This window comes from Streptomyces sp. NPDC005266, from assembly GCF_040607655.1.
Taxonomy (GTDB): domain Bacteria; phylum Actinomycetota; class Actinomycetes; order Streptomycetales; family Streptomycetaceae; genus Streptomyces.
Window position 1 is genome coordinate 1 of sequence record NZ_JBEXHC010000021.1, and the last position, 47,049, is coordinate 47,049.

The 47,049-nt window shown below is 71.8% G+C and carries 35 protein-coding genes and 4 pseudogenes; 22 read left to right on the top strand and 17 right to left on the bottom strand.

From position 1 onward, the window contains the following. Positions 1-164: 164 nt before the first annotated feature. The 5 genes from ABZU99_RS28135 to iolC form a co-directional block, all read right to left on the bottom strand. Positions 165-1,658 carry a CoA-acylating methylmalonate-semialdehyde dehydrogenase gene (locus ABZU99_RS28135; RefSeq protein WP_355946381.1) on the bottom strand — a complete coding sequence of 498 codons (1,494 nt, stop codon included), beginning with the start codon at positions 1,656-1,658 and terminating at the stop codon, positions 165-167. Between the two features lie 28 nt (positions 1,659-1,686). Continuing rightward, entirely contained in the window at positions 1,687-3,573 is a 1,887-nt protein-coding gene (iolD, locus tag ABZU99_RS28140; RefSeq protein WP_355946379.1) for a 3D-(3,5/4)-trihydroxycyclohexane-1,2-dione acylhydrolase (decyclizing), read from the bottom strand. Beyond that, positions 3,570-4,496: a 5-deoxy-glucuronate isomerase gene (gene iolB, locus ABZU99_RS28145; protein WP_355946377.1), complete on the bottom strand. Its 927-nt coding sequence runs from the start codon at positions 4,494-4,496 to the stop codon at positions 3,570-3,572. Before iolB ends, iolD begins: the two co-directional genes overlap by 4 nt. Before the next feature lie 38 nt (positions 4,497-4,534). Beyond that, on the bottom strand, positions 4,535-5,422 hold the full coding sequence (locus ABZU99_RS28150) for a deoxyribose-phosphate aldolase (RefSeq protein ID WP_356050036.1): 888 nt from the start codon (positions 5,420-5,422) through the stop codon (positions 4,535-4,537). A 108-nt stretch (positions 5,423-5,530) separates the two neighbouring features. After that, the gene (iolC, locus tag ABZU99_RS28155; protein ID WP_356050038.1) at positions 5,531-6,478 is read right to left on the bottom strand and encodes a 5-dehydro-2-deoxygluconokinase; all 948 of its coding nucleotides are present in this window, start codon (positions 6,476-6,478) and stop codon (positions 5,531-5,533) included. Between the two features lie 282 nt (positions 6,479-6,760). On the opposite strand from iolC, the gene ABZU99_RS28160 reads away from it, so the two are divergent. The 7 genes from ABZU99_RS28160 (at position 6,761) to ABZU99_RS28190 (ending at position 13,408) form a co-directional block, all read left to right on the top strand. Beyond that, complete coding sequence (locus tag ABZU99_RS28160; protein ID WP_356050040.1) at positions 6,761-7,771, top strand: sugar ABC transporter substrate-binding protein; 1,011 nt, start codon at positions 6,761-6,763, stop codon at positions 7,769-7,771. A 7-nt stretch (positions 7,772-7,778) separates the two neighbouring features. Further along, positions 7,779-8,849 (top strand): ABC transporter permease, encoded by a 1,071-nt coding sequence (locus tag ABZU99_RS28165; protein ID WP_355946367.1) that lies wholly within the window; start codon positions 7,779-7,781, stop codon positions 8,847-8,849. A gap of 5 nt (positions 8,850-8,854) precedes the next feature. Beyond that, positions 8,855-9,730 (top strand): ATP-binding cassette domain-containing protein, encoded by an 876-nt coding sequence (locus ABZU99_RS28170; RefSeq protein WP_355946364.1) that lies wholly within the window; start codon positions 8,855-8,857, stop codon positions 9,728-9,730. A 122-nt stretch (positions 9,731-9,852) separates the two neighbouring features. Then, positions 9,853-10,773: a sugar phosphate isomerase/epimerase gene (locus tag ABZU99_RS28175; protein WP_355946362.1), complete on the top strand. Its 921-nt coding sequence runs from the start codon at positions 9,853-9,855 to the stop codon at positions 10,771-10,773. Between the two features lie 33 nt (positions 10,774-10,806). Then, positions 10,807-11,826 (top strand): Gfo/Idh/MocA family oxidoreductase, encoded by a 1,020-nt coding sequence (locus ABZU99_RS28180; protein WP_356050043.1) that lies wholly within the window; start codon positions 10,807-10,809, stop codon positions 11,824-11,826. Positions 11,827-11,986: 160 nt separating this feature from the next. Next, the gene (locus ABZU99_RS28185; RefSeq protein WP_356050045.1) at positions 11,987-13,009 is read left to right on the top strand and encodes a Gfo/Idh/MocA family oxidoreductase; all 1,023 of its coding nucleotides are present in this window, start codon (positions 11,987-11,989) and stop codon (positions 13,007-13,009) included. A gap of 189 nt (positions 13,010-13,198) precedes the next feature. Beyond that, positions 13,199-13,408 carry a MerR family transcriptional regulator gene (locus tag ABZU99_RS28190; RefSeq protein WP_355946353.1) on the top strand — a complete coding sequence of 70 codons (210 nt, stop codon included), beginning with the start codon at positions 13,199-13,201 and terminating at the stop codon, positions 13,406-13,408. A 55-nt stretch (positions 13,409-13,463) separates the two neighbouring features. Here ABZU99_RS28190 and ABZU99_RS28195 read toward each other — a convergent pair whose 3' ends face one another. Further along, entirely contained in the window at positions 13,464-15,797 is a 2,334-nt protein-coding gene (locus tag ABZU99_RS28195) for an MMPL family transporter (RefSeq protein WP_355946350.1), read from the bottom strand. 169 nt (positions 15,798-15,966) lie between these two features. On the opposite strand from ABZU99_RS28195, the gene ABZU99_RS28200 reads away from it, so the two are divergent. The 3 genes from ABZU99_RS28200 to ABZU99_RS28210 all read left to right on the top strand — a co-directional run bounded on the left by ABZU99_RS28200 (position 15,967) and on the right by ABZU99_RS28210 (position 19,504). After that, complete coding sequence (locus ABZU99_RS28200; protein ID WP_355946347.1) at positions 15,967-16,626, top strand: TetR/AcrR family transcriptional regulator; 660 nt, start codon at positions 15,967-15,969, stop codon at positions 16,624-16,626. Positions 16,627-16,832: 206 nt separating this feature from the next. Further along, a complete protein-coding gene (locus tag ABZU99_RS28205; protein WP_355946345.1) occupies positions 16,833-17,072 on the top strand; it encodes a heavy-metal-associated domain-containing protein in 240 nt (79 codons plus the stop codon). 86 nt (positions 17,073-17,158) lie between these two features. After that, positions 17,159-19,504, top strand: coding sequence for a heavy metal translocating P-type ATPase (locus tag ABZU99_RS28210; RefSeq protein ID WP_355946342.1), 2,346 nt, complete (start codon positions 17,159-17,161; stop codon positions 19,502-19,504). 502 nt (positions 19,505-20,006) lie between these two features. Here ABZU99_RS28210 and ABZU99_RS28215 read toward each other — a convergent pair. Further along, positions 20,007-21,296: a citrate synthase gene (locus ABZU99_RS28215; protein ID WP_355946340.1), complete on the bottom strand. Its 1,290-nt coding sequence runs from the start codon at positions 21,294-21,296 to the stop codon at positions 20,007-20,009. Positions 21,297-21,448: 152 nt separating this feature from the next. Next, positions 21,449-23,689 carry an ATP-dependent RecD-like DNA helicase gene (locus ABZU99_RS28220; protein WP_355946338.1) on the bottom strand — a complete coding sequence of 747 codons (2,241 nt, stop codon included), beginning with the start codon at positions 23,687-23,689 and terminating at the stop codon, positions 21,449-21,451. A 202-nt stretch (positions 23,690-23,891) separates the two neighbouring features. Here ABZU99_RS28220 and ABZU99_RS28225 point away from each other — a divergent pair. The 4 genes and pseudogenes from ABZU99_RS28225 to ABZU99_RS28240 form a co-directional block, all read left to right on the top strand. Continuing rightward, positions 23,892-24,115: pseudogene (locus ABZU99_RS28225) on the top strand (substrate-binding domain-containing protein); the annotation flags it as partial. A 389-nt stretch (positions 24,116-24,504) separates the two neighbouring features. Then, positions 24,505-25,434 (top strand): ribokinase, encoded by a 930-nt coding sequence (locus tag ABZU99_RS28230; protein WP_355946336.1) that lies wholly within the window; start codon positions 24,505-24,507, stop codon positions 25,432-25,434. Next, positions 25,431-25,849, top strand: a pseudogene (gene rbsD / locus ABZU99_RS28235) (D-ribose pyranase). Before ABZU99_RS28230 ends, rbsD begins: the two are co-directional and overlap by 4 nt. Positions 25,850-26,299: 450 nt before the next feature. Further along, positions 26,300-26,644, top strand: a complete 345-nt coding sequence (locus ABZU99_RS28240; RefSeq protein WP_355946335.1) for a hypothetical protein — start codon at positions 26,300-26,302, stop codon at positions 26,642-26,644. On the opposite strand, the gene ABZU99_RS28245 is transcribed toward ABZU99_RS28240, so the two are convergent. From ABZU99_RS28245 to ABZU99_RS28270, 6 genes and pseudogenes are all read right to left on the bottom strand, one after another. Further along, a complete protein-coding gene (locus tag ABZU99_RS28245) occupies positions 26,584-27,135 on the bottom strand; it encodes a GNAT family N-acetyltransferase (protein WP_355946332.1) in 552 nt (183 codons plus the stop codon). The genes ABZU99_RS28240 and ABZU99_RS28245 overlap by 61 nt on opposite strands. 178 nt (positions 27,136-27,313) lie before the next feature. Continuing rightward, positions 27,314-28,144, bottom strand: coding sequence for a sugar phosphate isomerase/epimerase family protein (locus tag ABZU99_RS28250; protein WP_355946329.1), 831 nt, complete (start codon positions 28,142-28,144; stop codon positions 27,314-27,316). Continuing rightward, positions 28,141-29,250: a dihydrodipicolinate synthase family protein gene (locus ABZU99_RS28255; RefSeq protein WP_355946400.1), complete on the bottom strand. Its 1,110-nt coding sequence runs from the start codon at positions 29,248-29,250 to the stop codon at positions 28,141-28,143. Before ABZU99_RS28255 ends, ABZU99_RS28250 begins: the two co-directional genes overlap by 4 nt. 148 nt (positions 29,251-29,398) lie before the next feature. Continuing rightward, on the bottom strand, positions 29,399-30,559 hold the full coding sequence (locus tag ABZU99_RS28260) for a Gfo/Idh/MocA family oxidoreductase (RefSeq protein WP_355946327.1): 1,161 nt from the start codon (positions 30,557-30,559) through the stop codon (positions 29,399-29,401). Positions 30,560-30,606: 47 nt separating this feature from the next. Continuing rightward, positions 30,607-30,978 carry a hypothetical protein gene (locus ABZU99_RS28265; protein WP_355946325.1) on the bottom strand — a complete coding sequence of 124 codons (372 nt, stop codon included), beginning with the start codon at positions 30,976-30,978 and terminating at the stop codon, positions 30,607-30,609. Beyond that, a pseudogene (locus ABZU99_RS28270) lies at positions 30,960-31,145 on the bottom strand (gfo/Idh/MocA family oxidoreductase); the annotation flags it as partial. The gene ABZU99_RS28265 and the pseudogene ABZU99_RS28270, both read right to left, overlap by 19 nt. Positions 31,146-31,318: 173 nt before the next feature. Here ABZU99_RS28270 and ABZU99_RS28275 point away from each other — a divergent pair. From ABZU99_RS28275 to ABZU99_RS28290, 4 genes and pseudogenes are all read left to right on the top strand, one after another. Continuing rightward, positions 31,319-32,380: a LacI family DNA-binding transcriptional regulator gene (locus ABZU99_RS28275; protein WP_355946322.1), complete on the top strand. Its 1,062-nt coding sequence runs from the start codon at positions 31,319-31,321 to the stop codon at positions 32,378-32,380. 91 nt (positions 32,381-32,471) lie between these two features. Then, positions 32,472-33,407: a helix-turn-helix domain-containing GNAT family N-acetyltransferase gene (locus ABZU99_RS28280; RefSeq protein WP_355946319.1), complete on the top strand. Its 936-nt coding sequence runs from the start codon at positions 32,472-32,474 to the stop codon at positions 33,405-33,407. Positions 33,408-33,521: 114 nt separating this feature from the next. After that, positions 33,522-34,664: a class I SAM-dependent methyltransferase gene (locus ABZU99_RS28285; RefSeq protein WP_355946397.1), complete on the top strand. Its 1,143-nt coding sequence runs from the start codon at positions 33,522-33,524 to the stop codon at positions 34,662-34,664. Positions 34,665-34,790: 126 nt separating this feature from the next. Continuing rightward, positions 34,791-35,462 (top strand): annotated as a pseudogene (locus ABZU99_RS28290) (sugar phosphate isomerase/epimerase family protein); the annotation flags it as partial. Here the strand turns inward: ABZU99_RS28290 and ABZU99_RS28295 are convergent. After that, entirely contained in the window at positions 35,455-36,459 is a 1,005-nt protein-coding gene (locus tag ABZU99_RS28295) for an EamA family transporter (RefSeq protein ID WP_355946316.1), read from the bottom strand. The pseudogene ABZU99_RS28290 and the gene ABZU99_RS28295 sit on opposite strands and share 8 nt — an antisense overlap. A 91-nt stretch (positions 36,460-36,550) precedes the next feature. Between ABZU99_RS28295 and ABZU99_RS28300 the strand changes: the two genes are divergently transcribed. The 3 genes from ABZU99_RS28300 (at position 36,551) to ABZU99_RS28310 (ending at position 40,144) form a co-directional block, all read left to right on the top strand. Further along, the gene (locus tag ABZU99_RS28300; protein WP_355946313.1) at positions 36,551-37,474 is read left to right on the top strand and encodes a LysR family transcriptional regulator; all 924 of its coding nucleotides are present in this window, start codon (positions 36,551-36,553) and stop codon (positions 37,472-37,474) included. A gap of 25 nt (positions 37,475-37,499) precedes the next feature. Further along, positions 37,500-38,099: a hypothetical protein gene (locus ABZU99_RS28305; protein WP_355946310.1), complete on the top strand. Its 600-nt coding sequence runs from the start codon at positions 37,500-37,502 to the stop codon at positions 38,097-38,099. 122 nt (positions 38,100-38,221) lie between these two features. Next, entirely contained in the window at positions 38,222-40,144 is a 1,923-nt protein-coding gene (locus ABZU99_RS28310) for a glycoside hydrolase family 3 protein (RefSeq protein ID WP_355946307.1), read from the top strand. Positions 40,145-40,420: 276 nt separating this feature from the next. Here the strand turns inward: ABZU99_RS28310 and ABZU99_RS28315 are convergent, their stop codons facing one another. Further along, entirely contained in the window at positions 40,421-41,824 is a 1,404-nt protein-coding gene (locus tag ABZU99_RS28315; RefSeq protein WP_355946304.1) for a S28 family serine protease, read from the bottom strand. A 182-nt stretch (positions 41,825-42,006) separates the two neighbouring features. Here ABZU99_RS28315 and ABZU99_RS28320 point away from each other — a divergent pair, with 182 nt between their 5' ends. Further along, entirely contained in the window at positions 42,007-42,450 is a 444-nt protein-coding gene (locus tag ABZU99_RS28320; protein WP_355946301.1) for a hypothetical protein, read from the top strand. A gap of 108 nt (positions 42,451-42,558) precedes the next feature. Here ABZU99_RS28320 and ABZU99_RS28325 read toward each other — a convergent pair. Beyond that, positions 42,559-47,049 (bottom strand): ABC transporter ATP-binding protein (locus ABZU99_RS28325; protein ID WP_356228037.1); only part of this gene is annotated, 4,491 nt, incomplete at its 5' end.

Here is a 47,049-nt window from a genome sequence, read left to right on the forward strand (position 1 = left end):
GCCCACTCCGTAAGGTTCATAGACAAGATCATAACATCACTTGAACCCGCTAACACTCACTCAATCGACCGCAAGAGCGAACAGTTGAACACCCCCCGGCGGACCAAGTCCGGCCGGGGGGTGGCGAAACCACTCAGACGTGCGAATCTGCCGTCACATGCGTCTCAGTGGTTACGGGGGAAGCCCAGGTTGATACCCCCGTCGCTCGGGTCCGGCCAGCGGGTGGTGACGACCTTGCCACGGGTGTAGAAGTGCACCCCGTCGTTGCCGTAGATGTGGTGGTCGCCGAAGAGCGAGTCCTTCCAGCCGCCGAAGGAGTGGTAGCCGACGGGCACCGGGATCGGCACGTTGACGCCGACCATGCCCGCCTCCACCTCCAGCTGGAAGCGGCGGGCGGCGCCGCCGTCGCGGGTGAAGATGGCGGTGCCGTTGCCCCACTTGGAGCTGTTGATCAGCGCGATGGCCTCGTCGTAGGTCTCGGCGCGCACCACGCACAGCACCGGGCCGAAGATCTCGTCGCGGTAGGCGTCGGCGGTCGGCGGGACCTTGTCCAGCAGCGAGACGCCGAGGAAGAAGCCGTTTTCGTGGCCCTCGACCGTGAGGCCGGTGCCGTCCACGACGACCTCGGCGCCCTGGGCCGCGGCCCCGTGGACGTAGGAGGCGACCTTGTCCCGGTGCTCCTTGGTGATGAGCGGGCCCATTTCGGAGGCCGGGTCGTTGCCGGGGCCGATCCGCAGGCGAGCGGCCCGGTCGGCGATCTTCTTCACCAGCTCGTCGCCCGTCTCACCGACCGCGACCACGACCGAGACCGCCATGCAGCGCTCACCGGCCGAGCCGTAGGCCGCGTTGATGGCGTTGTCCGCGGCGAAGTCCAGATCGGCGTCGGGCAGCACCAGCATGTGGTTCTTGGCGCCGCCGAGCGCCTGCACCCGCTTGCCGTGCTCGACCGCCTTGGACTGGATGTACTTCGCGATCGGCGTGGAGCCGACAAAGCTGACGGCGGCGATGTCCGGGTGCTCCAGCAGCCGGTCGACGGCCACCTTGTCGCCGTTGACGATATTGAGCACACCGTCCGGCAGCCCCGCCTCGGCGGCCAGCTCCGCCAGCCGGAAGGAAGCCGAGGGGTCCTTCTCGCTGGGCTTGAGGACGAAGGTGTTGCCGCAGGCGATGGCCACCGGGAACATCCACATCGGCACCATGGCCGGGAAGTTGAACGGCGTGATGCCCGCGACGACACCCAACGGCTGGCGGATCGAGGCGACATCGACGCCGGAGGAGACCTGGGTGGACAGCTCGCCCTTGAGCTTCTCGGAGAGGGAGCAGGCCAGCTCGACGATCTCCAGACCGCGGGCCACCTCGCCGAGCGCGTCCGAGTGGACCTTGCCGTGCTCGGCGGTGATCAGCTCGGCGATCTCGTCGCGGTGGGCGTCCAGCAGCTCCCGGTACCTGAAGAGAATCGCGGTGCGCTTGGCGAGGGATACCTGACCCCAGGAGCGGAACGCCTCCTTGGCGGCGTCGACGGCCGTGTCGACCTCTTCCACGGAGGCGAGGGCGACCCGGGTGTCCTGGGCGCCGGTGGCGGGGTTGTAGACCGGCCCGTGCGTGCCGGACGCGCCCTCGACGGTCCTGCCGCCGATCCAGTGGTTGACGGTCTTCATGGGTGCGGAGCCTTTCTCTCGGAAAACGTCAGAGGTGGCGGCGGCGGGCGGCGGCCTGTCGGTCGTAGTCCTCGCGGGCTTTCACGGCGGCCGGGCGGGTCGCGGTCTCCGCGACAGGCACATCCCACCACGCCTGCGCGGCGGGTGCGCCCGACACTGTGTCTGCTGTTTCGGTCTCCACATAGACACATGTGGGGCGGTCTGACGCACGGGCCGCCGCGAGCGCTGCGCGGAGCTCCCGTACGCTCCCGGCGCGCAGCACCTCCATGCCGAGCGAGGCGGCGTTGGCGGCCAGATCGACGGGGAGCGGATCGCCGGTGTACGTGCCGTCGTCCGACCGGAAGCGGTAGGCGGTGCCGAAGCGCTCGCCGCCGGTCGCCTCCGACAGACCGCCGATCGAGGCGTAGCCGTGGTTCTGGACCAGCACGATGTTGATGTTGATGCCCTCCTGGACCGCGGTGACGATCTCGGTCGGCATCATCAGATACGTGCCGTCCCCGACCAGCGCCCACACCGGGCGGTCGGGCGCGGCGAGCCGTACCCCGATGGCGCCCGGGATCTCGTAGCCCATGCAGGAGTAGCCGTACTCCAGGTGGTACTGGCGGGGCGAGCGGGCGCGCCACAGCTTGTGGAGATCGCCGGGGAGCGAGCCGGCCGCGTTGATCACCACGTCGTCGTCGCCGACGACCGCGTCCAGGGCCCCCAGGACCTGGGGCTGGGACGGGCGGACGGAGTCGTCCCCGGCGGCGTACGCGGCGTCCACGCGCCGCTCCCAGCGGTCCTTGCCCGCACGGTACTCCGCCTCGTAGGCGCCCTCGACCCGGTGTCCGGCGAGCGCCTCGGTGAGCGCTTCCAGGCCCGCGCGGGCGTCGGCGACCAGGGTGGTGGCGCTCAGCTTGTGGGCGTCGAACGGGGCGATGTTGAGGTTCAGGAAGCGCACGTCGGGGTCGGCGAAGAGCGTCGCGGAGGCGGTGGTGAAGTCGCTGTAGCGGGTGCCGACGCCGATGACCAGATCGGCGGTGCGGGCGAGGTCGTCGGCGACGGCGGTGCCGGTGTGGCCGATGCCGCCGATGTCGGCGGGGTGGTCGTACCGGAGCGAGCCCTTGCCCGCCTGGGTCGAGGCGACCGGGACACCGGTGGCGTCGGCGAAGGCGCGCAACGCCTCCTCGGCCTCGCTGTGGTGGACGCCGCCGCCCGCGACGATCAGGGGCCTGCGGGCGGCCCGGACCGCCTGTGCGGCGGCGGTGACCTCGGCCGGCTCGGGGGCCGGGCGGCGCACATGCCAGACCCGGTCGGCGAAGAACTCCTCGGGCCAGTCGAACGCCTCGGCCTGCACGTCCTGCGGCAGGGCGAGGGTGACGGCGCCGGTGTCGGCCGGGTCGGCCAGCACCCGCATGGCCTGGAGCGCGGCCGGGATCAGCGACTCGGGCCGTACGACGCGGTCGAAGTACCGGGAGACCGGGCGCAGACAGTCGTTGACGGACAGATCGCCCGCGTACGGGACTTCGAGCTGCTGGAGCACCGGGTCGGCGGGGCGGGTGGCGAAGATGTCGCCGGGCAGCAGCAGCACCGGCAGCCGGTTGATGGTGGCCAGCGCCGCGCCGGTGACGAGGTTGGTGGCGCCGGGCCCGATGGAGGTGGTGACGGCCTGGGCGGCGAGCCGGTTGGACTGCCGGGCGTAGCCGACCGCGGCGTGCACCATCGCCTGCTCGTTACGGCCCTGGAGGTACGGCATGGTCTCCCGGCCGGACTCCAGCAGCGCCTGACCGAGCCCGGCCACATTGCCGTGGCCGAAGATGCCCCAGGTGGCGTTGATCAGGCGGTGCCGCCGCCCGTCCCGCTCGGTGTACTGGTGGGCCAGGAACTCCACCAGGGCCTGGGCGACCGTGAGGCGGCGCGCTGCCGAGGCGTTCATCGTGGGTCTCCATCGGGGGCTTGGTAGAGGGGCAGACGGGGGTCGACGGGCTGGTCCGGCCAGGTGGACCGGATCCAGGCGTGGTCGGGGTGGTCGCAGATCAGCCAGGCGCGCTCCGCCTCGGGGCCCGCCATGACGTTGAGGTAGTACATGTCATGGCCGGGGGCCGCGATGGACGGGCCGTGCCAGCCGTCGGGGATCAGAACGGCGTCGCCGGAGCGGACTTCGGCGAGGACGTCGGTGCCGCGGCCGTGGCCGGAGGGCGAGACCCGCTGGTAGCCGATGCCCTCGCTGCCGTGGGCCTCGGCGATCTCGAAGTAGTAGATCTCCTCCAGCTCGCTCTCCTCGCCGGGGCGGCACTGGTCGTGCTTGTGCGGCGGGTACGAGGACCAGTTGCCGCCGGGGGTGAGCACCTCGACGGCGATGAGCTTGTCGCACTGGAAACCGCCACCTGATGTCCCGCCTCCGGCGGGGGCCGCCGCGGCGAAGTTGTTGACCTGGCGGGAGCAGTTCCCGGTGCCGCGCAGCTCCACGGGGACGGCGGAGGCCGGTCCGTAGCGCGCGGGCAGCCGGCGCTCGCAGCGGGCGCCGGTGAGCGCGAAGCGGCCGCCCTCACCGCTGGCGATCCGGGCGTGGGCGTCGCGCGGCAGATACGCGAAGTCGCTCACCCCGCTGAACACGCTCTCGCGGCCGTGCAGTTCGAAGGTCTCGCCCTCGGTGACCACCGTGCAGCCGCCGCTCAGCGGGAGCACGATCCACTCGCTGTCCCCGGTGGCCAGGGAGTGCGAGCCGCCGGGCGGCAGATCGAGGACGCGCAGGGAGGAGTAGCCCCACCCGGCCCGCCCGGGGTCGATGTCCACGGCATAGGGGCCCTCGGCCGCCTTGCCGGCCCGCACATGGAAGCCTTGGTCAGGATCAGTCATGGCGTGAAGTCTCAGCCTTTCGGTGCGGAAGGGGCCGCTCAGAGCAGCCCGACGGCGGTGTCCACGGCGGTCTCGACGCTGCCCTCCGCCGGATAGAGCAGCGAGCGGCCGACGACGAGGCCCTGGACGGTGGGCAGGCGCAGAGCCTTGCGCCATTTCTCGTACGTACCCTCCTGGGCCTTCGCGGACGGGCCGACGTCACCGCCGAGCAGCACCGCCGGCAGGGTGCTCGTCTCCATGACGGCGGCCATTTCGTCGGGGTCGTCGGTGACCGGCACCTTCAGCCAGGTGTACGCGGAGGTGCCGGCGAGCCCGGAGGCGATGGCGATGGACTTGGTGACGGCCTCCGCGCTCAGGTCGTTGGAGACCTTCCCGGCTATCCGGCGGGAGATGAACGGCTCGACGAAGACGGGCAACCGGCGCTCGGCCATCTCGTCGATGGCGCGGGCGGTGGAGACCATGGTGGTCAGCGAGCCGGCGTCGTCGTAGTCGATGCGCAGCAGCAGCTTGCCGGCGTCGAAGCGGAGGCGGGCGATGTCCTGGGGGCGGTGGCCGGTGAAGCGGTCGTCCAGCTCGAAGGAGGCGCCGGCCAGCCCGCCGCGGTTCATCGAACCCATGACGATCTTGCCGTCGAGGGCGCCGAGCAGCAGCAGATCCTCCAGGATGTCGGCGGTGGCGAGCACCCCGTCGACGCCGGGGCGGGACAGGGCCACGCACAGCCGCTCCAGCAGATCGGCCCGGTTGGCCATGGCCAGCCTCTGGCCGCCGACGGCGAGGGCGCCGCGCGCCGGATGGTCGGCGGCCACGATCATCAGACGGCCGCTGTCGCCGATGAGGGGGCGGCGGACCCGGCGGGCGGCCGCCTCGGCGATGGCCTCCGGGTGCCGGCTCCGCACCGTGACCAAGTCGGAGATGCTGATGCTCAACGAGAACTCCTCGCGTTCGCGATTCTGAGGACCATACGGATCCCGGGGGTCCCGTCATGGGGAGTGGGGGGAGGGCCGGGCGCCGATACCGGTCCCCGGCGAGCTGTCTCAGTCTCCGGCGAGCAGGGCCTTGACCTCGGCTTCGGTCGGCATCGCGGAGGAGCAGGCGAGGCGGGAGGCGACGATGGCGCCCGCGGCGTTGGCGTACCGCATGATGCGCTCCAGGTCCCAGCCGGCGAGCAGCCCGTGGCACAGGGCGCCGCCGAACGCGTCGCCCGCGCCGAGTCCGTTGACGACCTCGACGGGGACCGGCGGGGCCTCGATGGCGGTGCCGTCGCGGTGCACGGCCAGGACGCCCTTGGGGCCCTGTTTGACGATGGCCAGCTCGACGCCCGCGTCCAACAGGTCCTGGGCGCAGGCCTTTGGGTCGCGCACACCGGTGGCGATCTCGCACTCGTCCACGTTGCCGACGGCGACGGTGGCGTGGCGCAGCGCCTCGGCGTAGTAGGGGCGGGCCGCGTCGGGGTCGCTCCAGAACATCGGCCGCCAGTCGAGGTCGAAGACGGTGATGCCGCTCCTGGCGCGGGCGGCGAGCGCGGCGAGGGTGCTGGTGCGGCTGGGCTCCTCGCTGAGGCCGGTGCCGGTCATCCAGAAGATCCGGGCGGCGCGGACCGCGTCGAGGTCCAGCTCTTCGGGGTGGATCTCCAGATCGGGAGCCTTGGGGCGGCGGTAGAAGTAGAGCGGGAAGTCGTCGGGCGGGAAGATCTCGCAGAAGGTGACCGGGGTGGGGTATTCGGCGACGGGGGTGACGAAGCGGTCGTCCACCCCGAATCCACGCAGCTCCTGGTGGATGTAGTCACCGAACGGATCCGCTCCGGTGCGGCTGATGACCGCCGAGCGGCGGCCGAACCGGGCCGCGGACACCGCGACGTTGGTCGCCGAGCCGCCGAGGAACTTTCCGAATGACTCGACCTGCGGCAGAGGCACACCGGTCTGCAGCGGATAGAGATCCACTCCGATGCGGCCCATCGTGATCAGGTCGTACGGCTCACTCATGCGTGCCCCTTCGGGAAAGACGCAGCTCAGGGTGGTGATGCACGGAACACCGGGGCGAGCCCGGCCTCTTCAGGTCTAGACGTGTCCCCCACTCGCTGTCAAGGATTTGTCCTTACATTCGGACGTACGCACCAGACACATCGACGCGCGTTATCGCCTCGTTACGTCCAGATGAAATGTTGTCATGACAAAGCCTTGACAGGTGACAGCCACGGGGAGTTGGCTCCCGTTCAGCAACGGCCGTGTCAACAACGGACCTGCCTTTGAGAGGTGCTGGAACAGATGGACCTCAGATTCACTCGACGCCGCAGAGCGGGACTCGCCGCGCTCGTCACCGCAACCGTCGTCCTCGCGGCGGGCTGCAGCAGCCACGGCGGCAAGAAGGCCCAGGAAGCCGACGACAACATCTCCGCCGGAAAGGCCAACACCCCCCGCCTGAAGATCGCGATGATCACTCACGCGCCGCCGGGCGACACCTTCTGGGACACGGTGCGCAAAGGCGCCAAGGCAGCGGCGGCCAAGGACAACATCGAGCTCGTCTACTCCGGCAACCCGAGCGGCGCGGATCAGGCGAGCCTCGTGCGGAACGCCATCGACCAGAAGGTCGACGGCATCGCGATCACCCTCGCCAAGCCCGACGCGATGAAGTCCGCGGTGGCCAAGGCCAGGAAGGCCGGGATCCCGGTCGTCGCCTTCAACGCCGGGCTCGACCAGTGGAAGGACATGGGCCTGCTGGAGTTCTTCGGGCAGGACGAGTCCATCGCCGGTGAGGCGTTCGGCAAGCGGCTGAACGAGGTGGGCGCCAAGCACAGCATCTGCGTGATCCAGGAGCAGGGCCATGTCGCCCTGGAGGCCCGGTGCGCGGGCGTGAAGAAGACCTTCAAGGGCAAGACGGACACGCTCTATGTCAATGGGACCGACATGCCGTCGGTCAAGTCCACGATCGCCGCGAAGCTCAAGCAGGACTCGAGCATCGACCATGTCGTGACCCTGGGCGCCCCGTTCGCCCTGACCGCCGTTCAGTCCGCCAAGGACGCCGGCGGCAAGGCGAAGGTCGCCACCTTCGACCTCAACAAGGACCTGGTTACGGCCGTCAAGAGCGGGGACGTGGAGTTCGCCGTCGACCAGCAGCCCTACCTGCAGGGCTATCTGGCCATCGACTCCATGTGGCTCTACGAGAACAACGGCAACTTCAGCGGCGGCGGTGAGCAGCCGGTGCTGACCGGGCCCGCGTTCGTCACCAAGGGCAACGTGGACACCGTTGCGAAGTTCGCCCTGAAGGGGACGCGGTGATCCCACGATGAGCCACACCGCCACGCCCGCGGCGACCACCCCGCCGGCCTCCCCCGCGGCGAAGCCGGGGAGCCGCACCGCCGAGCGCTCGCTGGCCCGGCGGGCGCTGGCCCGCCCCGAGATCGGCGCGCTGGCCGCGGCCATCGGCGTGTATGTCTTCTTCTTCGCCGTCGCCCCGACCTTCCGTCAGGCCGACTCCTTCGCCACCGTCCTCTACCAGGCGTCCACCATGGGCATCATGGCGCTCGCCGTCTCCCTGCTGATGATCGGCGGCGAGTTCGATCTGTCGGCCGGTGTCGCCGTCACCACCTCGGCGCTGACCGCGAGCATGATCAGCTTCCAGCTCACCGCCAATGTCTGGGCGGGCGTGGTCATCGCCCTGCTCGCCTCGCTCACGGTGGGTCTGGTCAACGGTCTGCTGCTGATCAGGACCGGGCTGCCGAGCTTCCTGGTGACCCTCGCCAGCTTTCTGATGCTCCAGGGCGCCAATCTGGCCGTCACCAAGCTGCTGACCGGCAACGTCGCCACCGACACCATCAATGACATGGACGGCTTCGACCAGGCGAAGTCGCTCTTCGCCTCCGAGATCCCCGTCTTCGGCGTCGAGGTGAACGTGACCGTGCTGTGGTGGCTGGGCTTCGCCGCCCTCGCCACCTGGGTGCTGCTGCGCACCAAGTTCGGCAACTGGATCTTCGCGGCCGGCGGTTCGAAGGAGAGCGCGCGGGCCGTCGGCGTACCGGTGAACCTCACCAAAATCGCCCTGTTTATGACGGTGGGCTTCGCGGCCTGGTTCGTCGGCATGCATCTGCTCTTCGAGTACAACACCGTGCAGGCCGGAGAGGGCGTCGGCAATGAGTTCTACTACATCATCGCGGCGGTGATCGGCGGCTGCCTGCTCACCGGCGGCTATGGCTCCGCGATCGGCGCGGTCCTGGGCGCCTTCATCTTCGGCATGGTCAACCAGGGCATCGTCTACGCCAACTGGAACCCCGACTGGTTCAAGTTCTTCGTCGGCGTGATGCTGTTGCTCGCGACGCTCGTCAATCTGTGGGTGCGCCGTCAGGCCGCCAGGAGGTGATGGGAATGGCACCGAACGACATCCCCGGGGCCGGCGCCACCGGGCCCGCGGACGCCGATGAGCCGGTGGTCCGGCTCAAGGGCGTCGGCAAGCTCTACGGCACGGTCCGCGCCCTGACGGACATCGACCTCGATGTCCGGCCGGGCCGGGTGACCTGCGTGCTGGGCGACAACGGCGCCGGCAAGTCCACCCTCATCAAGATCATCTCCGGGCTGCACCGGCATGACGAGGGCGAGTATCTCGTCGACGGCAAGCCGGTGCGGCTGAACACTCCGCGCGAGGCCCTGGACCTGGGCATCGCCACCGTCTACCAGGATCTGGCCACCGTGCCGCTGATGCCGGTGTGGCGGAACTTCTTCCTCGGCTCCGAGCTGACCCGCGGCCCCTGGCCGGTGCGCCGGCTCGACATCGAGCGGATGAAGCGGACCACCGGTGAGGAGCTGTCCGCGATGGGCATCCACCTCGACAACCTGGACCAGCCCATCGGCACCCTCTCGGGCGGCCAGCGGCAGTCCGTGGCCATCGCCCGGGCCGTGCACTTCGGCGCCCGGGTGCTGATCCTGGACGAGCCCACCGCGGCGCTCGGCGTCAAGCAGTCCGGCGTCGTGCTCAAGTACATCGCGGCAGCGCGCGAGCGCGGGCTCGGCGTCATCTTCATCACCCACAACCCGCACCACGCCTATATGGTCGGCGACCACTTCTCGGTGCTCAGGCTCGGCGCCCTGGAGCTGAGCGCCGCCCGCGCGGACGTCACCCTGGAGGAGCTGACCAACCACATGGCCGGCGGCGCCGAGCTCGCCGCGCTCAAGCATGAGCTCGCCCAGGTCCGCGGGGTCGATGTGGAGGAGCTGCCGGAGGAGGTGACCACACCGTCCCCCTGATCCGACGTTCTGACATAACGTCCGAATGTCCTGACGAAGCCTTGACGGCCGCACGCCCCGACCGTGAAGCTGCACAAAACAGCACGACACGGGCACCCAGCACAGCGAGGAGACCCTCTTCCATGACTGCCGACGCCTCCCCCGCACCCGCCCTGGACCGCATCCGGGTCGGCTCGGCCCCCGACTCGTGGGGGGTGTGGTTCCCCGACGACGCGCAGCAGGTCCCCTGGCAGCGCTTCCTCGACGAGGTCACGGAGGCCGGCTACGCGTGGATCGAGCTGGGTCCGTACGGCTATCTGCCGACCGACCCGGCCCGGCTCACCGAGGAGACCGGCCGCCGCGGCCTCACCGTCTCGGCGGGCACGGTCTTCACCTCGCTGCACCGCGGGCCCGACGTCTGGGACGCCACCTGGGAGCATGTCTCCCAGGTGGCCGAGCTGACCCGGGCGATGAACGCCAAGCACCTCGTGGTCATCCCGTCCTTCTGGCGGGACGACAAGACCGCCGAGCTGATCGAGCCGCCGACGCTCACCGCCGGGCAGTGGCGCCATCTGGCCACCGGGATGGAGCGGCTCGGCCGCGAGGTGCGCGAGCGCTACGGGCTCGAGATCGTCGTCCATCCGCACGCCGACACCCATATCGACACCGAGGAGAACGTCGCCCGCTTCCTCGACGCCACCGACTCCGACCTGGTCAACCTGTGTCTGGACACCGGCCACTACGCGTACTGCGGCGGCGACAGCGTCAAGCTGATCGAGACCTACGGCGAGCGCATCGGCTACCTCCACCTCAAGCAGGTCGACCCGGCGATCCTCGCCGATGTCGTCAAGAACGAGATCCCGTTCGGCCCGGCCGTCCAGCGCGGCGTCATGTGCGAACCGCCGAACGGCGTCCCGGAGCTCGAACCGGTCCTGACCGCCGCCCAGAACCTCGATGTGGATCTTTTCGCCATCGTCGAGCAGGACATGTACCCCTGCCCGCCCGACCAGCCCTTCCCGATCGCCCAGCGCACCCGCCGCTTCCTGCGCTCCTGCGGCGCCTGACAAGAGACGCCCGACGAGAGAGGAAAGAAGGATATGACGCAGCAGGGAACGCTCGGGGTCGCCGTCATCGGCACCGGCAAGATGGGCGCCGACCATGTCCGCCGGATCAAGGACGTGATCAGCGGCGCACGGGTGACGGCCGTGGTCGACATCGACGAGGCACGCGCCAAGGCGGTCGCCGACAGCGCCGACGGCTGTCAGGCGTTCACCGATCCGGCCGCCGCGATGGCCGCGCCCGGTGTCGACGCCGTCCTCATCGCCTCGCCCGGCCCGGCGCATGAGGCCGCACTGCTCAGCGCGTTCGAGCACGATCTGCCGGTACTGTGCGAGAAGCCGCTGACGCCGGACTCGGCGTCGGCACTGCGGGTCCTGGAGGCCGAGCAGCGGCTGGGCCACCGCCGCGTGCAGGTCGGCTTCATGCGCCGTTACGACACCGAGTTCATGAAGCTCAAGAGCCTGCTGGCGAGCGGCGATCTCGGCCGGCCGCTGATGCTGCACTGCCGCCACCGCAACGCGTCCACGCACCCGTACTTCACCACCCAGATGCTCATCACCGACTCCGTGGTGCATGAGATGGACCAGTCCCGCTGGCTGCTGGAGCAGGAGATCTCCACCGTCACGGTGCTGAAGCCGACCCCGAACTCGGGCGCCCCCGAGGGGCTCAGCGACCCCCAGCTGGTGATCTTCGAGACCACCGGCGGCGCGATCGTCAATGTCGAGATGTTCGCCACCTGCGGCTTTGGCTACCAGGTGCAGGCCGAGGCGGTCTGTGAGCGCGGCACCGCCCGGGTCGGGGACGCCCACGGCATGCTGGTCAACCGGCCCGGCACCTGGGGCGGCGAGATCGCCCCGGACTTCGTGGCCCGCTTCGAGGAGGCGTACGACCGCGAGGTGCAGGCGTGGGTCAACGCCACCCGGCGCGGCGAGGTCGAGGGTCCGAGCGCCTGGGACGGCTATGCGGCGGCCGCCGTGTGCGAGGCGGGGGTCCGGGCGCAGACCACGGGCGAGCGCACGGCCGTGGAGATGATCGAGCGCCCCGCCTTCTACAGCTGACACCCGGCGGGCCGGCCGGCGCCACGGCCGGCCCGCCGCCCCCTTCCGTCCCTGCCTCTTACCTGTCCCTGCTTGTCTGTCGCCCGTTGTGCGGCCCGGCGCGCTGACCAGCCGACTGAATCTCCTGAACCCGACACACTGACGAGACGGGAACACCTCCATGCGCATCGGATTTCTCGGCGCGGGGCGGATCGGCTCCTTCCACGCCGCCGCCCTGGCCGGGACGGACGGGGTCGACGAACTGCTGATCGGCGACGCGGACAGCGGACGGGCCGCCGGGCTGGCCACCCGGATCGGCGCGATCGCCGCCGAGTCGGTGGACGCCGTCTTCGACGGCGGTATCGACGCGCTGGTGATCGCCACCGCGACCGCCTCGCACGCCGAGCTGATCACCCGCGCGGCGCGGGCCGGACTGCCGGCGTACTGCGAGAAGCCCATAGCACCGGACCTCGCGGGCACGGTCCGCGCGCTGCGCGAGGTCGAAGCGGCCGGGGCCCTGCTGCAGATCGGCTTTCAGCGGCGGTTCGACGCGGGGTACCGGGCCGCCCGTGAGGCGCTTCGGGACGGACGGCTCGGCCGGGTGCACACCATCCGGGCCATCACCTCGGACGCCGCTCCCCCACCGCCGGAGTTCCTGCCGCATTCGGGCGGTCTGATCCGGGACTGTCTGGTGCATGACTTCGACGCCGTACGCTGGTTGACGGGGCGGGAGGTGGTGGAGGTCTTCGCGTCCGGCTCGGCCGGCGGGGCCGCCTTCTTCCGGGAGGCGGGCGATGTGGACACGGCCGCGGCGCTGCTGACCCTGGACGACGGCACGCTGGTCACCGCGACCGCCACCCGCTACAACGGCGCGGGCTATGACGTACGGATGGAACTGTCCGGCGAGCGCGACCAGTTCGTGGTCGGGCTGGACGACCGTACGCCCTTCACCTCCGCCGAACCGGGCGGTCCGGCCGGGCCCGCCCGGCCCTGGGTCACCTTCCTGGAGCGGTTCGAGGGCGCGTACCGAGCGGAGCTGGCGGCCTTCGTCCAGGCCGCCCGGGGCGAGGCCGCCAACCCCTGCTCCGGGCAGCAGGCGCTGCACGCCCTGCTGGTGGCCGAGGCATGTGAGCTGTCCCGGCTGGAGCACCGACCGGTGCGGCTGTCCGAGATCACCGAACGGATGGCCGAGCTACGAGTCTGAGCGTCACTCGGGCGTCACAGCCGTCACAGCTCCACGAGCCTTCCGTCACAGATGTTCAACAGCCCCTAGCCGCTGGTCACTCAGCGTCGTTCACCGGGCACAGGCTGATTGATCGTGAGCGGCGCGCCCCGGCTCCCCCGACGGCCCCACCGGGCCGTGGCCGCGGCGTCCGCGGGAAGGGCACGCGAGATGACCGACCGGAGGCTGTGGTCCTACAGGGAGATCGCCGCGCATATCGGTGTGCAGACGGACACCGTACGGTCCTATCGCAAGCACGGCCTGCTGCCGCCCCCCGATCTGGTGGAGGGCGGCAAACCGTACTGGTTCGCGGATACGATCCGCTCCTGGGTGGCCCGCAGACCCGGCAACCGCCGCGCCCGACGCGAGGCCAAGGATTAACCGGCCTGATCATCAGACCGGCATCCAGCAGGCCGGCGTCGCGAGCGGGCGGGCCCTAACGCCCCGCGCTCACCGGGTCCCGCAGCTCTCCCTCCTCGCTGCGGGGCCCGCCCGCGTGCCCGTCGGCCGTGCCGCCCTCGGCGGGAGAGGGCTCCCCCTCGCTCAGCCCGATCCGTGCGTGCAGCCGGCGCAGCGGGCCCGGGGCCCACCAGGTGGCCCGGCCGGTCAGCCGCATCACCGCCGGCACCAGCAGACCGCGCACCACCATCGCGTCCATCAGCACGGCCAGGGCGATGCCAAGGCCCAGCATCTTGGTGTTGGTGACCCGTGAGGTGCCGATGGCCACCATCACCACGGCGAGGATCAGCGCCGCCGCCGTGATCAGCCCGCCGGTGCGCCGCAGCCCGAACTCCACCGCCGCCTCATGGTCCCCGGTGCGGTCGTACTCCTCCTTGATCCGGGAGAGCAGAAAGACCCCGTAGTCCATGGAGAGCCCGAAGGCGACGCAGAACATCAGCACCGGCAGCGTGGTCTCGATATCGCCGGATGTGGTGAAGGAGAGCGGACCGGACAGATGCCCGTCCTGGAAGATCCACACCACCGAGCCGAACATCGCGGTGAGACTGAGCGCGTTGAGCACGACCGCCTGAAGGGGTATCAGCACGCTTCCGGTGAGCAGGAAGACCAGCAGCAGGGTGACGGCGGCGATGATGGCGGCGGCCCAGGGCAGCCGGTCGGCTATGGAGTCCTTGGTGTCCACCAGCACGGCGGCGGTGCCGGTCACCGAGGTCTTGAACGGCGGGTGCAGGGCGCGGATGTCCCGCACCAGATCCTGGGTGGTGGCATCCACGAACTGACCCTTGGGCAGCACGGTGATGTATGCCGACCCACCGGCCAGTCGTGCCGTCTCCGCCGGACCGGGCCTGGCCGACTGCCGGCCGCCCGTGAACTGGCCCGCGGGGCTGTCCACCCGCACCACATCGGGCAGGGCGGAGAGCTTGGCTCTGTAGTCGGCGAGGGCCTTGGTGTCGCTCCTGCCCTCGGCGAATATCTCCACCGCCCCGCCGGGACCGCCGGGGAACCCCTCGCGGATGTGCTGCTGGACCACATGGGACTCGGCGCTCGCGGGCAGCTGACGGTCGTCCGCGGTGCCGAATTCCACCCTCAGGAAGGGGAGTCCGAGCGCGACCAGACCGGCCAGAGTGGCCAGCGTGACGAGCGGGGCACGCCGCATGACCAGCCGGGCGAGCCGCCCCCAGCCCGCCCCGGGCTCACCGCCCCGCGCCGGGCGGCCCCGGCGCAGCAGCCGCGTCAGATCCAGTGCGTTGACCCGGGGGCCGAGCAGGACGAGCGCCGCGGGCAGCACCACCAGGGCGGCGGCAGCGGCGATCAGCACCACGGCGATCCCCGCGTAGGCGAAGGAGCGCAGGAAGTACTGCGGGAAGACCAGCATGGCCGCGAGCGAGACGGCGACGGTCAGCGCCGAGAAGAGCACGGTCCGCCCGGCGGTGCGCAGGGTGGCGCCGACGGCGGTCAGCACCGGCACCCCCGTGGCCAGCTCTTCGCGGAAGCGGCGCACGATGAACAGCGCGTAGTCGATGGCGAGTCCGAGGCCGAGCGCGGTGGTCAGGTTCTGCGCGAAGATCGAGACTTCGGTGAACTCGGTGAGGCCGCGCAGCACCGCGTCGGTCCCCAGGATGGCGATGACGCCCACGCCGAGCGGGAGCAGGGCGGCCACCGCGCTGCCGAAGACCATGACGAGCAACACCAGGGTGATCGGCAGGGCGATGGCCTCGGCTCGCAGCAGATCCTCCTGGATGGTGGTCTGCAGCTCGTGCCGGACCGCGACCGGACCGCCGACCGACACCTCGACCGGTCCGTGATCGCCGCGGAAGCGGGGCGCTATCCGCTCCAGCGCCTTGCCGGAGGCCGACTCGTCGCCCACGATCCGGGCGGTGATGATCGCCTGGCCCCGGTCCCGGTGGCGCAGGGAGGGCGCGCCGGTGTCCCAGTAGGAGGTGACGCCGGTGACCTCCTTCTCGCCCGCCAGCTTCTTGGCGAGGGTGCGGCCCTCGGCGGCGACGGCCGGATCGTCAACCGTCTTCCGGCCGCTGTCGACCAGAAGGATGAGATTCGGCCGGGAGGCCGGGAAGCGCTTCTCCAGCGCCTTGGTGGCGTACGCGGACGAGGACGCGGGGTCGTCCCAGCCGCCGCTGCCCATCCGGTCGGCGACACCGCTGCCGGCCACGACGGCCAACGCCGTGAAGACCAGGGCGATCAGCAGGGACAGCCGGGGCCGGGCGGTGACCAGGCGCGTCCATCCTCCTGTCCGTGGCTGGTCCCCGGATGCGGTCCGGCGGTCCCCCGGCGGCCGGTTGACAACGGTCATGGCGCGGTGTCCCCTTCACCTGTGCCCATGCGGCCGTCCATATTTCAGCAGGCAGCACGGGTCGCTGATTGCCCATAGACTGGCAAACACGAGCGACCGCTCGCGTTTCTCAAGAATGCGAGCGACCACTCGCGTTTGTCAATCGAACACCGAGAGCCGGGGATTGCGAGTGACCGAGAGCAAGGCAGCCCAGCCCGCCGGAGCCGCGAAGCCGCGCCGTCGGCAGGCGCGGGGCGAACGCCGGGTGCAGCAGCTGCTGGACGCGGCCGCCAGCGTCTTCTGCCGCTCCGGCTACTCCTCGGCGAGCACCAACGCCATCGCCCGCGAGGCCGGCGTGTCCCCCGGCACGCTGTACCAGTTCTTCCCGAACAAGGAGGCCATCGCCGTCGAACTCGGCGAGCGCCTCTCGCACCGGATGCGGGAGACCCACGGCCTGGTCTTCACCGTCGAGAACGCCTCGCTCCCCCTGGGCGAGATGCTGGACGCGGTCCTCGATCCGATGATCGAGTTCAACTGCGCGAATCCGGCCTTCCTGGCCCTGCTCAAGTCCTCCGACGCACCGGGCAGCGTCATCGAGGAGCACGCCGCGCTGCACGACTCCGTACAGGACCGGGTCGCGGAGCTGATCGGCGTCTTCAACCCCGAGCTCCCTCCCGAGCGGCGCACGCGCACCGCGATCATGGCGTTCGCGCTGTTCAAGGCCGGGCTTGAGCTGGTGCTCGCCCATGAGGGCGAGGAGCGGGAGGCCTATATCGCCGAGACGAAGGCCTCTCTGTACGGCTATCTCGCCCCGGTCCTCGGCACCGAGGCCGCGCCCACCCCCCGCTGACAGCCCGGCCGCATCCCCCTCGCCCCCGGCGCACGGGCGGTCCGAGGGGGAGCGCGCGCGGGCACGACACCCCTGTAGCGAACCGGCGCACCCCCAGCTTCCGGGAATACCCCCTAGGGGTATAGAGTTGACACTGTCAGGAGACCCTGGGGCATCCGACGTCTCCTGCGCACCATCTTCACGCTCACCCCACACAGGAGAAGCACATGACCTCCGAGGCGAACACCGGCTCCGGCATCACCACCGTCTACCAGGTGACCGGCATGACCTGTGGCCACTGCGAGGGCGCCGTCGCCGAGGAAATCGGCGCCCTCGACGGCGTCTCCTCCGTCAAGGCCGTGGCCTCCACCGGCCAGGTCACCGTGGTCTCCGCCGCCCCACTGGACGACGAGGCCGTCCGCGCCGCCGTCGACGAGGCGGGCTACGAGCTCGCCGGCCGGGACTGATCCACCCCGACGTATCCCCGCCGGGCCCGTACCGCCCTGCTCATACAGCCGCCGTACGGCCCGGCCCTCCTCCCAGGAGACCAGACATGACCAGCACGGCTCCCGAAGCCGAGCGCACGCCCGAGGTCGAGCTCGCCATCGGCGGCATGACCTGCGCGTCCTGCGCGGCGCGCGTCGAGAAGAAGCTCAACCGCATCGAGGGCGTCACCGCCACGGTGAACTTCGCCACCGAGAAGGCCAAGGTGTCCTACGGCGGCGGCGTCGAGGTCGCCGACCTGATCGCCACGGTCGTCAAGACCGGCTACACCGCCGAGGAACCGCGCCCCGCCGAGCCCGCGCCCCGCGCCACCGAGGACGCCGGAGCGCCGGACGCGGCGCCGGGCGGCTCCGGGCGCGCCGAGGCGGAGCCGGACTCCCTGCGTCACCGCATGCTCGTCTCCCTCGCCCTGTCCCTGCCGGTCGTTCTCCTGGCCATGGTGCCGTCGCTCCAGTTCGACAACTGGCAGTGGCTCTCGCTCACCCTCGCGGCGCCCGTCGTCGTCTGGGGCGGCGCCCCCTTCCACAAGGCCGCCTGGACCAACGCCCGGCATCGCGCGGCCACCATGGACACCCTCGTGTCCATCGGCACCCTCGCCGCGCTCGGCTGGTCGCTCTGGGCGCTGTTCTTCGGTGACGCCGGCATGCCCGGGATGCGGCACGGCTTCGACCTCATCGTCTCGCGGGCCGGCGGATCGTCCTCGATCTACCTGGAGGCGGCCGCCGGGGTGACCGCGTTGATCCTTCTCGGCCGCTATCTGGAGGCGAAGTCCAAGCGGCGGGCGGGCGCGGCGCTGCACGCTCTGCTGGAGCTCGGCGCCAAGGACGTGGCCGTCCTGCGGTACGAAGGGGGCGAGCGCGAAGCGCTCCCGGTTGAGGGTCGTAGTGGGCGAGGGGCCGGCCGTGAGGTGCGGATCCCCGTCGGCGAGCTGGTGGTCGGCGACCGCTTCGTGGTGCGCCCCGGCGAGAAGATCGCCACCGACGGCACGGTGGTCGAGGGCTCCTCGGCGGTGGACGCCTCGATGCTGACCGGCGAGTCGGTGCCGGTGGACGTCGTGGTCGGCGACGCGGTCGCGGGCGCGACCGTCAACACGGCGGGCCGCATCGTCGTGGAAGCCACCCGCGTCGGCGCGGACACCCAGCTCTCCCGGATGGCCAAGCTGGTGGAGGACGCCCAGAACGGCAAGGCCGAGGTGCAGCGGCTCGCGGACCGGGTCTCCGGGATCTTCGTCCCGATCGTCCTGCTGATCGCGCTGGGCACCCTGCTGGGCTGGCTGCTGGCGACGGGCGACGCGACCGCCGCCTTCACCGCCGCCGTGGCCGTCCTGATCATCGCCTGCCCGTGCGCCCTGGGCCTGGCCACCCCGACCGCCCTCATGGTCGGCACCGGCCGCGGCGCCCAGCTGGGCATCCTGATCAAGGGCCCCGAGGTGCTGGAGTCGACCCGCCGGGTGGACACCGTCGTCCTGGACAAGACCGGCACGGTGACGACGGGACGGATGCGGCTGCGCGGGGCCGTCACGGCGCCCGGCGTGGCCGAGGAGGAGCTGCTGCGGCTCGCGGGCTCAGTGGAGCACGCCTCGGAACACCCGGTCGCGCGGGCCGTCGCGGATGGCGCGGCCGAGCGGGTCGGCGCGCTCCTGGTGCCCGAGGACTTCGCCAACGTTCCCGGGCTCGGCGTCCAGGGCACGGTCGACGGGCACGCGGTGCTGGTCGGCCGCGAGAAGTTGCTGGGCCAGTGGGCCATCGAGCTGCCCGAGGAGCTGGCAGCCGCCAAGACGGCCGCCGAGGCGGAGGGGCACACCGCCGTCGCCGTGGCCTGGGACGGTGCGGCGCGCGGCATCCTGCTGGTCGCCGACGCCGTCAAGGAGACCAGCGCCGAGGCGGTCACCCAGTTGCGCGCGCTCGGCCTCACCCCGGTGCTGCTGACCGGCGACAACCGGCTCGTCGCCGAGTCGGTCGCCCGCGAGGTGGGCATCGAGGAGGTCATCGCCGATGTGCTGCCGCAGGACAAGGTGGACGTGGTGAAGCGGCTGCAGGACGAGGGCCGTACGGTCGCGATGGTGGGTGACGGCGTCAATGACGCGGCCGCCCTGGCCACCGCGGATCTGGGGCTCGCGATGGGCACCGGCACGGACGCGGCCATCGAGGCCGGCGACCTGACCCTGGTCCGGGGCGACCTGCGGGTGACGGCGGACGCGATCCGGCTGGCACGCCGGACGCTGACCACCATCAAGGGCAACCTCTTCTGGGCCTTCGGCTACAACGTGGCCGCGCTGCCGCTCGCGGCGGCCGGACTGCTCAACCCGATGATCGCTGGAGCCGCGATGGCGTTCTCCTCGGCCTTCGTCGTGACGAACAGCCTGCGACTGCGGACCTTCACGGCGTCCACATAGCTTCACCAAGTGTCCATAAGCCACACAACACCCATACACAAGAGCCTCGATCTTCAAATCGAGGCTCTTGCCCTTTTATGGCCCTTATGGCAAGAGACGCAGATCACATACAACCGAACGTAACCATTGCGGGGGGACGCGAGTCTAATGGGACGGTGAGGATGCGTCTTGGGGGACGCATCCCGCTACGCGTGGCCGGGGCGACGTACTCGGGGAGCTTTGAGCGGCCCTCCCGCAGGTACGCGTCCCGGCAGATCGCGTCGCGGTACGGCCTGTACGGCCCGTGGACGCCCGGCCGGATCCCGTGGGGGGAATCCGCACCGGGACACGGGAAGCGCCCCGCTCCGACCCGTGGGGGGATCGGAAGCGGGGCGCTTCTCGCTCTTAAGGCTCGGTTCGCCTCCGGGACGCTTTCAGCCGGTGTCGACACAGGCCAGTCGCCGGACGGGGACGCCGGATACGGAGGGGTGCCCAGGGGGCACCCCCTATCGGATCGGAGCCCTTAACGCTGCTCGACCGGGACGAAGTCCCGCTCGACCACGCCGGTGTAGATCTGGCGCGGGCGGCCGATGCGGGAGCCCGGCTCCTTGATCATCTCGTGCCACTGGGCGATCCAGCCCGGCAGCCGGCCGAGCGCGAACAGCACGGTGAACATCTCGGTCGGGAAGCCCATCGCCCGGTAGATCAGACCGGTGTAGAAGTCCACGTTCGGGTAGAGCTTGCGCTCCACGAAGTAGTCGTCGGCGAGCGCGTGCTCCTCGAGCTTGAGCGCGATGTCGAGCAGCTCGTCGGACTTGCCGAGGGCGGAGAGGACATCGTGCGCCGCGGACTTAATGATCTTCGCACGGGGGTCGAAGTTCTTGTAGACGCGGTGCCCGAAGCCCATGAGCTTCACGCCGTCTTCCTTGTTCTTCACCTTGCGGATGAAGGAGTCGACGTCGCTGCCGGACGCCTGGATGCCCTCCAGCATCTCCAGCACCGACTGGTTGGCGCCGCCGTGCAGGGGCCCCCACAGCGCGTTGATGCCCGCGGAGATCGAGGCGAACATGTTCGCCTGGGAGGAGCCGACGAGCCGGACCGTGGAGGTCGAGCAGTTCTGCTCGTGGTCGGCGTGGAGGATCAGCAGCTTGTCGAGCGCGCTGACCACGGTCGGGTCGAGCTCGTACTCCTGTGCCGGAACCGAGAAGGTCATCCGCAGGAAGTTCTCGACGTAGCCGAGGTCGTTGCGCGGGTAGACGAACGGATGGCCGACCGACTTCTTGTACGCGTAGGCCGCGATGGTCGGCAGCTTGGCCAGCAGCCGGATCGTCGACAGGTCGCGCTGCTTCTGGTCGAACGGGTTGTGGCTGTCCTGGTAGAAGGTCGACAGCGCGCTGACCACGGAGGACAGCATCGCCATCGGGTGGGCGTCGCGCGGGAAGCCGTCGTAGAACCGCTTGACGTCCTCGTGCAGCAGCGTGTGCGTGGTGATCTGCTCGCGGAAGGCGGCAAGTTCGTCCACGGTCGGCAGCTCGCCGTTGATCAGCAGGAAGGCCGTCTCCAGGAACGAGCTGCGCTCCGCCAGCTGCTCGATGGGGTAGCCGCGATAGCGCAGGATGCCCTGCTCACCGTCGAGGTAGGTGATCGCGGATTTGTACGCGGCGGTGTTGCCGTAACCGGAGTCCAGGGTCACCAGACCGGTCTGGGCGCGCAGCTTGCCGATGTCAAAGCCCTTGTCGCCGACGGTGCTGTCGACCACCGGGTAGGCGTACTCGCCGTCCCCGTACCGCAGTACTACAGAGTTGTCGCTCACGTCATCCCTCACCGACGTCCTGGTTCTCTTCTTCGAGGTGCCCTGACTCCCCCCACCTTCCCCTACTCGGGTAGCGAACGTGCACTCGGGGTCGATTGAAGGGCCTTTTGGCGGCACTCAGTGCCGTCATCACGGCCATCCTGCCCCCTTCGTCACCGTTCGGAAACCCTCTTGGCACGCTCGGCTCGTCCATCGCCGCCGAGCCGGTGGTCCAGTGCCGTACAGCGTCTTCCCGCCGAAACGGTGCGCACCGCCTGCCCGAGCGCCCGGCGCGAGCCGACCAGCACCACAAGGCGCTTGGCGCGGGTCACCGCCGTGTAGAGCAGATTGCGCTGCAGCATCATCCAGGCCCCGGTAGTCACCGGAATCACAACGGCCGGGTACTCACTGCCCTGCGATCGGTGGATGGTCACCGCATAGGCATGAGCCAGCTCATCGAGCTCATCGAAGTCGTACGGCACCTCCTCGTCCTCGTCCGTCAGCACGGTCAGCCGCTGCTCATCGGTGTCGAGGGAGGTCACTACTCCGACCGTGCCATTGAAGACCCCATTGGCCCCTTTTTCATAATTGTTGCGGATCTGGGTCACCTTGTCGCCGACGCGGAAGACCCGGCCCCCAAGACGCCGCTCCGGCAGGTCCGGACGGGCCGGGGTGATGGCCTGCTGGAGCAGCCCGTTGAGCGCCCCCGCGCCCGCCGGTCCACGGTGCATCGGTGCCAGAACCTGCACGTCACGGCGGGGGTCAAGGCCGAACTTGGCCGGGATGCGGCGGGCCGCGACATCCACCGTGAGCCGCCCGGCCTCCTCGGTGTCGTCCTCGACGAAGAGAAAGAAGTCGGACAGCCCGCGGGTGACCGGGGGCACCCCCTCGTTGATCCGGTGGGCGTTGGTGACCACCCCGGACTGCTGGGCCTGTCGGAAGATCCGGGTCAGCCGCACCGCCGGAACCGGGCCGCCGGGGGCCAGCAGATCCCGCAGCACCTCACCGGCGCCGACGCTCGGCAGCTGGTCCACATCGCCCACGAAGAGCAGATGGGCGCCCGGCGGGACCGCCTTGACCAGCTTGTTGGCCAGCAGCAGATCGAGCATGGACGCCTCGTCGACGACCACCAGGTCGGCGTCGAGCGGACGGTCCCGGTCATACGCGGCGTCCCCGCCGGGCTTGAGCTCCAGCAGCCGGTGGACGGTGGACGCCTCGGCGCCGGTGAGCTCGGCGAGCCGTTTGGCGGCCCGGCCGGTGGGGGCCGCGAGCACCACCTTGGCCTTCTTGGCGCGGGCCAGCTCCACCACCGACCGCACGGTGAAGGACTTGCCACAGCCCGGCCCTCCGGTCAGCACCGCGACCTTCTCGGTCAGCGCGAGCCGCACCGCCTCGCGCTGCTCGAGGGCGAGATCGGCGCCGGTGCGCCCGGCCAGCCAGGTCAGCGCCTTGTCCCAGTCCACGCCCTGGAAGGCGGGCATCCGGTCCTCGTCGGTGCGCAGCAGCCGCAGCACCTGGCCCGCCAGGGAGATCTCCGCGCGGTGGAAGGGCACCAGATAGACGGCGGAGACCGGCTCGCCGCCGTCCGGGCCCGGGACCCGCTCGCGCACCACCCCCTCCTCGGCCGCCAGCTCCCCCAGACAGTCGATGACCAGCCCGGTGTCCACCTGGAGCAACTTCACGGCATCGGCGATCAGTTGCTCCTCGGGGAGATAGCAGTGGCCGTTGTCGGCGGACTGGGACAGCGCGTACTGCAGGCCGGCCTTGACCCGGTCGGGGCTGTCATGGGGAATGCCGACGGACTGGGCGATCTTGTCGGCGGTGAGAAAGCCGATGCCCCAGACGTCGGCCGCCAGCCGGTACGGCTCGTTCTTGACCACGGAGATCGAGGCGTCCCCGTACTTCTTGTAGATCCGCACCGCGATGGAGGTGGAGACGCCGACCCCCTGGAGGAAGATCATCACCTCCTTGATGGCCTTCTGCTCCTCCCACGCCGCCCCGATCATCTTGGTTCGCTTGGGCCCCAGGCCCGGGACCTCGATCAGCCGCTCGGGCCGCTGCTCGATGACGTCGAGGGTCTCGACGCCGAAGTGCTCGGTGATCCGGTCGGCGATCCGCGGGCCGATGCCCTTGATCAGGCCCGAGCCGAGATAGCGGCGGATGCCCTGGACGGTGGCGGGGAGGACGGTCGTGTAGTTCTCGACGGTGAACTGCTTGCCGTACTGCGGATGGGAGCCCCAACGGCCCTCCATCCGCAGGGACTCGCCCGGCTGCGCGCCCAGCAGCGAGCCGACGACGGTCAGCAGATCGCCCGAACCGCGGCCGGTGTCGACCCGCGCGACCGTATAGCCGTTCTCCTCATTGGCGTAGGTGATCCGCTCCAGGACCCCTTCGACCACCGCGAGTTTGAGCATGCTCCGACCGTACCGCCGGGAGCCGACAGCCGGTTCGACCTGTGGACAACACCCCCGGACCTGGCCGGTCCGCGACCGCCGCATCTCGGAACATCACGATCCGGTTTCGGCCGGTCCGGCATCTTGCCGAGCCTCGGTGTAATCGATTCCAATCCTCCCTGTAATCGATTCCACAAGGAGGTGGACGATCGCCCGTGTGCTGATCAAGGCGCTGGGGTCCAAGGCGGGCAAATCCGCCAAGGTCGTCGGCTTCGACGGACCCCGGACGGCCTCAAGGCGGTCCACGGCGGCACCCTCGCCGCGACCGTCGCCCAGCAGCCTCGCGAGCTGGGGCGGATGGTCCTACGGAACGCGATCAAGGCCGCTGAGGGGGAGAAGATCGCCGGGGCGGTCAAGGTGCCGGTCAAGGTCGTCACGGCCAAGTGATCCCCGTGTCCGGGGCGCCGCCCCGGACCCCGGTCCGCGGTCTCCCCGGCCACCGCCGGAGGAGACCGCGGACACCCGCGGACACCCGCGTACACCGGCGGACAGTGCGGACACCGCGTACCCGCCCGAGGTGCCCCGGGAGCCTTCGGGAGTCTGGGAGGCTTGCCACCCACGCGGCGCCCGACGGCGCGTCGGCGCTCGGCGGGGGCTGGGAACGGGCGGGCCCGGGCGAGGACCGCGGGGCCGACCCGCGGCCTTGCCGCCACGCGGCGCCCGACGGCCCGTCGGCCCGTCGGCCCGTCGGCGGGGGCCGGGAACGGGCCGGCCCGGGCGAGGGCCGCGGGGCCGACCCGCGGCCGGCAACAGCTGCAGAGAAAGGGACGTACCGCATGCACGACTACGACCTGCTGGTCGTGGGCTCGGCCAACGCCGACCTGGTGATCGGAGTCGACCGCCGCCCCGGGCCGGGCGAGACGGTCCTCGGTTCCGACCTGGTCGTCCACCCGGGCGGCAAGGGCGCCAACCAGGCCGTCGCCGCCGCCCGGCTGGGGGCCCGTACGGCCCTGCTGGCCCGGGTCGGCGACGACCACTACGGCCGGCTGCTGCTGGAGTCGCAGCAGATGGCCGGGGTCGACACCGTGGGCGTCCTCGTCGGCGGCGCGCCCACCGGGGTCGCGCTGATCACCGTCGACCCCTCGGGCGACAACAGCATCGTGGTCTCCCCCGGCGCCAACCACCGGCTGACACCGGACGACGTCCGGGCCGCGGGCAGCCTGCTGGCCGCGGCGCGCGTGGTCTCGCTCCAGCTGGAGATCCCGCTGGACACGATCGCCGAGGTGGTCCGCGCGGCCCACGCGGGCTTCGGCGACCGCCCCGGCCCGCGCGTGGTGCTCAACCCCTCGCCGCCCGCCCCCCTGCCCGACGACGTCCTGGCCGCCTGCGATCCGCTGGTGGTCAACGAGCACGAGGCCCGGTTCCTGCTGCGCGACGATCCGGCGGGCGGCTCCGGGGCGCCCGAGAAGTGGGCCCAGGCCCTGCTGGCGCGCGGCCCGCGCTCGGTCGTGGTGACCCTCGGAGGGGACGGCGCGCTCGTCGCCGACCGCGACCGTACGGTCCACGTCCCCAGCCTCCCGGTCGAGGCCGTGGACACCACGGGCGCCGGAGACGCCTTCACCGGGGCGCTCAGCTGGCGCCTCGGCGCCGGCGACGACCTGGAGACCGCCGTGCGGTTCGCGGTGCGCGTGGGCGCCGCCGCGGTGACCGGGGCCGGCGCCCAGGCGTCCTTCCCCACCGCCGATGACCTGGCGGGCGCCCTGTGAAGCGCGCGGGAATCCTCAACCGGCATCTGAGCGCCGTAATCGCCCTGCTGGGCCACACCGAGGGGGTCATGGTCTGCGAGCGGGCCTGCCGATACCCTCCGGGCCCCTCGTCGTGGACCTCGCCCTCGTGGCCGGGGTGCCGTCCTTCGAACAGGTGCTGACCGGGCTGCTGGACGAGGTGGTGGTCGAGGGGGCCACGGCGGCCCTGGAGGTACGGCAGCACAACGCGGCGGCGACCGCGCTGCTCGACAGGCTCTTCCCCGCCCCCGCGCTGGAGCTCGTCCCGCACGAGCAGCTCAAGTCGCTGACCGGCGCGGCCAAGCTGGTCGTACGCACCGGGGAGGCACGGCCGTACGCGAATGTGCTGCTGCGGAGCGGTGTGCCGTTCTCAGGCGTGGCCCGTACTGAGGCGTAGCCCGTACTGAGGCGTAGCCCGTACTGAGGCGTAGCCCGTACTGAGGACGGCGGACGTGTTTCGAGGGGCCCGGTCCGTGGACCGGGCCCCTCGTCTCCCCCACCGTAAGGCTCCCTCGAATCCCCCCGGATCCCTCCCCAGGAAGCCCCATGACAGGTACGACCCGCATGGGCCCGAAAGGGTTGCACGGATTCCGGAAGTTTTTCGAGCGCGCGACAACCTCGGGTGGGGCCGCACGTCCGGTGGGGTGAAGGCCAGTTCCGGAACGGGCTTCCGGCCCCGGTGCGCGCCTCGCTCGTCCAGCGTTTCCTCAACCTTTTCGGGAGTCGGACTCCGTCAGGGCGCCTGTTATGTTCATGCCTTTGCGCCGCAACCGGAGGGACGCGCATGAACGGGGCCGCCGACAGCACGGCATGGGTGGTGCGCGCACAAAGGATGCGCAGCTGGGGCATGGGGCTCTTGCTCCTGGCGGGGCTGAGCTGGGCCTACCTGGCCTTCCAGATGTTCACCCCGTACGAGACGGGGCGGTACGGGAACGACTGCGACGCTCCCGCCTTCCGCGACCACGCCTACGAGAACTGCGAGGCTGAGCGCCCCTGGACGACGATGATGGGGCTCCTCGCCGCGTCGGTGCCGCTCGGGATGTTGGGGATGGGGCTCTACACCAGCGGGAACACCACCCTTCAGGTGCGCGAGTACGTCGCCGGGGTCATGGTGGCGCACCAGAAGTCCGCTCATTCCGCCACATCCGACGCGTCCGATGCGTCCGCCACATCCGACGCGTCCGACGGGTAGTGGTAGTGGGCGGTGTGGTGCTCGGGGTGCGTGCCTCGGCGCTGGAAGCCGGACCTTTCCAGGACCCGGATCGAGGGCGGGTTGGACAGCTCCACGGTCGCGTAGACCGTGTGGACGCCCGGCGCGCTCAAGGCGAACTCGGTGAGGGCACGGGTGGCCTCCGGGGCGTAGCCGCGGCCTCGGCGGGAGGGCACGATGCCGTAGCCGATCTCGAGGGTGCCGTCGCCGGGCGGCCAGAACAGGCCGATCGAGCCGACCACCAGGCCACTGGCGCGCTCGATGATCTGACGGTGGCCGTACGGCTCCAGCCAGGCGGGGTGCTCGGCGAAGAGGCCGACGATCACCTGGTCGCCCTCGGCGGGGAAATCGTCGGCCCAGTGCGGCGGCCGGGCGCCGTTGAGGACAGCGGTGGCCTCGGCGGGGGTCCATGACCGCAGGGTGAGGCGGTCGGTGGTCAGGTCGGCACAAGTCGCTGGGACGGAGGAAGACACGTTGGGCTCCTGGTCGTTCGGACGACCCGGTCCGCGCTTCAGCGTCGCGCGGGCCGGACGAGGGCATGCTGACGAGGGCTGGTGGCAGCCATATTCATCAACCTCCCTCGTCACCGGTGAGCACGCGTCTCTCGCGCCGCGGCGACCGTAGCGGCATTCCGGCGGCCGTGCAACGGAGTTAGAGGACCAGCGAGCGGTAGCGGTCGGCCACCTCTGCCAGGACCTCGGCGCCGTTCCGCGCCCAGAGCCGCGGGTTGAAGATCTCCACCTCGATCGGGCCGTCGTAGCCGGTCGCGTCGACCTGTTCGCGGAACCAGCGGAAGTCGACCGAGCCGTCGCCGAGTTGGCCGCGGCCCAGGAGGGCGCCCTCCGGGAGGGGGGTGATCCAGTCGGCGAGCTGGAAGGCGGCGATACGGCCGCCGGCGCCCGCTCGGGCGATCCGGGTGGCGATCGTGTCGTCCCACCATAGGTGGTACGTGTCCACGACCACGCCGACCTGATCGGCCGGGAAGCGCTCGGCCAGGTCGAGTGCCTGGGCGAGGGTGGAGACGACGCAGCGGTCGGCGGCGTACATGGGGTGCAGCGGCTCAATGGCCAGGCGGACACCGCGCTCGGCGGCGTAGGGACCCAGCTCCCTCAGCACGTCGGCGATGCGCTCGCGGGCGGCGAAGAGGTCACGGCTGCCGGGTGGGAGGCCGCCGGAGACCAGGACGAGCGTGTCGGTGCCGAGAGTGGCGGCCTCGTCGACGGCCTTGCGGTTGTCGGCCAGGGCGGCGGCCCGCGCCGCGGCGTCGATCGCTGTGAAGAAGCCGCCCCGGCACAGGCTCGTCACCGTCAGGCCCGCGTCCCGTACGAGCCTGGCTGCCGCCTCCACGCCGTACTCCTGGACGGGGGCGCGCCACAGGCCCACGCCCGTGATGCCCGCCTTGACGCAGCCCTCGGTCAGCTCGGGCAGCGACCACTGCTTGATGGTCTCCTGGTTGAGGCTCAACCTCGCGAGATCGCTCACTGCTGGACTCCATGAACGGCGAGAAGGTGCTTCATACGGGACTCCGCCAGCGCCGGGTCCGGGAACAGCCCCAGCCCGTCCGCCAGTTCGTAGGCCCGCGCCAGATGCGGCAGTGAACGGGCCGACTGCGCGCCGCCCACCATCGTGAAGTGCGACTGATGGCCCGCCAGCCAGGCGAGGAGGACCACGCCCGTCTTGTAGTAGCGAGTCGGGGGCTGGAAGAGGTGGCGGGAGAGCTCGACGGTGGGGTCGAGTAGCGCGCGGAAGGCCGCGGCGCCGCCCGCGTCCAGGCGGCGTACGGCCTCCGCCGCCAGCGGGCCCAGCGGGTCGAAGATGCCGAGCAGGGCGTGGCTGAACCCGCGGTCGTCGCCGGCGATCAGCTCGGGGTAGTGGAAGTCGTCGCCCGTGTAGCAGCGCACCCTGTCCGGCGACTGACGCCGCAGGTCGATCTCCCGCTGGGCGTCGAGCAGGGAGACCTTGATGCCGTCGACCTTGTCGGGGTGGGCGGCGATCACGTCGAGGAAGGTGCGGGTGGCGGCGTCCAGGTCGGTGGAGCCCCAATAGCCCTCGAGGGCCGGGTCGAACATGGGGCCCAGCCAGTGCAGGATGACCGGCTCGGCGGCCTGGCGCAGCAGCTGGCCGTAGACCTCGAGGTAGTCCTCCGGGCCCTTGGCCACGGCGCACAGGGCCCGCGAGGCCATCAGGATCGCCTGGGCGCCGGACTCCTCGCAGACGGCCAGCTGTTCCTCGTAGGCGGCCCGGACCGAGTCCAGGCCGTACGGGTAGCCGATCTCGGTGACGGCCAGCTGGTCGGTGCCCACACCGCAGGCGATGAGCCCGCCGGCCGTCCGGGCCTCGGCGGCCGAGCGGCGGATCAGTTCGGCGGCGCCCGCCCAGTCCAGACCCATGCCCCGCTGGGCGGTGTCCATGGCCTCGGCCACGCCGAGCCCGTGCGACCACAGATGGCGGCGGAAGGCGAGAGTGGCGTCCCAGTCGAGGGCGGCGGGGCTGTCGGGGGTGACATCGGCGTACGGGTCGGCGACCACATGGGCGGCCGAGAAGACGACGCGGGAGGTGAAGGGGGCGCCCCCGGGCGCGAGGGCCATGGGTTCCGCCCGGGGGGTGTAGTCGCGCACCTCGCCCGGTCCTGCGGGCAGTCGGATCACCGTGCTCCTCCGTCGTTTCGGCCGCCGTGGCGGCGAGGGTGGCCCTGGTCGGCGGTCCGGCCCGCGGGACGGGCCGGGTGGGCGCCGCTCACAGGCTGAGCTCCGGTACGTCCAGGCGGCGGCCCTCCGCCGACGACCTCAGGCCCAGTGCGGCGAGCTGAACGCCGCGCGCGCCGGCCAGCAGGTCCCAGCGCCAGGGCTCGTCGACCGCGACATGGCGCAGGAACAGCTCCCACTGCGCCTTGAAGCCGTTGTCGAACTCCTCGTTGTCCGGGACCCGCTGCCACTGGTCACGGAAGGACTCGGTGGCCGGGAGGTCCGGGTTCCAGACCGGCTTGGGGGTGGCCGAGCGGTGCTGGACGCGGCAGTTGCGCAGCCCCGCGACGGCCGAGCCCTCGGTGCCGTCGACCTGGAACTCGACCAGCTCGTCGCGGTGCACCCGGACCGCCCAGGAGGAGTTGATCTGGGCGATGGCGCCGCCCTCCAGCTGGAAGATGCCGTAGGCCGCGTCGTCGGCGGTGGCGTCGTACGGCTTGCCCTGCTCGTCCCAGCGGGTCGGGATGTGGGTGGTGGTCTGCGCCTGGACGGTACGTACGGCGCCGAACAGCTCGTGCAGGACGTATTCCCAGTGCGGGAACATGTCGACGACGATGCCACCGCCGTCCTCCGCCCGGTAGTTCCACGAGGGCCGCTGGGCGCTCTGCCAGTCGCCCTCGAAGACCCAGTAGCCGAACTCTCCGCGGACCGAAAGAATTTTTCCGAAGAGGCCGCCGTCGATGAGCCGCTTCAGCTTCAGCAGCCCCGGCAGGAAGATCTTGTCCTGGACGACGCCGTGCTTGATGCCGGCGGCCTCGGCGAGCCGGGCCAGCTCCAGGGCGCCGTGCAGACCGGTGGCGGTCGGCTTCTCGGTGTAGATGTGCTTGCCGGCCGCGATGGCCTTCTTGATGGCGTCTTCGCGGGCGGCGGTGATCTGCGCGTCGAAGTAGATGTCGACGCCCTCGTCCGCGAGCACGGCGTCCAGGTCGGTCGAGACATCCGCGACCGGGTCGAGGCCATGGCGCTCGGCGAGCTCCCTGAGAGCGTGCTCGCGGCGGCCGACGAGCAGCGGCTCGGGCCACAGCACATGGCCGTCGCCGAGGTTGATGCCGCCCTGTTCCCGGATGGCGAGGAGGGAGCGGACGAGGTGCTGGCGGTAGCCCATGCGGCCGGTCACCCCGTTCATGGCGATCCGCAGTGTCTTGCGTGTCACGTGGGTTCTTCTCCTCACCTGGGGGTCAAGTACGTGCGGTCAGCACCTCAGCGCAGGGTCAGGCGACAGGTGAACGGCGAACGCCGCCGGAGGGTCATCGGTGATGCTCCATGGCTCGGGCGGCCAGCGGCAGTGGGCCTGGGCGAGGAAGGCGAGGGGCGGGCAGGCCCCCGGGCGCAGACGGCGGCGGTGGCGACGGCGAGCAGCAGTACGGCGCTGCCGCGCGGTCGGCGCACCGTCTCGTACGCCGCCGGGCGGAGCGCCGCGCGCCAGCCGGTGGCCGACTCGGGGCGGGCGCACGCCCGCAGGAAGACGACGGCGAGCAGACCGCCGGCCGCGAACAGCGCGGGCCGGAAGACGGCCGCCCCCGGCAGCCCCGCCCTCGCCGCGACCGCGTTGAGCACAGCGGCTTCTCGCACAGCAGCCAGGCGCCGGCGCGCAGCACGGCCACGGTCCGGTCGCGGTGGCGGGAGATCAGGTCCACGCGGTCGGCGTGGTCGCGCAGTGCGGCCGGATGGCTTCCGGCGACGATGGCTCCCGTGCCGATGACGGCGGCACGGATTCGGGTGATGGCAGCTGCGGCCATGGGCCAAGGGCTCCTCCACGAGGGAAAGCGCTTGCTGCAGAGGACCCTAGGCATGGCCCTGATGACAGGACAAGACCCCGGAGTGCACGATCGCGCCGCTCACGCGGTGAGAGCATGGACGCGCCCCAGCGGGGCGCACGGTGTACCACGTGGTGATCACCAACGGAGGAAACATGGCAGTGACCCTGGCCGATGTGGCGGCACGGGCTCGGGTCTCGGCGGCCACCGTGTCGCGCGTCCTGAGCGGCAACTACCCGGTAGCCGAGTCGACCCGGGCGCGGGTGCTGCGCGCGGTCGACGAACTGGAGTACGTGGTCAACGGGCCGGCAAGCGCTCTCGCCGCTGCCACCTCCGATCTGGTCGGCGTGCTGGTCAACGACATCGCGGATCCCTTCTTCGGCATCATCGCGGGCGCCGTGCAGTCCGCGATGTGCACCCCGGCCGGTGAGCCGGGGCCCGGGGGCGAGAAGCTCGCCGTGATCTGCAACACCGGTGGGTCGGCCGAGCGCGAACTGACCTATCTCACCCTGTTGCAGCGGCAGCGCGCGGCCGCCGTCGTCCTCACCGGGGGCGCCGTCGAGCACCCCGGCCACGCCGCCGCGGTCGCGGCCAAGACCTCCCGGCTCGCCGCGTCCGGCACCCGCGTGGTGCTGTGCGGCCGCCCGCCGATCACGGACGCCACCACCCTCACCTTCGACAACCGCGGCGGTGCCCGGCGGCTGACGGAACATCTGCTGACCCTCGGCCACCGCCGCATCGGCTATGTGGCCGGCCCCGCCGAGCGCACCACGACCCGGCACCGGCTGGAAGGCCACCGGGCGGCGCTGGCCTCGGCGGGCGTCGACGCGGGTACGGGCGAGGACGCCGAGCGGCTGACCGTGCACGGTCTCTACGACCGCGCGTGTGGCTATGACGCCACCTTGGAACTCCTGCGCCGCGACCGCGGCCTGACCGCCATCGTCGCCGCCAACGACACGATCGCGCTCGGCGTCTGCGCGGCCCTGCGCGATCAGGGGTTGCGGATTCCGCAGGACGTCTCGGTCGCGGGCTTCGACGATCTGCCGTTCAGCGCGGACGCGGTGCCGGCGCTGACCACCGTCCGGCTGCCGCTGCACGAGGCGGGCGTACGGGCGGGCCGGCTGGCCCTGGGCCGCGAACCGCGGCCGCCGGGCGGGGTGGCGATGGTACGGGCCGAGCTGATGGTCCGGGCGTCCACGGCACCGCCGCGTACCTGACCCGTCCCCCGACGCCTCTTCCCGGAACACTTGATCTGGCGCAAGGATAAGATCAAGCGTATCGGTGCGAAGGACGCGAAGGAGGTGCCCCATGGAGGCCAGAAACGGTCTCGACCCGGCCGTGGACGAGGTCCGCGCGTTCAACCGGATGTACACCCGGCTCATCGGCGCCCTGGACTACCCCGGGCAGCTCAACAGCCCGTACTCGCTCAGCGAGGCCCGCATCCTCTACGAGCTGGCCCACCGGGAGCGCACCCAGGTGTCCAGGCTCCGGGAGGACTTGGGGCTGACCGCCGCGCATGTGAGCCGGACGCTCGGCCGGTTCGAGGAGCAGGGGCTGATCACCAGGGAGCGGCATCCTCGGGACGCGCGCTATCAGGAGGTACTGCTCACCGACGAGGGGCGGGCCGCGGCGGAGGAGTTGGAGCGGCGGTCGCGGGAGGCGGTGGCGCGGCTGCTTGCCACCCTGCCCGGCAGCGAGATGGGGCGGTTGCGGGAGGCGCTGGCAACCGCGCGGCAGGTGTTCGACAGGCCGAGGGAGCCCGCGGTGCGGCTGCGGGGGCCGGAGCCGGGGGATCTGGGATGGATCGTGCAGCGGCACGGGGCCCTGTACGCCGGGGAGTTCGGGTGGAACGCCGAGTTCGAGGCCCTGGTGGCCCGTATCGTCGGAGAGTTCGGCGCGGACCATGACCCGGTACGTGAGCGGGCGTGGATCGCGGAGCTGGGCGGCCGCCCGGTGGGATCGGTGCTGTGCGTACGGGACGAGGCGCCCGATACGGCCCGGCTGCGGTTGCTTCTGGTCGAGCCGGAGGCGCGGGGGCGGCGGATCGGTGAGCTCCTGGTGGGCGCGTGTGTCGACTTCGCGCGCGAGGCCGGGTACCGCGAGCTGGTGCTGTGGACCAACGATGTGCTGACCTCCGCCCGGCGGATCTACCAGCGGGCGGGGTTCGAGCTGGTCGCCGGGAAGCCGCACCACAGCTATGGCGTGGATCTGGTCGGCCAGGACTGGCGGCTCAGCCTCCGGTGAGGCCGCCACACGTGTGACGGGCACCATCCGTCCGGAAATCCGCTCGCGCCGCCGGTCCGGCACCGCGAGGATCGGTCCACACAAGAACGGCGCATACGAGCAAAGGGTGTACCCCTGAGTACGCAGCAGGTCATTCAGTGGACCGAGGACGGCCGGGCCCATACCGCCCACTGGCGTTCCGAGAGCGGTGCACCGCCGCCCCGGCGGGTCGAGATCGCGGACGACCGCATGGCGGCCGACCTCGCCCACCGGCTCTCGTGCGAGGGCACCGCGCTGCTGTGGCGCGGGGATTTCCAGGGCGCCCGTCAGCTGCTGAGCGCGATGGCCCGCCGGGTCGACCGGGGGCCGCGCCGGGCGCGGGGGCGGCAGGCGCCGGCCGCGTCGCCGGCCGAGGCGTTCCACCGGCACCGCCAGGAGCGGTCCCGGCGGGCCCGGGTGCTGGGCATGCTGCTGGTGGAGCTGGACCGCGACTTCGGCGTGCCACTGCGCCGGGCCCCGGACGTACGGGAGGCGTGCCGGGAGGCGTACGGCCCGGCGGACCGGGGGTCGGTGACCTCGCTGCGCGAGTTACTGGGTGTTGTCGGCGCGTACGAGTGGCGCAGAAAGGGTGTCGAGGTGTCGGCGCTGGGCGGCGACCGCGTCCGTCCGCACTACGGGGTCTTCTCCCCGGTGCGCGGCGAGTACGTCGATCTGGTGGCTGATGCCCCGCTGCCCTCCCGGGAGCTGGCCTTCGACATCGGCACGGGGACCGGTGTGCTGGCGGCGGTCCTCGCCCGGCGGGGGGTCGCCCGCGTCGTGGCCACGGACCAGGACGCGCGGGCGCTGGTGTGCGCGCGGGAGAACGTGGCGGGGCTGGGCCTGTACGGGCGGGTGGAGGTGGTCGAGGCGGATCTCTTCCCGCCGGGCCGCGCCCCGCTGGTGGTCTGCAATCCACCCTGGGTGCCGGCCCGGCCCAGCTCACCGGTCGAGTACGCGGTGTACGACCCGGGGAGCCGCATGCTGCTCGGCTTCCTGAACGGCCTGGCCGGCCATCTGGCACCGGGCGGCGAGGGCTGGCTCATCCTCTCCGACCTCGCCGAGCACCTGGGCCTGCGGTCGCGCGCCGAGCTGCTCGCCGCCTTCGGCGCCGCGGGGTTGCGGGTCGTGGACCGGCTGGACACCCGTCCCGTGCACCCCCGGGCCCTCGACCCGGACGATCCGCTGCATACGGCCCGCGCGGCGGAGGTGACTTCGCTGTGGCGGCTGGGTACCCGGTGATCCCTGTCCGATGACCGCTCATCGGCACGGCGGAATTGACCCCGTCCGCGCCCCTGCTTAGCGTCCCCGGGACGGGGAAGATCCCCCAGATCCCGAGATCCACCACGACCCCAACGGAGCCCGCTCATGAAGCTCGCCTTCTCCACCCTCGGAGTCCCCGGTCTGCCCGTGCGCGACGTGGCACGGCTCGCCGCCGGGAGCGGGTACCACGGAGTCGAGCTGCGCGCTCACCCCGAGGAGCCGGTGCGCCCGGGCCTCGACGCGGGCGAACGCGCGCGGGTGGCCGCGGAGTTCAAGGCGGCCGGGGTCGAGATCCTGACCGTCGCCGGATATGTCCAGGCGGGCCAGGCCGGACCGGACGAGCCGGTGCTGACCGGGCTGCGGGAGCTGCTGGAGCTCGCCCACGACCTGGGCGCGCCCCACGTCCGGGTCTTCCCGGGCGGCGGTGAGCAGAGCGCGGAGGAGGCCGACGCCACGGCCGCCCGCCGGCTCGGTGCCGCGGCGCCCCGCGCCGCCGACCTCGGCGTACGGCTGCTGCTGGAGACCCATGACTCGCACCCGACCGGCGCCGACGCGGCCCGCGTCCTCGGGCCCGTCGGCCATGGCAGCGTCGGTGCCGTCTGGGATGTGATGCACCCCTGGCTGGGCGGCGAGGACCCGGCCACCACCTACGCCGCGCTCTCTCCGCATCTGGGGTATGTACAGGTCAAGGACATCGCGTCGGCGGCGGACACCACCCCGCTGCCGCTGGGCGCCGGGGTGCTGCCGCTGACCGAGTGCGTGGAGCTGCTCAGCCGCGAGGGCTGGGACGGCTGGCTGAGCTGGGAGTACGAGAAGCGGTGGTACCCGCGAGCGGAGGAGCTGCCGGGGCTGCTCGCCCCGGGCCGGGACCATCTGCTGCGGCTGCTGGCCGACGCGGCCTGAGCCGGGGGCGACGCAGCCGCACCGTGGGCAGCGAGGTCAGCGCCACCCCGCCCACCAGCAGCGCGGCCGCCAGCCAGCGCAGAGGGCTGATGCCCTCGCCCAGCACCAGTGCCGCCGAGGACATGCCGAAGACCGGCACCAGCAGGGAGAAGGGCGCGACCGCCGAGGCGTCGTAGGTGCGCAGCAGAAACCCCCAGACGCCGAAGCCGAACACGGTGGCGAGCCAGGCGACGTAGACGATCGTGCCCGCCGCGGCCCAGTCGAGCCCGCGCAGCGCTGCCAGATCGGGCTCGGCGCCCTCGAATATCAGCGAGAGCCCGAGCAACGGCACCACCGGCACGAGGCTCACCCACACCATGAAGCTGAGGGGGTCGGGCGGCGCGGCCTTGCGGGTGAGGACGTTGGAGACGCCCCAGAAGGCCGCCGCCGCGAGGACGAGGACGAAGCCGAGGAGCGGGCCCGAGGTGCCCTCGTCGATGGCGGCCGCCGAGATCCCGGCGAGGGCCACGGCCATGCCCAGCAGCCGCCGCCGGGTGGGGCGTTCGGACAAGGCGACGGCCGCGAACAGCGCGGTGAAGACCGCCTGGATCTGCAGCACCAGCGAGGAGAGCCCGGCCGGCATCCCCTCGTGCATCCCGATGAACAGCAGCCCGAACTTCGCCACACCGAGCGCGAGACCGACCCCGAGGATCCACCGCCAGGAGACTTTCGGCGGGCCGACCAGGAAGACCGCGGGCAGCGCCGCCGCGAGGAACCGCAGGGCGCAGAAGAGCAGCGGCGGGAAGTGGTCCAACCCCACGTCGATGACCACGAAGTTGACGCCCCAGACGGCGGTGACGAGGACCGCGAGAGCGATGTGTGCAGGTCGCATGGGTAGAGGATCACGTGGCCGAACCATGTAGCACCAGCGCGGATGCCTTCATGGTTGGATGTAGCAACGGTTAACGAGGCAGGGAGGGCGCATGCTGGATCTGGCCCGGCTGCGGGCGCTGCACGCGGTCTCCGTGCACGGCTCGGTCAGCGCCGCCGCGACCGCGCTCGGCTACACCCCGTCCGCCGTGTCGCAGCAGATCGCCAAGTTGGAGCGGGAGACCCGCACCACCCTCCTGGAGCGGCAGGGCCGGGGCATCGCGCTGACCGACGCGGCCCGGCATCTGGCCGCCACCGCCCAGCAGTTGCTCGCGATCGTCGAGCAGGCCGAGACCACGCTGGAGGAGCGGCGCGGGCGGCCGACCGGACGGCTGGTCATCGGCGCCTTCCCCTCGGCGGCGCGCGGGCTGATGCCCGTCGTGCTGGCCCGGCTCCGCGCCGAACACCCCTCCCTGGACGCCCGGCTCGTGGAGGTCGACCCGCATCTGTCGGTGGATCTGGTGGCGCAGGGCGTGATCGACGTGGCCGTCGCCCACGACTGGGACATCGCGCCGCTGCCCGCCCCGGACGGGCTGGAGCGGGCGATCGTCGGGGACGATCTGTGCGATGTCCTGGTACCGGCCGGACATCCGCTGGCCGAGCGCGCCACCGGCGACGGGCGGCGGGCGCTGCGCCGGGAGGATCTGCCGGGGCAGCGCTGGATCTGCCAGCCGCCGGGGTCGGTGTGCCACGACTGGCTGGTCCGTACGCTGCGCGCCTCGGGCCATGAGCCGGACCTGGCCTATCAGGCGGCGGAGAACCACACCCAGATCGCGCTGGTGGCGGCCGGTCTCGGCATCGCGCTCATGCCCCGGCTGGGCCGGGGTCCGCTGCCGGACGGCGTGCTGGCGCTCCCCCTCGAACCGGTCCCGGTCCGGCAGCTGTACGCGCTGTGGCGCACCGGCGCGGCCCGCCGCCCCGCGATCACCGAGTCGGTACGGCTCCTGCGCGACCTGTGGCCACAGCGCGCGGGGTGACGGCAGCGGCTGTCACCATGGGCGCATGCGCCCCATTGCCCACCGATTGGACGAGACGGTGCCGCATGCGGAACCGGGACGGGCGGGCGTCCGTCCCAGTGGTGTGCTGATGGGGAGTCTCCGCAGAGCGGTATCGGTCTCGCTGCTGGCTGCGTCGCTGACCACCCTCTCCGCCGCCTGCGGCCAACAGCACCCCGCCGCCGACGCACACCCCTCCCAGAGCGTCGGCGGCGTCTCCCCGTCCGCCACACCGCGCGCGGGGCGGATCGACACCGGGCTCGTCTCCTTCATGAGCCAGGCCGGCTCGGTGCCTCAGGTCCATACGGTGGCGCGGAGCAGGGGCGAGCTGGCCGCCTTCGCGGGACGGTTCGGGAAGCGGGGGTCCGAGATCGCCGCGAAGGCCGGGCACACCGACTTCTCGCGCACGGCGCTGGTCGGCTGGTCCACGCTCACCGGATGCGCCCAGTGGCCGTCCGCGACGCTGCACCGCTCCGGCGACCGGCTCTCGCTGGTGGCGGCCCGGCATCCCAAGCCGCCGCCCGAGTGCTTCGCGCCGTTCCATGTGATCGCCGTCTTCGAGGTGCCAAAGGGGCGGCTGCCTACCCATCCGCACTTCACTGACTGAAGCCGACGTCTCCTGCACGAACGTGAATCGAAAACCTCGTTCCCATTGACCCGGCCGTGCTTTGTGTTTCAGCGTGTCCTATCAACGCCGCCCCCTCCGCGTTTCCCATGGAAGGACTGCGGGTGACCGCACCCACGTCTCGCCGCGCCCTGTTCGCCGCCGTCGCCTCCGCCGCGGCGGCCACCGCCTGCGGTCCCAGGATGGACAGCGGCTCCAAACCCGCATCCACCCGCCCCCGTACCGCCTCCGGCTCCCCGTCGGCCACCGGCTCGCGCCCCGCCCCGGCAACGGGCCGCGACCGTGACCGTGACCGCGATCGCCACCGTGTCGACGCGCTCATCGGGCGGATGACGCTGGAGCAGAAGATCGGCCAGCTCTTCGTCATGCGGGTGTACGGCCATTCGGCCACCGACCCCGACCCGGGCGACGTCGCGGCGAACCGCAGGGAGATCGGCGTCGCCAACGCCGCCGAGCTGATCGCGAAGTACCACGTCGGCGGGATCATGTACATCGGATGGGCGCACAACATCCGCGACCCGCACCAGGTGGCCTCGCTCTCCAACGGCATCCAGAAGGCCGCGCTCGAACGCTCCACCGGCGTCCCGGTCCTGATCTCCACCGACCAGGAGTACGGCGCCGTCGCCCGCGTCGGCGCGCCCGCCACGCTCTTCCCGGGCGCGATGGCGCTCGGTGCGGGCGGCAGCGTGCCGGACGTACGGACGGCTGCCCGTACCGCCGGAGCCGAACTGGCCGCACTCGGCATCCGGCAGAACTACGCCCCGGACGCGGACGTCAACGTCAACCCCGCGAACCCGGTGATCGGCGTGCGCTCCTTCGGCGCCGATCCGCGCGCCGTCGCCCGGCTGGTCGCGGCGCAGGTCCAGGGCTATCAGAGCGCCGGGGTGGCGGCCACCGCCAAGCACTTCCCCGGGCACGGTGACACCACCGTGGACAGCCATGTCGGGCTGCCGCGCATCACCCACTCCCGCAAGGAATGGGAGCGGCTGGACGCCCCGCCGTTCCGCGCCGCGATCAAGGCCGGCATCGACTCGATCATGACGGCGCATCTGCTGTTCCCCGCGCTCGACCCGGCCGACGACCCCGCCACCCTCTCCCGCCCCACCATCACCGGTGTGCTGCGCGGCGAGCTCGGTTACGACGGTGTGGTGGTCACCGACTCGCTGGGCATGCAGGGCGTGCGCAAGAAGTACGGCGACGACCGGGTCCCGGTGCTCGCGCTGAAGGCGGGCGTGGACCAGCTGCTCAACCCGCCGCACCTGGGCACCGCCTGGCGGAGCGTCCACAAGGCCGTCCAGGAGGGCGAGCTCAGCGAGGACCGGATCGACGCGTCCCTGCGGCGCATTCTGGATCTCAAGGCACGCCGGGGCCTGCTGGACGATCCGTACACCAGCGACCGTGCGGTGGACCGCACGGTCGGCATCCGGGCGCACCGCGCCACCGCCGACCGGATCGCCGAGCGCACCACCACCCTGCTCACCAACCACGGGCGGCTGCTGCCGCTGTCCCGCCGCCGCCATCGCTCGCTGCTGGTGGTCGGCGCGGACCCCGCCGACCCCTCCGGCACCGGCGGCCCGCCGACGGCCGTCCTCGCCCGGGCCCTGAGGGGCCTGGGCTTCACGGCCGAGGCCCTGTCCACCGGCACGGGCACCTCGCCCGGCCCCTCACCGGACCGGATCGATGCGGCGGTCGCGGCGGCGCGCGGGCGGGACGCGGTGATCGTGGCGACTTCCAACGTCGTGGCGGGGTCCAGCCAGCTCACGCTGGTGGCACGGCTCGTGGCCACCGGCATCCCGGTGGTGCATGTGGCGCTCCACAACCCGTACGACATCGCACGGCTGGACGGCGCGGGCAAGGGTCCCGCGGCGTCACTGGCCACCTACTGCTGGACCGATGTGGAGATGCGCGCCGCCGCCCGGGTCATCGCGGGCCGGGCCGACCCGGGCGGCCGGCTGCCGGTGGCCGTGCGGCACGCGGACGCCCCGTCCCGGGTGCTGTACCCGATCGGGCACGGCCTGTCGTACTGAGCCCCGTGGGCAGTGCGGGGCAGGGGCCCCGCACTGCCCGGCGCACCGCTACGGCCTCAGCATCCGCTCGCGCTCGACCCCGGCCCCGCACTGCCCGGCGCACCGCTACGGCCTCAGCACCCGCTCACGCTCAGCCCGGGCCCCGCACTGCCCGGCGCACCGCTACGGCCTCAGCACCCGCTCACGCTCGACCCGGGCCCCGCACTGCCCGGCGCACCGCTACGGCCTCAGCATCGGCTCACGCTCGACCCGGGCCCCGCACTGCCCGGCGCACCGCTACGGCCTCAGCATCGGCTCGCGCTCGACCTCACGGCGGTCGAGCGTCGCATCACGCTTGACGAGCGGCTTGGCGGTCGGGGTGACGCCCGCCCACTTCTGCACCTCCGCCGTGGCCTTGGCCTTCTGCGCCGCCGCGAGCTGCCCGATGTTCGAGCCGTGGTTGCCGTCGGCGACCGTGAAGACGTACGAGTCCTTGGCGCCCTTGCCGAGCCGGAACGGCTCCGCGCCCCACGGGTCGTTCTGCCCGTACACGAACAGCATCCGCCGGGCGTCATGGCGCACCCAGCTGTCCACGTCCCGCATCGCGCCCGGCCGGAAGCGCATCGGGATGTCGCGCGGCACATAGCTGCGCGGGGTGTAGATGCCGGGGTAGCGCAGCAGGCCCTTCAGATGCGGGGTCCTGAAGTCGGGCGAGCCGAGCTCGGTGCCCGCCTGGTAGTAGTACGGGGTGTACGTCTCCAGGCCCTGGTCGGTATAGGCGGGGAAGCCGGAGATGTCGTCGATGAAGCGGTACAGCTCATCCGTCGAGGCGGTGGGCGCGGGGACGTCCGCGCAGTCCTTCAGCAGGTGGTACTGCCAGAAGGCCCACACCAGGTCGAGGACGACGTTCTCGTAGGCCTTGTCGGCGCTGCCGACGACGGTGAAGGTCTGCCCCTGGTCGTCCGCCCACTTCTGATAGCGCTCCACGATCTCGTCGCGCCGTACCAGCGCCTCGCGCTGCACGGCGTTCAGCCGGGCGCGGCACTCGGCGGTACCGACGCCCGCGAAGAAGCGGTCGTACGCCGAATCCTCCTTGTTGACCACGTCGTTGGGGGCGACATAGGCGACGGTGCCGGCCATGTCATGCGGGTAGTAGCGGCGGTAGTACGTCGCCGTCATGCCGCCCTTGCTGCCGCCGGTGGCCAGCCAGTTCTTCCCGTAGACCGGCTTCAGCGCCCGGTAGAGGCGGTGCTGGTCACTGGCCGCCTGCCAGATGTCGAGCTTGGACCAGTCGGCGGGCTGCGGCCGGGAGGGCGAGAAGAATCGATACTCCATCGACACCTGGTTGCCGTCCACGAGCTGCGTCGGCTCGCTGCGGCGCGGTGCGGTGGTGACGTTGTAGCCGGAGGTGTAGAAGACCGTCGGCCGGTCCGTGGCCTTGTGCAGCAGGGTGAACCGCTGCTTGAAGGTCCCCTTGGACGGATGCCGGTGGTCGACCGGCTGGGCGTAGGTGAAGACGAGGAAGCGATAGCCCGCGTAGGGCTGCTCCTCGACGAAGCTCATCCCGGGTATCCGCAGGACGCTTTCCTTGACGTCCGGCTCCGTGGGGGTGGCCGCTGCCGCGGGCGCGCCTCCGCCACCCGCGCCGGCCACCCCCACGAATATCGCGAGCGACAACAGCCATCTGGCCACCTTGCGCATGCGGTTTCCCTCGTTTCCCTGGTTTACCTGGCTACCCGTCAATTCGCACAGGTCGCCGAGAACTTATCGGGACACAGGCGCCCCCGCCAGGGGCCCCTCCTGACCGCAACCACCCGCCGCATACGGAGAGTTGTTACCCTCGCGCTCTTTCGTAGCGGGCTGTGATGGCCCATCCTGCCTGTATGGACCGAGACGAACGGCACGACCGGAGCGAACGGGCCGAGCGGCTGACGCGGTATCTGACCGAATTGCAGGAACGTATCGATCCTCGCTCGCTCGAGCTGCTGATGCGGCTGCTGCGCGAGCTGAGCACCTCACCGGCCGTCCGCGGGGGGACGTATGAGCTCGGTATGGGGCCGGAGGAGAAAGAGCTGTTCACCCCCGCCTTACAGGCCGAGCTGCTGGTGCTCTTCGGCCTGCTCACCTCCCAGGACGAGCGCGTGGTGGTCGACCTCGGCGACAGTCCGCATGCCAAGGGCATGAAGGTGCTGGTGCCTCAGGACCGGGCCCAGGACCCCGATTACCTGCACCGCCACAAGCAGCGGGTGGCGGCGGAGGCGGAGCAGCGCGAGCGGGACCGGCGCGAAGTGGAGGGCATCGCGAGGGCCAGCGGCATGGAGCCATGACGTTACGGTAGGTAACGACCGGTGAACGCCGAGCGTTACCGGCCGTATCGCCACCGGCCGGTCCGCCCGCGCCTTTCCCTGGGCTCCCTGTGCGAGGACGGGGAGTCGTTACGCGCCGACCGGCGCCGCCTCGCCCGTGAAGGCGCGCCACAGCGCGGCGTACCGTCCCTCGCGCGCTACCAGCTCCTCGTGGGTGCCGTCCTCGACGACCAGGCCGTGGTCCAGGACCACCACCCGGTCCGCGCGGGCCGCGGTGGTCAGCCGGTGGGCGACGACCAGTGTGGTGCGCCGGCCCGCCAGCCGGTCCGTGGCCTGGTTGACCAGGGCCTCGGTGGCCAGGTCGAGCGCGGCCGTGGCCTCGTCGAGCAGCAGGATGTCCGGGTTCACCAGCTCGGCGCGCGCGAGCGCGATCAACTGCCGCTGCCCGGCCGACAGATTGCGCCCGCGCTCGGAGACCGGGTGCAGATAGCCGCCGTCGAGCGAGGCCACCATGGCGTGGGCGCCGACCGCCCGCGCGGCCGCCTCCACCTCGGCGTCGCTCGCGTCGGGTCGTCCGTAGGCGATCGCGTCGCGCACGGTGCCGGGGAAGAGATACGGCTCCTGCGGGACGACGCCCAGGCGGTTGCGGTACGCGGTCAGGTCGAGCTCGCGCAGATCCTTACCGTCCACGCGCACCGCGCCCTCGGTCGGGTCGTAGAACCGGGCGACCAGCTTGACGAGCGTCGACTTGCCCGCCCCCGTCTCACCGACGAACGCCACCGTCTGCCCGGCGGGGATCGTGAGATCGACCCCGGCCAGCGCCTCCTCGCCGTCCCCGTACCGGAAGCGCACCTCCTCGAACGTGACCTCGCCGAGCACCTTCCGCACCTCCCGCGGCGCGGCGGCGACCGGGGTGGTGGTCGGCTCGCGCAGCAGCTCCTGGATGCGGCCGAGCGACACGGTGGCCTGCTGATAGCCGTCGAAGACCTGCGAGAGCTGCTGGACGGGTGCGAAGAACAGGTCGATGTAGAGGAGATAGGCGACCAGCGCTCCCGCGCTCAGCGTGCCGTCCCCGACCCGCCCGGCGCCGACGATCAGCACCAGCGCGGCGGCCGTCGACGACAGCAGCTGGACGAACGGGAAGTACACCGAGATCAGCCACTGGCCGCGCACCCGCGCCCGGCGGTACGCGTCGCTGCGCTCCGCGAACCGCGCCCGGCCGAACCCCTCGCGCCGGAACGCCTGCACGATCCGCAGCCCCGCCACGCTCTCCTGCAGATCCGCGTTGATGACGCTCACCCGCTCGCGCGCCAGCTCGTACGCCTTGACGCTCTTGCGCCGGAAGAAGACCGTGCCGAGGATCAGCGGGGGCAGGGTCAGGAAGACCACCAGCGCCAGCTCGACATCGATCACCAGTAGCGCGACCAGGATCCCGAAGAAGGTCAGCAGGCTGACGACGGCGGTGACGAGGCCCGTCTGGAGGAACGTCGACAGGGCGTCCACATCAGTGGTCATCCGCGTCATGATCTTGCCGCTCAACTCGCGCTCGTAGTAGTCGAGCCCGAGCCGCTGGAGCTGCGCGAAGATCTTCACACGCAGCGCGTACAGCACCCGTTCACCGGTCCGCCCGGTCAGCCGCGTCTCCCCGATCTGCGCCGCCCACTGCGCCAGCACGACAAAGAGCGCGAGCCCGGCCGCGGACCACACGGCCCCCAGTGCGAGCCGCTGCACACCCTGGTCGATGCCGTACCGAATGAGCACCGGCAGCAGCAGCCCGGCGATCGCGTCGATGGACACGAGCAGCAGGGCGCCCAGCAGCGGCGCCCCGAAGCCACGCAGCAACTGCCGCAGCCCGTACGCCTCCTCGGACCGCGCGGCCCGCTCCTCGTCCACATCGGGGGTATCGGTGGCGGGCGGCAGGGCCGCCACCTTGGCGAGCAGATCGGGCGTGGCGGGCATCCCGGCCAACGCCCCGGCGATCCCGGGCCCCGGGGCGGGGGCGGCAGGGGCGGCAGGGGCGGCGGGGGTGGCAGGGGTGCCAGGGGCGGCGGGGGTGGCAGGGGTGCCAGGGGCGGCAGGGGCGGCGGGGGTGGCAGGGGTGCCAGGGGTGGCAGGGGCGGCGGGGGCGGCGGGGGTGGCAGGGGCGGCGGGGGCGGCAGGGGCGGCGCTCGCGCCGCGCCTCTCCGCGGGGCCGCCTTCGGCCTCGCGCCGCGCCCACAGCGCGGGCGTCACGCCGTCGCCGACCCCGGTGTGCACGTGGCCCGCCCCGGAGCCGTCCGCCGCGACGACGGCGCGGGCGGAGCCGCCCGTCTCCGGTGCGGCGTGCTGCGGGTCATCCCCGCCGCGTGGGCTCAGCCGTGCGGAGCCATCCACCGCCGGGCCTCCGGCCCGGGCGGTGCCGCCCACTTGGTCATCCCCGCCATGGGAGCGGCTGCGCGCCACCGTGGTCAGGCTGCCGTCTTCGACACCGGCCGCCTGCCCTGCCCGGCCCGGCGCCACCCCGGGGCTGTCCCAGGCGTGGGCGCCGTCGCCGCCGCGTGGGCGGGCTCCCGCCGCGGTCGTCCGCCCGGGCAGGTCCGGGCCCGTGTCCGCCCCCGCCCGCCGGCCGTCGGAGGACGGCGCGCCGTCAGCACGCGGCTCGGCCAGCCCCGCGGCGGCGGCCTCGCCGCCGAAGGCGCCGGCCAGGCCCGCCGCCCCGGTGTGCTCGGGGTCGTCACCGCCGTGCGGCCGGACCCGCGTCGCGGCCGGCAGGCCGTCCAGGTCCGGGGCCGGCACCGCGCGGGTGCCGCCGTCCGGCGGCAGCCCCTCGGCGGCGGCGCCGGGGGCGGCGCCGCCGTTGCCGGTCGCCCCGCCGGCGAGGCGACCGGCCGGGTCGCGGGCGATGCCGCTCAGTTCGTCCGGGTCGGTCAGCAGCCGCCGGTACAGCGCGCACCGCTCCCGCAGCTCCACGTCCGTGCCGACGTCGACCAGCCGGCCGCGGTCCAGGACCGCGATGCGGTCGGCGAGGGCGAGGGTGGAGAGGCGGTGGGCGATCAGCAGGGTCGTACGCCCGGCCATGACGCCCCGCAGCGCCTCGTGGATCTCGTGCTCGACGCGCGCGTCCACCGCCGACGTGGCGTCGTCCAGGACGAGCAGCCGGGGGTCGGTGAGAATCGCGCGGGCCAGGGCCAGGCGCTGGCGCTGGCCGCCCGAGAGGGTGAGCCCCTGCTCGCCGACCTCGGTGTCGTAGCCGTCGGGCAGCGCGCGGATGAAACCGTCGGCCTGGGCGGCCCGGGCGGCGGCCAGGATGCGCTCCTCGGTCGCCTCCGGCAGCCCATACGCGAGGTTGGCTCGGACAGTGTCGGAGAAGAGGAAGCTTTCTTCGGGCACCAGACCGATCGCCCCGCGCAGCGACGCGTACGTCAGCTCGCGCACATCGTGGCCGCCGATCCGCACCGCGCCCGAGGACACGTCGTAGAAGCGCGGCAGCAGCATCGACAGCGTCGACTTGCCGCTTCCGGAGGCGCCCACGACGGCCAGCGTCTCGCCCGGCTCGATCCGCAGCGACACCTCGGACAGGACCGGGTGCCCGGGGTCGTAGCCGAAGGTGACCCGGTCGAATTCGACCGTGGCGGGCGCGTCCGGCGGCAGCTCATGGGCGTCGGCGCGCTCCCCGATGGCGGGCTCGGTGTCGATGAGCTCGAAGACGCGCTCGACTCCGGCCCGCGCCTGCTGGCCGACGGTCAGCATCATGGTGAGCATCCGGACCGGGCCGACGAGCTGGGCCAGATAGGTGGAGAAGGCGACGAAGGTGCCGAGGGTGATCTGGCCGCGAGTGGCCATCCAGCCACCGAGGGCCAGCATGGCGACCTGGCCGAGGGCGGGCACGGCCTGGAGGGCGGGGGTGTAGCGGGAGTTCAGCCGTACGGTGCGCAGCCGGGCGGCGAAGAGGCGGCGGCCGACCTCGCGGAGTTTGCCGGTCTCCTGCGCCTCCTGCCCGAACCCCTTGACCACCCGGACCCCGGTGACGGCCCCGTCCACGACACCGGCGACGGCGGCGGCCTGCCCCTGGGCGTACCAGGTGGCGGGGAACAGCCGGACGCGGCTGCGCGAGGCGATGATCCACAGGGCCGGGGCGACGGCGAGGGCGACGACGGTGAGCAGCGGCGAGAGCACCGCCATCACCACGAGGGAGACCAGGAAGAGCAGAACGTTGCCGATCATCATCGGCACCATGAAGAGCAGACCCTGGACGAGCTGGAGGTCGCTGGTCGCCCGGCCGACGATCTGGCCGGTGGACAGCTCGTCCTGGCGACGTCCGTCGAAGCGGGCGATCGACGCGAACATCTCGGTGCGCAGATCGTGCTGGACGTCGAGCGCGAGCCGTCCGCCGTAGAAACGGCGGACGAAGGTGAGGGCGTAGACGACGAGCGCGGCGACGATCAGCAGCGCGGCCCAGGGCGCGAGCGCCCTGTCGTGCTGGACGATCACATCGTCGATGATCAGTTTCGGTACGAGTGGGACGAGTCCCATGACGGCCATCCCCGCGAGCGAGGCGCCGAGGGAGAGCAGCACATTGCGGCGGTACCGCAAGCAGTAGCGCGTCAGCCGCCGCGCCCAGCCCCGGTCTGTGTCCTGCGC

Excerpts from the sequence above, each read along its gene's own strand:
- ABZU99_RS28230 (WP_355946336.1), top strand. The coding sequence starts at position 24,505 with ATGCACGACTACGACCTGCTGGTCGTGGGCTCGGCCAACGCCGACCTG.
- ABZU99_RS28315 (WP_355946304.1), bottom strand. The coding sequence starts at position 41,824 with ATGCGCAAGGTGGCCAGATGGCTGTTGTCGCTCGCGATATTCGTGGGG.
- ABZU99_RS28210 (WP_355946342.1), top strand. The coding sequence starts at position 17,159 with ATGACCAGCACGGCTCCCGAAGCCGAGCGCACGCCCGAGGTCGAGCTC.
- ABZU99_RS28205 (WP_355946345.1), top strand. The coding sequence starts at position 16,833 with ATGACCTCCGAGGCGAACACCGGCTCCGGCATCACCACCGTCTACCAG.
- ABZU99_RS28190 (WP_355946353.1), top strand. The coding sequence starts at position 13,199 with ATGACCGACCGGAGGCTGTGGTCCTACAGGGAGATCGCCGCGCATATC.
- ABZU99_RS28240 (WP_355946335.1), top strand. The coding sequence starts at position 26,300 with ATGGGGCTCTTGCTCCTGGCGGGGCTGAGCTGGGCCTACCTGGCCTTC.
- ABZU99_RS28300 (WP_355946313.1), top strand. The coding sequence starts at position 36,551 with ATGCTGGATCTGGCCCGGCTGCGGGCGCTGCACGCGGTCTCCGTGCAC.
- ABZU99_RS28295 (WP_355946316.1), bottom strand. The coding sequence starts at position 36,459 with ATGCGACCTGCACACATCGCTCTCGCGGTCCTCGTCACCGCCGTCTGG.
- ABZU99_RS28170 (WP_355946364.1), top strand. The coding sequence starts at position 8,855 with ATGGCACCGAACGACATCCCCGGGGCCGGCGCCACCGGGCCCGCGGAC.
- iolC (WP_356050038.1), bottom strand. The coding sequence starts at position 6,478 with ATGAGTGAGCCGTACGACCTGATCACGATGGGCCGCATCGGAGTGGAT.
- iolB (WP_355946377.1), bottom strand. The coding sequence starts at position 4,496 with ATGACTGATCCTGACCAAGGCTTCCATGTGCGGGCCGGCAAGGCGGCC.
- ABZU99_RS28195 (WP_355946350.1), bottom strand. The coding sequence starts at position 15,797 with ATGACCGTTGTCAACCGGCCGCCGGGGGACCGCCGGACCGCATCCGGG.
- ABZU99_RS28255 (WP_355946400.1), bottom strand. The coding sequence starts at position 29,250 with ATGGCCCTCGCGCCCGGGGGCGCCCCCTTCACCTCCCGCGTCGTCTTC.
- ABZU99_RS28185 (WP_356050045.1), top strand. The coding sequence starts at position 11,987 with ATGCGCATCGGATTTCTCGGCGCGGGGCGGATCGGCTCCTTCCACGCC.
- ABZU99_RS28160 (WP_356050040.1), top strand. The coding sequence starts at position 6,761 with ATGGACCTCAGATTCACTCGACGCCGCAGAGCGGGACTCGCCGCGCTC.
- ABZU99_RS28175 (WP_355946362.1), top strand. The coding sequence starts at position 9,853 with ATGACTGCCGACGCCTCCCCCGCACCCGCCCTGGACCGCATCCGGGTC.
- ABZU99_RS28280 (WP_355946319.1), top strand. The coding sequence starts at position 32,472 with ATGGAGGCCAGAAACGGTCTCGACCCGGCCGTGGACGAGGTCCGCGCG.
- ABZU99_RS28275 (WP_355946322.1), top strand. The coding sequence starts at position 31,319 with ATGGCAGTGACCCTGGCCGATGTGGCGGCACGGGCTCGGGTCTCGGCG.
- ABZU99_RS28165 (WP_355946367.1), top strand. The coding sequence starts at position 7,779 with ATGAGCCACACCGCCACGCCCGCGGCGACCACCCCGCCGGCCTCCCCC.
- ABZU99_RS28320 (WP_355946301.1), top strand. The coding sequence starts at position 42,007 with ATGGACCGAGACGAACGGCACGACCGGAGCGAACGGGCCGAGCGGCTG.
- ABZU99_RS28135 (WP_355946381.1), bottom strand. The coding sequence starts at position 1,658 with ATGAAGACCGTCAACCACTGGATCGGCGGCAGGACCGTCGAGGGCGCG.
- ABZU99_RS28220 (WP_355946338.1), bottom strand. The coding sequence starts at position 23,689 with ATGCTCAAACTCGCGGTGGTCGAAGGGGTCCTGGAGCGGATCACCTAC.
- ABZU99_RS28305 (WP_355946310.1), top strand. The coding sequence starts at position 37,500 with ATGCGCCCCATTGCCCACCGATTGGACGAGACGGTGCCGCATGCGGAA.
- iolD (WP_355946379.1), bottom strand. The coding sequence starts at position 3,573 with ATGAACGCCTCGGCAGCGCGCCGCCTCACGGTCGCCCAGGCCCTGGTG.
- ABZU99_RS28180 (WP_356050043.1), top strand. The coding sequence starts at position 10,807 with ATGACGCAGCAGGGAACGCTCGGGGTCGCCGTCATCGGCACCGGCAAG.